This window comes from Streptomyces pilosus (genome assembly GCF_014649835.1).
GTDB lineage: Bacteria > Actinomycetota > Actinomycetes > Streptomycetales > Streptomycetaceae > Streptomyces > Streptomyces pilosus.
On sequence record NZ_BMTU01000001.1, the window covers coordinates 224569 to 282239 of the forward strand.

Consider the following 57671-nt stretch of genomic DNA (forward strand, 5'->3'; position numbering starts at 1 on the left):
CGTCGGCGGCCAGGACGTCCTCGCCGAAGGCGTCGACGACGGCGGCGAGACCGGGCGTGCCGGGCTCGACGACCTCGCGCGCGATGCGGTCCGCGTCGACGAGCACGGCCCCGCACTCGACGAGCAGCCGGGACACCTCACTCTTGCCGGCGCCGATACCGCCGGTCAGGCCCACTGTCAGCATGGACAGCAGCCTAGGTGTTCGAGCCCGGGCCGGGGCACGCCGGGCCCGGGGTCGCGCCGGGCCCGGCTCGTCAGAGGTCGCCCTCCCGCTCCGCGAGGAAGCGCTCGAACTCGCGCCCGATCTCGTCCGCCGACGGGATCTCCGCCGGCTCCGCGAGCATGTTGCCCCGGGTCTCCGCACCGGCCGCCGCGTCGTACTGGTGCTCGAGGCCCTGGACGAGGGCGGTGAGTTCCTCGTCGCCCTCCCGGATCTGGCGGTCGATCTCGGTCTGGGTGCGGTGGGCGTCGGTGCGCAGCGCGTGCGCGACGCCGGGCAGGACGAGTCCGGTCGCGGCCGTGATCGTCTCGAGGGCGGTCAGTGCCGCGTCCGGGTAGGCGGACCGCGCGATGTAGTGCGGCACGTGTGTGGCGACACCCAGGACGTCGTGGCCGGCCTGCATGAGCCGGTACTCGACGAGGGCCTCGGCGCTGCCGGGCACCTGCGCCTCGTCGAAGACGCTGCTGGTCACCGGGACGAGGTCGGTCCGGTTGCCGTGCGGGGTGATGCCGACCGGGCGGGTGTGCGGGACGCCCATGGGGATGCCGTGGAAGTTCACCGACAGGCGGACGCCGAGGCGTTCCACGATCTGCTGGACGGCCGCGGCGAAGCGCTCCCACTCGACGTCCGGCTCGGGCCCGGACAGCAGCAGGAAGGGCGCGCCGGTGGCGTCCTGCACGAGGCGCACCTCGATGGCGGGCACCTCGTAGTCGCTCCAGCGGTCGCGGGTGAAGGTCAGCAGGGGGCGCCGGGCTCGGTAGTCGATGAGCCGGTCGTGGTCGAAGCGGGCGACGAGCTGGTGGGGCAGCGAGTCGAGCAGCCGGTCGACGATCTGGTCACCGGTCTCTCCCGCGTCGATGTAGCCGTCGAAGTGGTAGAGCATGACTAGTCCGGCCGACTCCTGGGCCAGCGCCATGTCGACGACGCCGAGCCCCTTCGGCTCCCATGCGTACAAATCCTGCGGATCAAGCACAGTGACCGCTCCTCCTCGTGTCCGTACGGGACAACGTGCTCGGGGCCACAGGCATTCCCCCTCCGGCGGTCGGTGGAGTGACCGCGGGCCGGTGGGGGTCGGCCGCACTGTTCCCCGCGCCCCTGGAGGGTCGGCGGGCCGGCCGCGGGCCGGTGGGGCGGGTCGCGCAGTCCCCCGCGCCCCTCGGGGGGGCAGCACTGAGGGACCGTACCCGGGTGGGTACGGCCCCTCAGTCAACGGCTAGGCGTCAGCGGGGAGCGTTCAGCTCTGGCCGCCCGCCAGCTTCTCGCGCAGAGCGGCGAGCGCCTCGTCCGAGGCGAGCGCGCCGGACTGGTCGCCACCCTCGGAGGAGTACGAACCGCCACCGGACGCGGCCGGAGCGGCGGCCTCGCCACCCTCGGCAGCGGCCTTCTCGTCCGCCTCGCGGGACTTGATGACCTGCGCCTGGTGCTGCTCGAAGCGGGACTGCGCCTCGGCGTACTGGGTCTCCCACGCCTCGCGCTGGGTCTCGTAGCCCTCGAGCCAGTCGTTGGTCTCGGGGTCGAAGCCCTCGGGGTAGATGTAGTTGCCCTGGTCGTCGTAGGACGCGGCCATGCCGTACAGGGTCGGGTCGAACTCGACCGCCGACGGGTCGGCACCGAAGGCCTCGTTGGCCTGCTTCAGCGAGAGGCTGATGCGACGGCGCTCGAGGTCGATGTCGATGACCTTGACGAAGATCTCGTCGTTGACCTGGACGACCTGCTCCGGGATCTCCACGTGGCGCTCGGCCAGCTCGGAGATGTGGACCAGACCCTCGATGCCCTCGTCCACGCGGACGAACGCACCGAACGGAACCAGCTTCGTGACCTTGCCGGGCACGACCTGGCCGATCTGGTGCGTGCGGGCGAACTGCTGCCACGGGTCTTCCTGGGTCGCCTTCAGCGACAGGGAGACACGCTCGCGGTCCATGTCGACGTCGAGGACCTCGACGGTGACTTCCTGGCCGACCTCGACAACCTCGGACGGGTGGTCGATGTGCTTCCAGGACAGCTCGGAGACGTGGACCAGACCGTCGACGCCACCCAGGTCCACGAAGGCACCGAAGTTGACGATCGAGGAGACGACGCCGGAACGGACCTGACCCTTCTGGAGGGTGGTGAGGAACGTCTGGCGCACCTCGGACTGGGTCTGCTCCAGCCAGGCACGGCGGGACAGGACCACGTTGTTGCGGTTCTTGTCCAGCTCGATGATCTTCGCCTCGAGCTCCTTGCCCACGTAGGGCTGGAGGTCGCGGACACGGCGCATCTCGACCAGGGAGGCCGGGAGGAAGCCGCGGAGGCCGATGTCGAGGATGAGACCACCCTTGACGACCTCGATGACGGTACCGGTGACGATGCCGTCCTCTTCCTTGATCTTCTCGATGGTGCCCCAGGCACGCTCGTACTGGGCGCGCTTCTTCGAGAGGATCAGGCGGCCTTCCTTGTCCTCCTTCTGGAGAACAAGGGCCTCGATCTCGTCACCGACGGCGACGACCTCGTTGGGGTCGACGTCGTGCTTGATCGAGAGCTCGCGGCTCGGGATGACACCTTCGGTCTTGTAACCGATGTCGAGCAGGACCTCGTCCCGGTCGACCTTCACGATGACGCCGTCGACGATGTCGCCGTCGTTGAAGTACTTGATCGTCTCGTCGATCGCGGCGAGGAATGCTTCCTCGTTACCGATGTCGTTGACCGCTACCTGCGGGGTGGTGGCGGTGGTCTCGGTGCTGCTCGTCATGTGGGAAAGGGCTCCGGTACGGACATTGAAGTCGTAGGTACTGCTACGCCGGAGCCCGTTTCGCTCTGCCGAAGCCGGACAGCCATGGAAGCGCTCCACCAGATACTGGCGACGACGCCTCGAGAACCGAGGGGACATACAACAGATGCGAGCGCAGCCTGCTACGTCTGAGGCGCGCAGGCTCGCAGCGCAACTTGTAGCATACGGGGGCAGCCGGGCAGGGTCAATGCGCGAAGCCGCCCACCCGGGGCGGATCGCCGCATAACCGGCACAATTCCCGTCCTCCGAGGCCACACAGGGGCGGATAACCCGCCTCCGCGACACACCGGAGTCCGGCTGGACGGAAGAGTACGACGAGGGAGCCGATCATCCAAGAGCCCGTAGCGCCCGAACCGGAGGCGACCCGGCGGGAGGCCGGTGTCGCGGAGAGCTCACACGCCAATCGTGGCTGGTGGGACCGGAACGCGGACGAGTACCAGACCGAGCACGGGACGTTTCTCGGCGACGACCGCTTCGTGTGGGGTCCCGAGGGTCTGGACGAGGTGGAGGCCGAGCTGCTCGGCCCGCCGGAGGAGCTGAAGGGGCGCGACGTCCTGGAGCTGGGCGCCGGCGCGGCGCAGTGTTCGCGCTGGCTGGCCGCGCAGGGGGCGCGCCCGGTGGCGCTGGACATCTCGCACCGGCAGTTGCAGCACGCGCTGCGGATCGGCGCGCCGTTCCCGCTGGTGTGCGCCGACGCGGGCGCGCTGCCCTTCGCGGACGGCTCCTTCGACCTGGCCTGCTCGGCGTACGGGGCGCTGCCCTTCGTCGCCGACCCGCGGCTGGTGCTGCGCGAGGTGCGCCGGGTGCTGCGGCCGGGCGGCCGGCTGGTGTTCTCGGTGACGCACCCGATCCGCTGGGCGTTCCCGGACGAGCCGGGTCCCGAGGGGCTGAGCGTGTCGGCGTCGTACTTCGACCGCACGCCCTACGTGGAGCAGGACGAGGACGGCCGCGCCGTGTACGTCGAGCACCACAGGACGATCGGGGACCGGGTGCGGGACGTCGTCGCGTCGGGGTTCCGGCTGGTGGACCTGGTGGAGCCGCAATGGCCGGCCTGGAACACCTCCGAGTGGGGCGGCTGGTCCCCGCTGCGCGGGAAACTGATCCCGGGCACGGCGATCTTCGTGTGCGTACGGGACTGAGTGCGTGATCCGTCATGACGCCCTGGACGCCCTGCCCGTCCGCGACGCCCTGCCCGCGCTGACCGGCGCGCTCGACACGCACGGGACCGCGGTGCTGGTGGCGCCGCCCGGCACCGGCAAGACGACGCTGGTGCCGCCGGTCCTGGCGGGGCTGCTCGGGGCGGGTCCCGCGCGGCGGGTGGTGGTCGCCGAGCCGCGGCGGATCGCGGCCCGGGCGGCGGCCCGGCGGATGGCGTGGCTGCTGGGCGAGCGGGTCGGCGGGTCCGTCGGTTTCACCGTGCGCGGGGAGCGGGTGGTGGGGCCGGACACCCGCGTGGAGGTGGTCACGACCGGTGTGCTCCTGCAGCGCCTCCAGCGCGACCAGGAGCTGTCCGGGGTGGACGCGGTGGTGCTCGACGAGTGCCACGAGCGGCACCTGGACGCGGACACGGCGGCGGCGTTCCTGTGGGACGTGCGCGAGACGCTCCGCCCGGAGCTGCGGCTGGTGGCCGCGTCGGCCACGACGGACGCGGCGGGCTGGGCCAGGCTGCTGGGCGGTGCGCCGGTGGTCGAGGCGCGCGGTGCGGCGTACCCGGTGGAGGTCGTGTGGGCGCCGCCCGCGGGCGCGGTGCGGCCGCCGCACGGGATGCGGGTCGACCCGGCTCTGCTGACGCACGTGGCGGCGGTGGTGCGGCGGGCGCTGGCCGAGCGGGACGGGGACGTACTGGTGTTCCTGCCGGGGGTCGGCGAGATCGCCCGGGTGGCCGGGCAGCTCGGCAGCCCGGACGGGGTCGAGGTGCTCCAGGTGCACGGGCGGGCGCCGGCGGCCGTGCAGGACGCGGTGCTGACCGGCGGGGACCGGCGCCGTGTGGTGCTGGCGACGGCGGTGGCGGAGTCGTCGCTGACGGTGCCCGGGGTGCGGGTGGTCGTGGACGCGGGCCTCGCGCGCGAGCCGCGGGTCGACCACGCGCGGGGGCTGAGCGCGCTGACGACGGTCCGGGCCTCGCGGGCCTCCGGGCGGCAGCGGGCGGGCCGTGCCGGGCGTGAGGCACCGGGCGTGGTGTACCGCTGCTGGGCGGAGGCGGAGGACGCGCGGCTGCCGCGGTACCCCTCCCCCGAGATCAAGGTGGCCGACCTGACGGCGTTCGCGCTCCAGGCGGCCTGCTGGGGCGATCCGGACGCCTCCGGCCTGGCGCTGCTGGACGCCCCGCCGGCGGGTGCGATGGCGGCGGCCCGGTCCACGCTGACGGCGATCGGCGCGGTGGACGCGCGGGGCCGTGCGACGGCGCGCGGTGCCCGGTTGTCACGGCTGGGGCTGCATCCCCGGCTGGGGCGTGCCCTGCTGGACGCGGCGCCGGTGGTGGGTCCGGGTCTCGCCGCCGAGGTGGTCGCCCTGGTCGGCGAGGAGCCGCCGCGCGCGTACGGGGACGACCTGGCGGCCGCCCTGCGCACCGCGCGCCGCGGCGGCGACGCGTACGCCGCCCGGTGGCGCACGGAGGCCGGCCGCCTGCGGGGGCTCGTGCCCCGGGACGCCGGTGTCGTCGGTGGCCCCGGTACGGCCGGGGACGCGCCGGGGCCGACGGGTCCGGTGCGCCCCACGGGCGGTGATCCGCTCGCGGCGGGGGCCGGCGGGGAGGACGGGCGGGTCGGGCTGGTGGTGGCGCTCGCGTTCCCCGAGCGGGTCGCCCGGGCGGACGGCGGTTCGTACCTGATGGCGGGCGGGACCCGGGCCGAGCCGGGGGCCGGCTCCGGACTGCGGGGTGCGGAGTGGGTCGCCGTGGCCGTGGCCGACCGGCCGGTGGGGCGCGGGCACGCGCGCGTCGGTCTCGGGGCGGTCGTCGACGAGGGGATCGCGCGCTACGCGGCGGGCGCGCTGCTGGAGCGCCGCGCGGAGGTCCGCTGGGCCGGCGGGGACGTCGTCGCGCGGGAGGTCGAGCGGCTCGGGGCGGTGGAGCTGACCGTACGGCCGCACACGGGCGCCGAACCGTCCCTCGTGCGGGAGGCGCTGCTCGACGGGCTGCGGCGGGAGGGGTTCGGGCTGTTGCGGTGGCCGGCCGGGGCGGTCGTCCTGCGGCAGCGGCTGGCCTTCCTGCACGGCCGGCTCGGCGCACCGTGGCCCGATGTGTCCGACGAGGCGCTCCACGCGCGCGTGGAGGAGTGGCTGGAGCCGGAGCTGGGCCGCGCGCGGCGGCGGGCCGACCTCGCGCGGATCGACGCCGGGCAGGCGCTGGGGCGGCTGCTGCCGTGGGCGTCCGGTGAGGCCGCCCGGCTCGACGAGCTCGCACCGGAGCGGATCACCGTGCCCAGCGGGTCCGCGGTCCGGGTCGACTACGCGGATCCGGAGCGGCCGGTGCTCGCGGTGAAGCTCCAGGAGATGTTCGGGCTCCAGGAGTCGCCCCGGGTGGCCGGGGTTCCGCTGCTGGTGCACCTGCTGTCCCCGGCCGGGCGTCCCGCCGCCGTGACCGCCGACCTCGCCTCCTTCTGGCGTGACGGCTACAGGGGCGTGCGGGCCGAGCTGCGCGGCCGCTACCCCAAGCACCCCTGGCCCGAGGACCCGGCCGCGGCCGAGCCGACCCGGCACACGAGCGCACGGCTCAGGCGCTGAGCCGTGCGCCGGCGCGCCGTCAGGCGGCGGGGTCCGTCGACGGGGCCGGGGCGGGTGCCTCGGTCCCGGTCCCGGTTCCGGTCTCGGCCCCCGTCCCGGCGGCGGCCACGGTCAGTTCGACCGTGACGGTCGCTCCGCCCGCGGTGGTGACACGGAGCAGGAACGTGCCGGTGGTGTCGTCCGCGTACAGCCGCGGCAGCTTCAGCAGTCCGTCCGCGTCGGTCCTGAGCCCCTTCAGCGTGCGGACCGCCTGGCCGTCGGCGTCCTTGAAGTAGGGGCCCTTGTCGTTCTCGGACGGGTCGTCGGCGGAGGTGACGAGCGTGGCGGTGGCGGCGACCTTGCCGGCGGCGGCGCCGCCGTAGGTGGCCTTGAGTTCGACCTGCTCGGCGAACGCGCCGCCCGGGGTGCACGTGAGCGCCGCGTCACCGGTGCGGACTAGGGCGTCGGCGGCGCGTTCGGTGACGTTCGCCTTGTAGGCGACGCCCGGGATGTCGCGGCCCACCACGACGGCGCGGACGGCGAACGCGCCGGTCCTCTCACCGGCCCGGAGCGCGGGCGCCACGGCGACGCCCGAGGTGTTGGTGACCACGGTGGCCACGCTCTCGCCGCCGGTGAACGTGGTGTCGGTGTCGCCCTGGATGGTGAAGCGGATGCGCACCCTGGCCACCGCCTTGCCGGCGTCCGTCTCCGCGCGGGCGCCGATCCTCTCGTCGAAGGTGCCGCCCGCCGTCGCGGTGAGCATCGTGCCGCCCGCGGCCTCCAGGTGGTGCACCGTGTCGGTGGGGGTCGGCGGGGTGGTGGCCGGCGGCGGGGTGGTCGGGCTGCCGCTGCCCGGGTCCGTCGGCTTCGGGGTCTGTCCGCCCGGCTTGCCGGGCGCCGGCGTGGGCTCGGGGGTGGGCTTGGGCGCCGGCGGAGTGGCCGAGACGGGCGGAGCGGCCGGGGCCGGCGAGGAGGGACGCACCACCGTCCCGCTGTCGCTGCGGTCCCCGGGCAGCGTGCCGGAGCCGTCGGGGATCTCGTGGGTGCCCTTGCGGTAGTACTCCAGCCACGACAGGACGGTGTTGAGGTAGTCCGTCGAGTTGTTGTAGCTGAGGATCGCCTTCCGCAGATCGCCCCGGTCGGACAGGTCCCAGTCGAAGCGGCACAGGTAGTGGCCGGCGGAGAGGGCGGCGTCGTAGATGTTGTTGGGGTCCTTGCGGCCGTCCGCGTTGCCGTCGCGGCCCGCCCACGCCCAGGTGGAGGGGATGAACTGCATCGGCCCGACGGCCTGGTCGTAGGTGCTGTTGCCGTCGTGGGCGCCGTCGTCGGTGTCCTTGATGAGGGCGAAGCCGTTGCCGTCGAGCTGGGGGCCGAGGATGGGCGAGAGGGTGGTGCCGTCGGCGTCGACCCGTCCGCCGCGGGCCTGACCGGACTCCACCTTGCCGATGGCGGCGAGGAGTTGCCAGGGCAGGTTGCAGCCGGGCTTCTTCTCGCGCAGTGCCGCCTCGGCCTGCTTGTAGGCGTCGAGGACGGTCGCGGGTATGCCGGCCTCGGCCGCCGCCGGGTCGATCGTGCCGGTGCCGCTGCTCGGCGAGGGGTTGGGGCTGTTGAGGGGCGGCAGGTCCGTGTAGTACGGCGAGTTGCCGGTCGCGCTGCCGCCGTCGGCGCCCTGCTCGGACGAGGGGGTGGCGTCGGAGGCGGTCTGCCGGCCCTGACCGTCGGCTGTGACGCCGGGAGCCTGGGACGCTGACAGGGCCGCCACCGCTGCCGCGGCAACGGCGGTGGTCGCGGCTCCCTTGCACAGCCTCCTGCCGAATTGCGCCGCCATAGAGTGAACCCCTCCCGTGGACGCCGTGGCGCCCGTCGACGTGTGTGTCGTGTCCGCCCTGTCGTGACGTTCTTCCCCGCCCGCCGGTTGCCCTGCGCGGTCGTCCGGCGCGGCGACCCTCGCGACCCTACGACAACTTCCTTTGCGCCGACACCCGTTGATGACCGATATTCACCGGTTGGCCACGTTTCTGTTGCGACCGGACCGGAGCGGGACGTCCCGCATACTGGGGCCTTCCGACGAACGCCTGCCGCTGGGAGCCGAGTTGCCGTTCACGCTGAGCCATGCGGCGGCGGTCCTGCCGGCCGTGCGCACCGACGGGAGCGGCCGGGGCGGGCTGGTGCCCTCGGTGCTCGTCGCGGGCACCTTCGCTCCCGACATGACCTATTACGCGGCGAGTGTCCTGCCGGACGCGATGGAGTTCGGCGAGGTGACGCACGCTTCCTGGGGTGTCCTCACGGTCGATGTGCTCATCGCCTGGGCACTGGTGGGGCTGTGGCTGCTGGTGCGCGAACCGCTGGTGGCGCTGTTGCCGCGGGCTCGGCAGGCGCGCGTGGCGGCCCTGGCGCGCTGTGGGGTGCCCCGTGCGCGCGTCCGTCCCCCGCTGGTGGCGCGCTGGTACGTCTCGGCGGCGCTGGGCGCGTCGACGCACGTGGTGTGGGACGCGTTCACGCACCTCGACCGGTGGGGGATGCGGGTGTTCCCCGTGCTGGGCGAGGAGTTCGCGGGGTCGCCGCTGTACTGGTACCTGCAGTACGGCGGTTCGGCGGTGGCCGCGGTCGTGATCGCGCTGTTCCTGGCGCGGGCGCTGCGCCGGACGGGGCCGGGGGCCGCGGAGGCGACGGATGTCGCGGCCGGGCCGGTGGGGGTGCCGGCGCTCTCCGGTGCCGACCGGTGGGCGGCCGCGGCGCTGCTCGGCGGGTGTGCGGTGGCGGGGGCGGTGCAGCGGGCCTCGCGGTGGTGGGCCTACTGGGGATCGACCGCGAAGCCCTGGGAACTGATCCCCACGGTGTGCTTCGGCGCCGGCGCGGGGCTGGTCCTCGCGCTCCCGTTGTACGCGCTGGCCGTCAGGGCGTGGCGTCCGGCCACCCCGGCCACGGCGGAGCCGGAAGGGCCCGGCACGCGGCGGCCTGACCGTACTGCCGCACGCTGAGGGTCTCGCTCGCCGCGACGAACACGGTGACGGTGCGGACGGGGCGGGGCCCGGGCAGCAGGCTTCTCACGAGGGCGAGACGGGCGCGGGCCAGTTCGGCCCACAGCCGCCAGGCGGGCGGCTCGCCGGTGGTGGTGCGGCCGCCTCTCCGGCGGCCGAGGACCGCGGCGGCGTCGCGGAGCGCGGTCGCGAGGGTGGTGGGGATGCGGGCGGTGCTTGCGGCGGCCGCGAAGACCGGAACCGGCGGAAACGCCTCGAGGGCGGGTCCGTAGGCGTCGGCCCGCGGGGGTGCCGCTGTGCGGTGAAGCATGCGTATACCCATGCGTCGCATCCTGTCGGCCGGGCCGCCCGAGGGCGTGCCCGCGGGGTCCACGCGAGTGAAACCCCGTCCGGCGGCCGGACACCGTGGGGGCCGGCCGCCGTAGCGGCGGGTCAGTGGGCTGCGGATTCCCAGTCGGGGCCCGCGCCCACGGAGACGCCCAGGGGGACGCGGAGCTGGACGGCGGAGGCCATTTCGCGGCGGACCAGGTCCTCGACCGGGGCACGCTCGCCGGGGGCGAGTTCCAGCACGATCTCGTCGTGGACCTGGAGGAGCATGCGGGAGCGCAGGTCCGCCTCGCGCAGGGCGCGGTCCACGTTCAGCATGGCGATCTTGACGATGTCCGCCGCCGTGCCCTGGATCGGCGCGTTGAGCGCCATGCGCTCGGCCGCCTCGCGCCGCTGGCGGTTGTCGCTGTTGAGGTCGGGCAGGTAGCGGCGGCGGCCGAACAGCGTCGCCGTGTAGCCCGTGGCCCTCGCCTCGTCGACGACCCGGCGCAGATAGTCCCGTACGCCGCCGAAGCGCTCGAAGTACGCGTCCATCAGGGCGCGGGCCTCCGCCGCCTCGATGTTCAGCTGCTGGGACAGGCCGAACGCCGACAGTCCGTACGCCAGGCCGTACGACATCGCCTTGATCTTGCGGCGCATCTCCGCGTCCACCGCGGACTGCTCCACGGAGAACACCTGCGCGGCGGCCGTGGTGTGCAGGTCCTCGCCCGAGGTGAACGCCTCGATCAGGCCGGCGTCCTCGGAGAGGTGGGCCATCACGCGGAGTTCGATCTGACTGTAGTCGGCGGTGAGGAGCGACTCGAAGCCCTCGCCGACCACGAACCCGCGGCGGATCGCGCGCCCCTCGTCCGTGCGGACCGGGATGTTCTGCAGGTTGGGGTCCGTGGAGGACAGCCGGCCCGTCGCGGCGACGGTCTGGTTGAACGTGGTGTGGATGCGGCCGTCCGCGGCGATCGTCTTGATCAGGCCCTCGACCGTGACCCGCAGCTTCGCCTGCTCACGGTGGCGGAGCATGATCACCGGCAGTTCGTTGTCCGTCTGGCCCGCCAGCCAGGCCAGCGCGTCGGCGTCGGTGGTGTAGCCGGTCTTCGTCTTCTTCGTCTTCGGCAGCGCCAGCTCACCGAAGAGGACCTCCTGGAGCTGCTTGGGCGAGCCCAGGTTGAACTCGTGCCCCGCCGCCGCGTGGGCCTCCTTCACCGCCTGCTGCACGGCGCCCGCGAACATCTGCTCCATGGCCTGGAGGTGGTCCCGGTCGGCCGCGATGCCGTGCCGCTCCATGCGGGCGAGCAGCGCGGACGTGGGCAGCTCCATGTCGCGGAGCAGGTCCGCCGCGCCCACCTCCTCCAGGCGCCCCTCGAAGGCCGCGCCGAGGTCGAGGATGGCGCGGGCCTGCACCATCAGTGCCTCGGCCTCCGCGCCGTCGTCCGCGCCGAAGGCCAGCTGCCCGTCGGGCGCGGTGGCGGGCGCCAGCTCGCGGTGCAGGTACTCCAGGGACAGCGCGTCCAGGTCGAAGGAACGGCGGCCCGGCTTGACCAGGTACGCGGCGAGGGCGGTGTCCATGGTGACGCCCTCGACGGTCCAGCCGTGCTCGGCGAAGACGCGCATCGCGCCCTTGGCGTTGTGGAACACCTTGGGGCGCTCCGCGTCGGCGAGCCACGCGGTGAACGCCCGCTCGTCGGCCTCGTCCAGCTCGGACGGGTCGAACCAGGCGGCCGGCCCGTCGGCCGCGGCCAGGGCGACCTCGGCGACGGAGCCGGTGCCGAGGGCCCAGGTGCCGACGGTGGCGACTCCGAGGGGACCGCCGGTGCCGTGCTCCGCGAGCCAGCCGGTCAGCTCGCCCGTGCCGAGCACGGTGCCGTCCAGCTCCACGCCCTCGGTGACGACGGGGGTGGTCTCGGCCTCGGCGGCGCCCGGGTCGACGGCGAACAGCCGCTCGCGCAGCGAGGGGTTCCTGATCTCCAGGGTGTCGAGGATCATCGCCACGGCCTTGCGGTCGTAGGCGGTCCGCTCCAGGTCGAGCACGGTCCCGGGCAGCTCGACGCCGCGCTCCAGCTCGGTGAGCCTGCGGTTGAGCTTGACGGACTCCAGGTGGTCGCGCAGGTTCTGCCCGGCCTTGCCCTTGACCTCGTCGACGCGCTCGACCAGCTCGGCGAAGGAACCGAACTGGTTGATCCACTTCGCGGCGGTCTTCTCGCCGACGCCCGGAATGCCGGGCAGGTTGTCGGACGGGTCGCCGCGCAGCGCGGCGAAGTCCGGGTACTGGGCGGGGGTCAGGCCGTACTTCTCGAAGACCTTCTCCGGGGTGAACCGGGTCAGCTCGGAGACGCCCTTGGTGGGGTAGAGCACGGTGGTGTGCTCGGAGACCAGCTGGAAGGAGTCGCGGTCACCGGTGACGATCAGCACCTCGAAGCCCTCGGCCTCCGCCCGGGTGGCGAGGGTGGCGATGACGTCGTCGGCCTCGAAGCCCTCGACGGCGAAGCGCTGCGCGTGCATCGCGTCGAGCAGTTCGCCGATCAGCTCGACCTGGCCCCTGAACTCGTCGGGGGTCTTGGAGCGGTTCGCCTTGTACTCGGTGAACTCCTCCGAGCGCCATGTCTTGCGGGAGACGTCGAAGGCGACGGCGAAGTGGGTGGGAGCCTCGTCACGGAGCGTGTTGGCCAGCATCGAGGCGAAGCCGTAGATCGCGTTGGTCGGCTGGCCCGTCGCGGTGGTGAAGTTCTCCGCGGGCAGCGCGAAGAACGCGCGGTACGCGAGTGAGTGCCCGTCCATGAGCATCAGGCGGGGACGGGAGCCGCCGGGGGTCTGGTCGCTCTTCTTCGATGCTGTCTCTGCCACAGGTCCGATCCTGCCATGTGTCACTGACACTCGGTCCCGGCCGCGTGCGGGGGGCCGGGGAGGCGCTGCTCCCACCCCCTCCCTCCCTGTCCCCCGCGGGGGCCGTGCCCTTCCCGGGCCCCGCGGGGGCGGGCCCCGGGCCTGCGGGGGCCCGGTCTCCGGGCGTGTACCGCGTGGCAGGATCGGAGGTGTACCTCACACGTGTGCGTGGACAGGAGTGCGCGATGGCAACGAAGCCGCCCAAGGGTGATCCGGTTCAGGACGCGCCGCAGGTCGCCGGGCCGCAGCGGGCGGCGGCCGGGCTTCCCGCGATCGGGCACACCCTGCGCATGGCCCAGCAGCAGATGGGCGTGCGGCGCACCGCGCTGACGCTGCTCGGCGTGAACCAGAAGGACGGCTTCGACTGCCCGGGCTGTGCCTGGCCGGAGCCGGAGCACCGGCACCGGGCGGAGTTCTGCGAGAACGGGGCGAAGGCCGTGGCCGAGGAGGCCACCCTGCGCCGGGTCACCCCCGAGTTCTTCGCCGCGCACCCGGTCGCGGACCTGGCCGGCCGCAGCGGCTACTGGCTGGGGCAGCAGGGCCGGCTGACGCACCCCATGTACCTCCCCGAGGGCGGCACGCACTACGAGCCGGTGACCTGGGAGCGGGCGTTCGACATCGTCGCCGAGGAGATCACCGCGCTCGCCTCCCCGGACGAGGCCGTCTTCTACACCTCCGGCCGCACCAGCAACGAGGCCGCGTTCCTGTACCAGCTGTTCGCCCGTGAGCTCGGCACCAACAACCTGCCGGACTGCTCCAACATGTGCCACGAGTCGTCGGGCGCGGCGCTGTCGGAGACGATCGGCGTGGGCAAGGGCAGCGTGCTGCTGGAGGACCTGTACCGGGCCGACCTGATCATCGTCGCGGGGCAGAACCCCGGCACCAACCACCCGCGGATGCTGACCGCCCTGGAGAGGGCCAAGGCGAACGGCGCGCGGATCGTCAGCGTCAACCCGCTGCCCGAGGCAGGTCTGGAGCGGTTCAAGAACCCGCAGACCGCCAGGGGGCTGGCCGCCGGCACCGCCCTGACCGACCTGTTCCTGCAGATCCGCCTCGGCGGCGACCAGGCCCTCTTCCGCCTCCTCAACAAGCTGATCCTGGAGACTCCGGGCGCGGTCGACGAGGAGTTCGTGCGGGAACACACGCACGGCTACGAGGAGTTCGCCGCGGCCGCGCGGGCCGCCGACTGGGACGGCACGCTCACCGCGACCGGTCTGACGCGCGGGGACATAGAGGAGTGCCTGCGGATGGTGCTCGCGTCCGAGCGGGTCATCGTGTGCTGGGCGATGGGCCTCACCCAGCACAAGCACTCCGTGCCCATGATCCGGGAGGTCGTCAACTTCCTGCTGCTGCGCGGCAACATCGGCCGGCCGGGCGCGGGAGTGTGCCCGGTGCGGGGGCACTCCAACGTGCAGGGCGACCGCACCATGGGCATCTTCGAGCGGCCCGCGCCGGCGTTCCTGGACGCGCTGGAGAAGGAGTTCGGTTTCGCGCCGCCGCGCGAGCACGGCTACGACGTCGTACGGGCCATCCGCGCGCTGCGCGACGGGGAGGCGAAGGTCTTCTTCGCCATGGGCGGCAACTTCGTCTCCGCCTCCCCCGACACGGAGGTCACCGAGGCGGCGATGCGCCGGGCCCGGCTGACGGTGCACGTGTCGACCAAGCTGAACCGCTCGCACGCCGTCACGGGCGCGCGGGCGCTGATCCTGCCGACGCTGGGCCGCACCGAGCGCGACGTGCAGGCCTCGGGCGAGCAGTTCGTGACGGTCGAGGACTCCATGGGCATGGTGCACGCCTCGCGCGGCCGCCTCGAACCGGCGAGCGGCCGGCTGCTGTCCGAGCCGGCCATCGTGTGCCGGCTGGCCCGCCGGGTCCTCGGCGGGCGCAGCACGGTGCCGTGGGAGGACTTCGAGCGGGACTACGCGGCGGTCCGGGAGCGCATCGCGCGGGTGATCCCCGGCTTCGAGGACTTCAACGCGCGCGCGGCGCGGCCCGGGGGCTTCGCGCTCCCCCACGCCCCGCGCGACGAACGGCGTTTCCCCACGGCCACCGGCAAGGCCAACTTCACCGCCGCGCCGGTGGAGTACCCGGAGCTGCCGGAGGGCCGGCTGCTGTTGCAGACGCTGCGCTCGCACGACCAGTACAACACCACGATCTACGGCCTCGACGACCGCTACCGGGGCATCAGGAACGGCCGCCGGGTGGTGCTGGTGAACCCGGAGGACGCGCGGGAGCTGCGGCTGGTGGACGGCGCCTACGTCGACCTGGTCGGCGAGTGGAAGGACGGCGTGGAGCGCAGGGCGCCCGGTTTCCGTGTCGTGCACTACCCGACCGCGCGGGGCTGCGCGGCGGCGTACTACCCGGAGACGAACGTCCTGGTGCCGCTGGACGCCACCGCGGACACCAGCAACACCCCGGCCAGCAAGTCCGTGGTGGTGCGTCTGGAACAATCGGCGACCGACTGAGCGTTTGCTTAGCAGAGCCGTACCGGCGCACGACGAGACGAATGGAGCCCGGCCCATGGGAGAGCAGCAGCAGGTCAAGTTCCCGCAGGAAGTCATCGACGAGTACGCCGCGCTCGGTGTGGACCTCCCGGCGCTGTTCTCGGCGGGCCACCTGGGCACGCGGATGGGCGTGCAGATCCTGGAGGCCTCCGCGGAGCGGGTGGTCGGGACGATGCCGGTGGAGGGCAACACGCAGCCGTACGGACTGCTGCACGGTGGCGCGTCGGCGGTGCTGGCCGAGACGCTGGGATCGGTGGGCTCGATGCTGCACGGTGGCAGCACCAAGATCGCGGTCGGGGTCGACCTCAACTGCACGCACCACCGGGGGGCCCGTTCCGGCCTTGTCACCGGGGTGGCCACGCCCGTGCACCGGGGGCGGTCGACGGCGACGTACGAGATCGTCATCACCGACGAGGCGGACAAGCGCGTGTGCACCGCACGGCTGACCTGCCTGCTGCGCGACGTGAACCCCGGGGACGCGGAGCGGGTGACGGGCTGACCGCCCCCGGAGCCGCGACCGGCTGACCGCCCCCTGCGACCGCGAGGAGGCGGCGGCCCGCGCGGCCTGCCGCGCCGCGCGGGCCGCTGCCGTCGCGGTACGACGGCACGCTCCCGCGCCGCGACTCCGTCCGCCCGTACCGGCATCGCCTCCCGGCGGGCGGGGGCCGGCGGCGCCGAGGCGTCCGCCGGATACCGGCGGAGCGGCCGCGAGGGCGGCGCGGAACGCCGCCGTCGCGGTGCGGGAGCGGAGGGCCGACTGACGTCGCGTGCGACAGGCGCGGGCACCGACCGGCACCGCGACTCCGCACCCCCGCCCTGCCGTTGCCCCGGTGGACGGGCGGCGTCGGGTGGGCGGGCCGACCGCAGGGCCGGGCGGGCTCGCCGTGCGGGAGGGGCGGACCGTGTCGCGCCTCCCGCCCTGTGCGACGCCATTGCCTCCGGCGGGTGGGCGCTCTACGTTCGGGGGATGCGGCGGGGAGTACGGGCGCGGGCGGGGGCGATCGCCTCGGTCCTCGCGGCCGCCTGGGCGGTGGCCGGGTGCGGGGCGGCGGATTCCGGCCACGCTCGGAAGGCGGACCCGCCGGCGGGCCGCTCCGCCTCACCGTCACCCCGGGTGACGTCCGACGAGGACCTGTGCACCCGGATCGTCGGCCACTGGTCGCGCGAGCTGCTCGACGGCCGCGGCTACGGCGACTACCAGTCCATGGGGCTGTCCGGCGGCCAGTACGACATCCTGCGCGAGGTGGTCGACAGCGCCCGGGCCGCCCGGCGCCAAGGGACGGCGGACGTCAGCAAGTTGATCGACCGTGAGGCGCGCGAGGGCTGCGCCGCGTGGTACCGCTCCGGCGGGCCCGGTACGGAGCCCTGGCGATGAGCCGGGTGGGGCCGGTCGAGCCGGGCGAGGGCACGCACGTCCGGGACGCCCCGCCGGCGCCCCGGCCCCGACGCGGGCCCCGGGCACCGTACTTGGGACGGCACCGCAGGGCCGTGACCGGGGCGCTCCTCGCCGTCGCCGTACTCGCGGGCGGCGGCTCCCTCTACCTCACCCGGCCCCGGAGCGAGCCGCCGCCCGCCCCTCCGTACCCGAGTCAGGTGACCGCCGTCGCGTACCTGTATCCGCAGGCCGCGGACGTCAACACGGCCCCGCGGGGCTTCACTTTCGCCGTGGGGGTGACCGCGGAATTCGGCCCTCCGGTCACTGTCGTGGCGATTTCCCAGCCGTACGCGGGCCTGTCCGTGACCTCCAGCCCGCGCACCCCGTTCCGGACGAAACCGGGATCACCACGCAAGATCACCCTCACCCTGCGGGTGACAGAATGCGGAAAAGTGCCACGGAATGCCGGACTCCCTTTCCTGGATGTAACGCTGCGTAATACGCGCGCAATGGAGACGCACAGCTTCATCCTCGGGCCCTCGTACGCGCGGGACCTCTCCCGGGCCCTACAGGTAGCCTGCAGCAACGATTCGCGGTAATCACCAAAACCGCCGATACACCTGAACCAACCCCTCCGGGTCCTGCGGTTTCTCAGCATCCGGACAGAACAAAACGGCGAGAATTCTGCCCTTCCCCCCACTCAGTACCGCTCTGCAATACGTCGTGTCATAACAAGAGCGTCACAGCCTTGGCCAGAGTCTCCTCCGCATTCCCCACCCGCGCTTAGAGTCACGGCCAGTCACCGCGCCGCCCGATTCTCATTTCGGCCCAGCGCTCGACTCGGCCGCTTCCACCGGGAGGCGGCTGTCAGGGGAAAGGACTGGATCGTGCGTCAACGTTCGCTCATCGCCATCACCGCCGCCCTGGCGGCGGGTGCACTCACCCTCACCGCCTGCGGCTCACGCGACGACGACGGCGGCGGCAGCTCGGACTCCGGCAACGGTGGCACCACCGTGGTCATCGGCGTCGACGCGCCGCTGACCGGCGACCTGTCCGCGCTGGGCCTCGGCATCAAGAACTCCGTGGACCTCGCGGCCAAGACCGCCAACAAGGACAAGTACGTCGAGGGCGTCACCTTCAAGATCGAAGCCCTCGACGACCAGGGCCAGGCCTCCGTCGGCCAGCAGAACGCCACCAAGCTCGTCGCCAACGACGACGTCCTCGGTGTCGTCGGGCCGCTGAACTCCTCCGTCGGCGAGTCCATGCAGAAGGTCTTCGACACCGCCAAGCTGGTCGAGGTGTCGCCCGCCAACACCAACCCCGCCCTGACCCAGGGCGTGAAGTGGCAGACCGAGAAGGTCCGGCCGTACAAGTCGTACTTCCGCACCGCGACCACGGACGCCATCCAGGGCCCGTTCGCCGCGCAGTACGTCTTCAACGACGCCAAGAAGAAGAAGGTCTTCGTCATCGACGACAAGAAGACCTACGGCGCCGGCCTGGCCGCCACCTTCACCGAGGAGTTCAAGAAGCTCGGCGGCGAGGTCGTGGGCACCGAGCACATCAACCCGGAGAGCAAGGACTTCAACGCCGTCGCGACCAAGGTCAAGAACTCCGGCGCCGACGTCGTCTACTACGGCGGCGAGTACCCGCAGGCCGGCCCGCTGAGCAAGCAGATCAAGGAAGCCGGCGCCAAGATCCCGCTGGTCGGCGGTGACGGCATCTACAGCGCCGACTTCATCAAGCTGTCCGGTGCCGCCGGCACCGGCGACCTGGCCACCTCCGTCGGCGCGCCGGTCGAGGAGCTCCCCTCCGCCAAGGAGTTCGTCGCCAACTACAAGGCCGCCGGTTACAAGGAGGCCTTCGAGGCCTACGGCGGCTACTCCTACGACTCCGCCTGGGCGATCATCGAGGCCGTCAAGAAGGTCGTCGAGGACAACGACGGCAAGCTGCCCGACGACGCCCGCGCCAAGGTCGTCGAGGCCATGCAGAACGTCTCCTTCGACGGTGTGACCGGCAAGGTCTCCTTCGACGAGTTCGGCGACGCCACCAACAAGCAGCTCACCGTGTACTCCGTCAAGGACGGCAACTGGGCCACCGTGAAGTCCGGCACCTTCACCGGCTGACCGCCGCCCGCACCACTTTCACGAGCCGCGCGGGGCGCTGTTCCACTGGCGCCCCGCGCGGACTCGCATCCGGCCCCATCCGTCGAATATTCCGAAAGTCTCGGAGGACATGCGGTGAACGAACTGCCGCAGCAGCTGGTCAACGGCCTGCTACTGGGATCCATGTACGGCCTGGTCGCCATCGGCTACACAATGGTCTATGGCATCGTCCAGCTCATCAACTTCGCCCACGGCGAGATCTTCATGGTCGGCGCCTTCGGCGCCATCACCGTCCATCTGTACGTCTTGCCCGACGGCACCTCCATCTGGGTCGCGCTTCCCCTGATGCTGCTCGGCGCCGTGATCGTCTCGGTCCTGGTCGCCATCGGAGCGGAACGGTTCGCCTACCGTCCCCTGCGCGGCGCGCCCCGCCTGGCACCGCTCATCACGGCCATCGGTCTCTCCCTCGCGCTCCAGCAGGCCGTCTGGGCCTTCTACCCCGAGGCGAAGTCCAAGCTGGCCTTCCCGCAGATCGAGGGCGGCCCCTTCTCCATCGGCGGCGCCACGATCCAGACCGGCGACATCTTCCTCCTCATCGCCGCGCCCATCAGCATGGCCTTCCTCGCCTACTTCGTGATGCGCACCCGCACCGGACGCGGCATGCAGGCCACCGCGCAGGACCCGGACACCGCCAAGCTCATGGGTGTCAACACCGACCGCATCATCGTGATCGCCTTCGCCCTCGGCGCCGTCTTCGCCGCCGTCGGAGGTGTCGCCAGCGGTCTCAAGTACGGCCAGATCGACTTCAAGATGGGCTTCATCCTCGGCCTCAAGGCGTTCACCGCGGCAGTCCTCGGCGGCATCGGCAACATCTACGGAGCCATGATCGGCGGCCTGGTCCTAGGCGTCGTCGAGACCCTCGCCACCGCCTACATCGCCGACATCCCCGGCCTGGACCAGTTCGGCAGCCAGTCCTGGGCCGAGGTCTGGGCCTTCATCCTCCTCATCCTCGTGCTGCTGTTCCGGCCACAGGGCCTGCTCGGCGAGCGCGTTGCGGACAGGGCGTGACACCGATGACCACAGACACCACCGCTTCGACCACCGTGGCCGCTCCCACCAAGAGCGCTCCCACCGGCCTCATCGGCATCCCCCAGCACATCGGCCGCGCCCTCGCCACCGGCGGCAGCGCCCTCGCCGTCGTCTCCACCTTCCTCGCCTGGACCTGGACCGCCGCGTTCCCCGGCGACCTGACCTTCTACGGCTACCCGGGCGGACTCCAGGTCCTGGTCCTCGTGGGCGGCCTGCTCGCCACGCTGTTCGGGCTCGCCTCCTACGGCGTGAAGGGGCTGCGCTGGCTCACCCCGGCCGGCGCCGACGCGGCGGTCAAGTACGCCGTGCTCGGCACCTTCGTCACCGCCTGGTACACCGTCCTGGCGATCAGCTTCCAGCTCGGCGGAATCGTCAACCTGGAACCGGGCGGCTACCTGGTCGCCGCCGCGACGCTCACCGCCCTCCTCGGCGCCCTCGCGCTGCCCTTCGAACGGCCCGAGCCCGACCCCATCGACCCCGACGAGACGGGCTGGGAGCGGTTCCGGCACGACGCCGGCCACGCCTGGGCCACCTTCCGGGCGGCCTTCGCCTCCGACAGCCCGCGCCCCGTGCGCACCCTGCCGTCCTACGTCGAGATCCTGATCATCGTCGGCATCCTGGCGCTCGCCCTGGTCGTCTTCACGTACGGCATCGGCACCGAGTACGACGAACTCTTCGTCGGCTTCCTGATCACCGCCGGTTTCGGCTTCAGCGCCCTGAACCGCTCGGGTCTGATCGCCCACGCCTCGCAGATCACCGCACGCCACACGAACATCACCGTCTGCGGTGCCTTCATCGCGGCGGCCTGCTTCCCCTTCACCCAGACCGACGACCAGTACGCGACCCTCGGCGTCTACATCCTCATCTTCGCCACCGTCGCCCTCGGCCTGAACATCGTGGTCGGACTCGCCGGCCTGCTCGACCTCGGTTACGTCGCCTTCCTCGGCGTCGGCGCCTACGCGGCGGCCCTGGTCTCCGGCTCCCCCAGCTCGCCCTTCGGCGTCCACTTCCCCTTCTGGGCCGCCGTGCTCGTCGGGGCCGTCGCCTCGCTGATCTTCGGCGTGCTCATCGGTGCCCCGACGCTGCGGCTGCGCGGCGACTACCTCGCCATCGTCACCCTCGGCTTCGGTGAGATCTTCCGGATCGCCGTCAACAACACCGACGGCACCTCCGGACCCGACATCACCAACGGCTCCAACGGCATCGCCTCGATCCCGGACCTGAACATCTTCGGCTTCGACTTCGGGATCCAGCACGACATCGCCGGCTTCACGATCGGCCGGTTCGCCAACTACTTCTTCCTGATGCTGCTCATCACGGCCGTCGTCGTGCTCGTCTTCCGGCGCAGCGGCGACTCCCGCATCGGGCGCGCCTGGGTCGCCATCCGCGAGGACGAGACCGCGGCCCTCGCCATGGGCATCAACGGGTTCCGGGTCAAGCTCATCGCCTTCGCCGTCGGCGCGACCCTCGCCGGTCTCGCCGGCACCGTCCAGGCGCACGTCACCTACACCGTGACCCCCGAGCAGTACCTGTTCGCCGGCACCACCCCGCCCAACTCCGCCTTCCTGCTCGCCGCGGTCGTCCTCGGCGGCATGGGCACCATCGCCGGACCCCTCATCGGAGCGGCGCTGCTCTTCCTGATCCCCAACAAGCTCCAGTTCCTGGGCGACTACCAGCTCCTGGCCTTCGGTCTCGCCCTCGTCCTGCTGATGCGCTTCCGGCCCGAGGGGCTCATCCCCAACCGGCGCCGCCAGCTGGAGTTCCACGAAGAGGCCGACGCGCCCACAGTCCTGAGCAAGACAGGGGCCTGACCACCATGACCACCGACACCACCACCAAGGACACCACCCCGGGCGCGCCCGCCCCCGGTGCCACCGTCCTCGACGCACGCGGCGTCACCATGCGCTTCGGCGGCCTGACCGCCGTCCGCGACGTCGACCTGACCGTCCGCAGCGGCGAGATCGTCGGCCTCATCGGCCCCAACGGCGCCGGCAAGACCACCTTCTTCAACTGCCTCACCGGTCTGTACATCCCGACCGAGGGCGAGGTCCGCTACCAGGACAAGGTGCTGCCGCCCAAGCCGTTCAAGGTCACGGCCGCCGGCATCGCCCGGACGTTCCAGAACATCCGGCTGTTCTCCAACATGACCGTCCTGGAGAACGTCCTCGTCGGCCGGCACACCCGCACCAAGGAGGGCTTCTGGTCGGCCGTCCTGCGCGGGCCCGGCTTCCACCGGGCCGAGGCGGCCTCCCGGACCCGTGCCATGGAGCTCCTGGAGTTCGTGGGCCTGGCCGACAAGGCGGACCACCTCTCGCGCAACCTGCCCTACGGCGAGCAGCGCAAGCTGGAGATCGCCCGCGCCCTCGCCAGCGACCCCGGCCTGCTGCTCCTCGACGAGCCGACCGCCGGCATGAACCCCCAGGAGACCCGGGCGGCCGAGGAGCTCATCTTCGCCATCCGCGACCAGGGCACCGCGGTCCTCGTGATCGAGCACGACATGCGGTTCATCTTCAACCTCTGCGACCGCGTCGCCGTCCTCGTGCAGGGCCAGAAGCTGATCGAGGGCGACCCGGCCACCGTCCAGGGCGACGAGCGCGTCATCGCCGCCTACATCGGTGAGCCCATGGAGAACGACCCCGGCGCCGCCGAAGCCGCCGAAGTCGAGGCCGCCGAAGCGGCGGCCGAATCCGCGGCCGAGGCAGAGACCGCCCCGGACGCCGCGCCCGGCAAGGAGAACGACCGATGACCGCACTCCTCGAAGTCGAGGACCTCAAAGTCGCCTACGGCAAGATCCAGGCCGTCAAGGGCATCTCGTTCAGTGTCGAGGCGGGCGAAGTGGTCACCCTCATCGGCACCAACGGCGCCGGGAAGACCACCACGCTGCGCACGCTCTCCGGGCTGCTGAAGCCCGTCGGCGGCCAGATCAAGTTCAACGGCAAGTCGCTCAAGAAGATCCCCGCCCACAAGATCGTCTCCCTCGGGCTCGCCCACTCCCCCGAGGGGCGGCACATCTTCCCGCGCATGACCATCGAGGACAACCTCCGTCTCGGTGCCTTCCTGCGCAGCGACAAGGCGGGCATCGAGCAGGACATCCAGCGCGCCTACGACCTCTTCCCCATCCTCGGGGAACGCCGCAAGCAGGCCGCGGGAACCCTCTCCGGCGGTGAGCAGCAGATGCTCGCCATGGGCAGGGCCCTCATGTCCCGGCCCCAGCTGCTCATGCTCGACGAGCCCTCCATGGGTCTTTCGCCGATCATGATGCAGAAGATCATGACGACCATCGCCGAGCTGAAGTCCCAGGGCACCACCATCCTGCTCGTCGAGCAGAACGCCCAGGCGGCCCTCTCCCTGGCCGACCACGGTCACGTCATGGAGGTCGGCAACATCGTCCTCTCCGGCAGCGGACAGGACCTGCTCCACGACGACTCGGTCCGCAAGGCCTACCTCGGCGAGGACTGAGACACCCGCACACGGCTGAGGCCCGCGCACCCCGTCACGGGGTGCGCGGGCCTCAGCCGTACGCCGTCCTGATTCCCGGGTCAGCCCTTGGACGCCTTCTTCTCCTCGGCGTCGTCGATGACCGCCTGCGCCACCTGCTGCATCGACATCCGGCGGTCCATGGAGGTCTTCTGGATCCAGCGGAACGCGGCCGGCTCGCTCAGTCCGTACTGCGTCTGGAGCACGGACTTGGCGCGGTCCACCAGCTTGCGCGTCTCCAGCCGCAGACTCAGGTCCGCGACCTCGCGCTCCAGCTCCTTCAGCTCGGTGAACCGTGACACCGCCATCTCGATGGCCGGCACCACGTCGCTCTTGCTGAACGGCTTGACCAGGTACGCCATCGCGCCGGCGTCCCGCGCCCGCTCCACCAGGTCGCGCTGCGAGAACGCGGTCAGCATCAACACCGGGGCGATACTCTCCTCGGCGATCTTCTCCGCCGCCGAGATGCCGTCCAGCTTGGGCATCTTCACGTCGAGGATCACCAGGTCGGGCCGGTGCTCCCGCGCCAGCTCCACGGCCTGCTCACCGTCACCGGCCTCACCGACGACGGTGTACCCCTCCTCCTCCAGCATCTCCTTGAGGTCGAGCCGGATCAGGGCCTCGTCCTCGGCGATGACGACGCGCGTCGTCAGCGGAGGCACGTGCGACTTGTCGTCGTCGGGCACGTCTACAGGCTGGGGCGACTCGGGGGCGCTCACGTGGGCTCCTTGGTGCGGGGCAGACCGGTACTGCTGACAAGAGCGTACCCAGCTGCGATAAGGTGGGGACACGGCGGGTGACCGTCGACCTTCGTTTTGTAGGGCGCCCCGGTAGCCCAGCGGTAGAGGCAATGGTCTCAAACACCATCCAGCGTCGGTTCGAATCCGACCCGGGGTACTTTTCCTCTATATTCAAGGTCACCATTTGACGGCGGATGTTCCCCTTTCGGGTGAACATCCGCCTTTGTCGTGCGCCTTTGTCGTGCGTCGTGCGGGAAGGCTACGCGGAGGTGTCGTCCTCGCCGATGCGGTGCACGCGGACGAGGTTCGTGGAACCCGGAACCCCCGGCGGGGAACCGGCCGTGATGACGACCGTGTCACCCACCTCGCACCGGCCGTAGCCGATGAGCAGTTCGTCGACCTGGTCGACCATCGCGTCCGTGGTGTCCACATGCGGGCCGAGGAAGGTCTCCACGCCCCAGGTGAGGCTCAGTCGGGAGCGGGTGGCCGGGTCGGGGGTGAAGGCGAGCACCGGGATCGGGGAGCGGTAGCGGGAGAGACGGCGGGCGGTGTCGCCGGACTGGGTGAAGGCGACCAGGAACCTGGCGCCGAGGAAGTCGCCCATCTCGGCCGCCGCGCGGGCGACCGCGCCGCCCTGGGTGCGGGGCTTGTTGCGTTCGGTGAGGGGCGGCAGGCCCTTGGCGAGGATGTCCTCCTCGGCCGCCTCCACGATGCGCGCCATGGTGCGGACGGTGTCGATCGCGTGCTTGCCGACGCTGGTCTCGCCGGAGAGCATGACGGCGTCGGTGCCGTCGATGACGGCGTTGGCGACGTCGGAGGCCTCGGCGCGGGTGGGACGGGCGTTGTCGATCATCGAGTCGAGCATCTGGGTGGCGACGATGACCGGCTTGGCGTTGCGCTTGGCGAGCTTGATCGCGCGCTTCTGGACGATGGGCACCTGCTCCAGGGGCATCTCCACCCCGAGGTCCCCGCGGGCGACCATGATGCCGTCGAAGGCGGCCACGATGTCGTCGATGTTCTCGACGGCCTGGGGCTTCTCGACCTTGGCGATGACGGGGAGCCGGCGGCCCTCCTCGTCCATGATGCGGTGGACGTCCCTGATGTCGCGCCCGCTGCGGACGAAGGAGAGGGCGACGACGTCGAAGCCCGTCCGCAGGGCCCAGCGGAGGTCGTCCTCGTCCTTCTTGGACAGGGCGGGGACGGAGACGGCGACACCGGGGAGGTTGAGGCCCTTGTGGTCGGAGACCATGCCGCCCTCGACGACGGTGGTGCGCACGCGGGGGCCGTCGACGGCGGTCACCTCCAGGGTGACCTTGCCGTCGTCGACGAGGATGCGCTCACCGGGGGTGACGTCGCCGGCGAGGCCCGCGTAGGTGGTGCCGCAGCCGTGGCGGTCGCCCTCGGCGCCCTCCTCCACGGTGACGGTGAAGGTGTCGCCGCGCTCGAGGAGTACGGGGCCTTCGGTGAAGCGGCCGAGCCGGATCTTCGGGCCCTGGAGGTCGGCGAGGAGGCCGACGCTGCGGCCGGTCTCGTCGGCGGCCTTTCGCACCCGGTGATAGCGGTCCTCGTGCTCGGCGTGCTCGCCGTGGCTGAGGTTGAAGCGGGCCACGTCCATGCCGGCGTCGACCAGCGCTTTGATCTGATCGTACGAATCGGTGGCAGGGCCCAGGGTGCAGACGATTTTCGCTCGGCGCATGAGTCGACCCTAGGGCTTACCGACGGGTAGCGATTTGGCGGCGCGTGACGACTCAACGGCCTGTCGGTGAAAGGTTGTTGACAAGTGCGGAGTTGTGCGCCCGCGCGCTCCGGCGAGCATGTGGCGAACGGGTGAGTCCGCCGGCCCCTCCGCCCGGGCTCCGGGCGCTGCCCGGCGTACACCCCGAGCGGGCGGACGGCCGGCCTGCCCCGCCTGTCCCGCGGCGGCCCCGCCCGCGACCGGATCCACACCGGATTCGCGACTCGGGGGGCTGTTCCGGTCGACGTGTTCAGGTCAGAATCATCGGGCGAGTCTACGCGCGTTGTTCGTTGTGGTGCGAGAGGAACCTGATATGCCGTTGAACCGCCGGAAGTTCTTGACGAGGTCCGCCGCGACGGGGGCGGGGGTGACGCTGGCGGGTGCGGCGGCTCCCGCCGCCGCGGCGGCCGGCACGGGACGGGGGAGGAAGCCGGTGAAGCGGTACGCGCTGACCGTGATGGGGACCACCGACCTGCACGGACACGTCTTCAACTGGGACTACTTCAAGGACGCCGAGTACACCGACGCGGCCGGCAACGCCCAGGGGCTCGCGCGGGTGTCGACGCTGGTGAACCGTGTCCGTGAGGAGAAGGGCCGGCACAACACGCTGCTGCTCGACGCGGGCGACACCATCCAGGGCACCCCGCTGACGTACTACTACGCGAAGGTCGACCCGATCACCGCCGAGGGCGGTCCGGTGCACCCGATGGCGCAGGCGATGAACGCGATCGGGTACGACGCGGTGGCGCTCGGCAACCACGAGTTCAACTACGGCATCGAGACCCTGCGGAAGTTCGAGGAGCAGTGCGACTTCCCGCTGCTGGGGGCCAACGCGCTGGACACCAGGACGCTGAAGCCGGCCTTCCCGCCGTACTTCGTCAAGACGTTCCGGGTGAAGGGCGCTCCCCCGGTGAAGGTCGCGGTCCTCGGGCTGACCAACCCGGGCATCGCGATCTGGGACAAGGCGTACGTGCAGGGGAAGCTGACCTTCCCGGGCCTGGAGGAGCAGGCCGCGGTGTGGGTGCCGAAGCTGCGGTCGATGGGCGCGGACGTGGTCGTGGTGTCGGCGCACTCGGGCTCCTCGGGCACCTCGTCCTACGGCGACCAGCTGCCGTACGTGGAGAACGCGGCGGCGAACGTGGCGCGGCAGGTGCCGGGGATCGACGCGATCCTGGTCGGGCACGCGCACGTGGAGATACCCGAACTGCGGGTCACCAACGAGGAGACCGGCCGGGAGGTCGTGCTGTCGGAGCCGCTGTGCTACGCGGAGCGGCTGTCGCTGTTCGACTTCGAGCTGGTCTTCGAGCGGGGCCGCTGGCGGGTGGAGTCGGTGCGGGCGTCGCTGCGTGACGCGGCCACGGTCGAGGACGACCCGAGGATCACCCGGCTGCTGCGTGACGAGCACGCCGAGGTGGTGGCGTACGTCAACCAGGTGGTGGGGTCGGCGACCGAGACGCTGACGACGGTGGAGGCGCGCTACCGGGACGCGCCGATCATCGACCTGATCGGCAAGGTGCAGGAGGACGTGGTGCGGGCGGCCCTCGCGGGCACCGCGTACGCGTCGCTGCCGGTGCTCTCGCAGGCGTCGCCGTTCTCCCGCACCTCCGAGATCCCCGCGGGCGAGGTGACGATCCGGGACCTGTCCAGCCTGTACGTGTACGACAACACGCTGGTGGCGAAGCTGATGACGGGCGCCCAGATCCGGGACTACCTGGAGTACTCGGCGGAGTACTTCGTCCGGACGGAGGCCGGGACGCCGGTCGACGTCGCGAAGCTGACGAACGCGGGCGGCCGTCCCGACTACAACTACGACTACGTGTCCGGGCTCCGGTACGAGATCGACATAGCCCGCCCGGCCGGGTCGCGGATCCGGAACCTCACGCACGACGGTGTCGCGCTCGACGACGCGCGGCAGTTCGTGTTCGCGGTGAACAACTACCGGGCGAACGGCGGTGGCGCGTTCCCGCACGTCGCGTCGGCGAAGGAGCTGTGGGCGGAGTCGACGGAGATCCGGACCCGGATCGCGGAGTGGGTGACGGAGAAGGGCGTGCTGGACCCGGCGGACTTCGCGTCGGTGGACTGGCGGCTGACGCGGGACGGCACGCCGGTGTTCTGACCGGCGTCCGCCGTCACGGGTGCCTCAGGTCCCGTCCGCCAGGGGGGTGAGCCGCGCGGCTTGCCTGGCGGGCGGGACCTGCCGCGTGCGGGCCTGGAGACCGAAGGTGGTGAAGGCGGTGCGGGCGGGGAGCGGGTAGACGGGCCGCCCGGTGACGTGGTTGAGGATCGTGGCGCTGCGCCAGGCGGCCAGTCCCAGGTCGGGGGCGCCCACGCCGTGGGTGTGGAGTTCGGCGTTCTGGACGTAGACGCTGCCGGTGACGGCGCGGTCGAGGCAGAGGCGGAAGTGCGCGTCGATGCGGGGCCGGCCGGCGCGGTCCCGGCGCAGGTGCGGTTCGAGGGAGCCGAGGAGCCGGTCCAGGGAGCGTGGCCGGTGGCCGGTGGCGAGGACGACGGCGTCGGTGGTCAGACGGGCACGGGTCCGCTGATGGGTGTGTTCGAGGTGGAGTTCGATCCGCGCGCGGTCGGTGCGGTGGGCGGCGCGGACATGGACGGCGGGGGTGAGGACGGTGTCGGGCCAGCCGCCGTGCAGGGTGCGCCGGTAGAGCTCGTCGTGGATGGCGGCGAGGGTGGCGGCGTCGACGCCCTTGTGGAGCTGCCACTGGGCGGGGACGAGCCGGTCGCGGACGGGTTCGGGCAGGGCGTGGAAGTAGCGGGTGTGGTCGGGGGTGAAGTGCTCCAGGCCGAGTTTGGAGTACTCCATGGGCGCGAAGGCCCCGGTGCGGCCGATCCAGTGCAGCCGCTCGCGGCCGGCGGGCCGCCGGCGCAGCAGGTCCAGGTAGATCTCGGCGCCGGACTGTCCGGTGCCGATGACGGTGACGTGGTCCGCGGCGAGGAGGGTGTCGCGGTGCGTGAGGTAGTCGTCGGCGTGGACGACGGGGACGCCGGGTGTGGCGGCGAGGGGGCGCAGGGGTTCCGGTGTGAAGGGTTCGGTGCCGATGCCGAGGACGATGTTGCGGGCGAGGACGCGGCCGGTGGCGGCGGCGCGCCCGTCGGCGTCGAACCGGGTGAACTCGGCCTCGAACAGCGCCCGTCGGGCGTTCCAGCGGACGGCGTCGATGTGGTGGCCGAACCGCAGCGAGGGGAGGTGGTCGGCGACCCAGCGGCAGTAGGCGTCGTACTCGGTGCGGCGGATGTGGAAGTGCTCGGCGAAGTAGAACGGGTAGAGGCGTTCTCTGGCTCTGAGGTGGTTGAGGAAGGTCCAGGGGCTGGTGGGGTCGGCCAGGGTGACGAGGTCGGCGAGGAAGGGGACCTGGACGGTGACGTCGTCGAGGAGCAGTCCGGGGTGCCAGCTGAACCGGGGGCAGCCGTCGTAGAAGGCGGTGCGCAGCGCGGGAATCGGGTCGGCGAGGGCGGCGAGGGAGAGGTTGCAGGGACCGATGCCGATGCCGAGGAGGTCGCGGGGGGTGGTGGAGGTCGTCATCGGGATCCTTCCGCGTGCGCCCGGTGGACCAGGGTGAGCAGGTCCGCCAGGTCGTCGGTGCTGGTGGTGGGGTTGAGCAGGGTGGCCTTGAGCCAGAGCCTGCCGTCGGCGCGGGCGCGGCCGAGGACGGCGCGTCCGGTGACCAGGAGGTGCCGGCGCACGTCCGCGACGCCGCTGTCGTCGGCGTGGGCGGGCCGGAAGAGGACGGTGCTGATGGCGGGCTGGTCGTGCAGGTCGAAACGGGGGTCGTCGTCGACGAGGTGGGCGAAGTCCCCGGCGAGGGCGCAGACCCGGTCGACGAGGGCGCCGAGTCCGCTGCGGCCGAGGGTCTTGAGGGTGACGGCGGCCTTGAGGACGTCGGGGCGCCGGGTGGTGCGCAGGGACCGTCCGAGGAGGTCGGGGAGTCCGGCCGCGGTGTCGTCGTCGGCGTTGAGGTAGTCGGTGGGGTGGTGCAGGGCGGTGAGGTCCCCGGCGTCACGGACGGTGAGGAGTCCGGCGGGGACGGGCTGCCAGCCGAGTTTGTGCAGGTCGAGGGTGACCGTGTGAGCGGCTTCGAGCCCCGCGAGCCGGTGCCGGTGGAGGTCGCTGAAGAGCAGGCACCCGCCGTAGGCGGCGTCGATGTGGAGGCGGGCGCCGTGGGCGGCGCAGCGGGCCGCGATCTCGGGCAGGGGGTCGATGAGTCCGGCGTCGGTGGTGCCCGCGGTGGCGGCGACGAGGTGGGGCCCCGGCAGGTGGGTGAGGGCGTCGTCGAGGGCGGCGGGGTCGAGGGTGCCGGCGGGGGCGGGGATCTCGACGGGGTCGGGCAGGCCGAGGAGCCACGCGGCGCGGGGCAGTGAGTGGTGGGCTCCGGCGGCGTGCACGAGCCGTACGGCGGCGCCCCGCGCCTCGCGGGCGAGGAGGAGGGCGAGCTGGTTGGCCTCCGTGCCTCCGGTGGTGACGAGGCCGTCGGTGTGGCCGGTCTCGCGGGCGAGGGCGCGGGTGAGGAGGCTCTCCAGGGCGGAGGCGGCCGGGGCCTGGTCCCAGGAGTCGAGGGAGGGGTTGAGGACGCTCGCGGCGAGGTCGGCGGCTGCCGCGACGGCGAGGGGCGGGCAGTGCAGGTGGGCGGCGCACCAGGGGTGCGCGGGGTCGGCGGCGCCCTCGGCGAGGACCCGCACGAGGGTGTGCAGGGCGCCGGGGTCGCCCTTCTCCGGCAGGACCTCGCCGACGGCGTCCCGGACGGTGGCGGTGACCGCGTCCGGTCCGCCGGCGGGCAGCGGCCCTCCCCGCGCCTGTCCGCCCTCCCGCAGGGCGGCGAGGACGGTGGCGAGCAACGGCCTCAGGTGGTCGGGGCCTTGGGGGCCCGAGGCGAGGGGCGGCGGCGTGCGCATGGCTGTCCTCCGGGGCGGTGCGCGGGAGGGCTCCAGCTTGTACGGGAAGGGGGTGCCGCGCCCGGAAAGCCCGGGGATCAGACCCAAAAGGGGGTACGTCCCGGTTGATGGGGAACGTGGGGGGCGCCTCCGGACGGATCGGAGGCGCCCCCCACCGGTGCCGTGCTACGCCTGCCGTACGCGCAGGGCGCGGGCCAGGTCGTCGAGCTGGTCGGCGAGTTTGCGGCGCAGGGCGGGCGTCGGGTCGGCCTTGCGCAGGCACTTCTCGCCGAGCTCCAGGGTCTCGGCGTCGACGGCGTGGGCGGGGAAGGCCCAGCGTCCGGCGGCCTCGGCGATGGCGGGTCCGCGGCGGGCGGCGAGGGCGACGGCCTCCTTGTAGTAGCGGGCCACGTAGGGGCGTACGAGGTCGGCCTGTTCGGGCTGCCAGAAGCCGCGGGCGGTGGCGGTGAACAGGTAGTTGGACAGGTCGTCGGAGCCGAAGAGGGCTTCCCAGGCGCGGGCCTTGGCGTCCGCGTCGGGCAGGGCGGCCCGGCAGCGGGCGGCGCCCTCCTGGCCGGTGGCGCTGGGGTCCCGGTCGAGTTCGGCGGCGACGGCGGCCTCGTCGACGGCGCCGAGCACGGCGAGGCGGGCCATGACCCGCCAGCGCAGCTCCGGGTCGAGTTCCGGGCCGCCGGGCACGGTGCCGTCGGCGAGCCAGGCGGCGATCGGCTCGGGACGCGCGGCGACGTCGATGAAGTGCCGGACGGCGATCAGCCGCAGCCCGGGGTGGTCGCCGTCCTCGGTGCGCCGGATGAGGTCGCGGCACAGGCCGGTGAGGGTGGCGAGGGCGGCGGGCCGCTGGTCGGGGGTGACGTAGCGGTCGGCGACGTGCACGCAGGCGAAGGCGAGGACTCCCTGGACGAGGGCGAGGTCGGTCTCCTCGGGCAGGTGGGCGGCGGCGGTCGCCAGGTAGTCGGCGGGGGCGAGTTCGCCGTCGCGGACCATGTCGCGCAGGGCGTTCCACACCACGGCGCGGGTGAGCGCGTCGGGGATGCCGGACAGTCCGCGCAGGACGGTCTCCAGGGAGGTCTCGTCGAGGCGGATCTTGGCGTAGGTGAGGTCCAGGTCGTTGGGGACGACGAGGGCCGGCCGGGTGCCGGTGCGCGGCTCGGGGGCGCCGTCCCGGGGCACGTCGGTCTCGTAGCGCTCCCGCAGCAGGAGGCTGCGGCCGTCGTGCAGGTCGCGGTCGTAGACGCCGACGGTGACGCGGTGGGGGCGGTCGCCGTCGCGGCCGAGTGCGAGGCTCCACTGGCCGGGGCGGGCGTCGACGGAGGCGGTGAGGGTGTCGACGCCGGTGGTGCGCAGCCAGGCGTCGGCCCAGGCGTGGACGTCGCGTTCGGTGGCGGCGGCGAGGGAGTCGATGAAGTCGGCCAGCGTGGCGTTGGCGAACCGGTGCCGCTGGAAGTGGATGTTGATGCCGGCGAGGAAGTCCTTCTCGCCGAGCCAGGCGACGAGCTGGCGCAGGGCGGAGGCGCCCTTGGCGTAGGAGATGCCGTCGAAGTTGAGCAGGGCGGAGGCGGTGTCCGGGACGTTCCCGGGGGCGACCGGGTGGGTGGTGGGCCGCTGGTCGGCGTCGTAGCCCCAGGCCTTGCGGGAGACGCCGAAGTCGGTCCAGGTGTCGGTGCCCCTCCAGCGGGGCGGCTGCCCCCCGGGCCCCCCGGGCGCGACCTCGTTGAGGGTCTGGTAGCCCATGTACTCGGCGAAGGACTCGTTCAGCCAGATGTCGTCCCACCACTTGAGGGTGACGAGGTCGCCGAACCACATGTGGGCCATCTCGTGGGCGACGACCATGGCGCGGGTCTGGCGCTCGGTGTCGGTGACGGCGGAGCGGAAGACGAACTCGTCGCGGAAGGTGACCAGTCCGGGGTTCTCCATGGCGCCCGCGTTGAACTCCGGGACGAAGGCCTGGTCGTAGGAGTCGAAGGGGTAGGGCTCCTCGAACTTCTCGTGGTAGCGGTCGAAGCAGGCACGGGTGATGTCGAGGAGCTCGTCCGCGTCGGCGTCCAGGTACGGGGCGAGCGAGCGGCGGCAGTGGATGCCGAAGGGCAGTCCGCGGTGCTCGGTGCGCACCGAGTGCCAGGGCCCGGCGGCGACGGCGACGAGGTAGGTGGGGATGAGCGGCGTGGGGGCGGCCCGCCACACGCCGTCGCCGGTGTGCTCGGTGACACCGTTGGCGAGGACGTTCCAGCCCTCGGGCGCGGTGACGGTGAGGTCGAAGACGGCCTTCAGGTCGGGCTGGTCGAAGGCGGCGAAGACCCGCTGCACGTCGTCCAGGAACAGCTGCGTGTAGACGTACGTCTCCCCGTCGGTGGGGTCGGTGAAGCGGTGCATGCCCTCACCGGTGCGGGAGTAGCGCATGCTCGCCTCGACGCGCAGTTCGTGTTCGCCCGCGGTGAGGTTCTTCAGCGGCAGCCGGTTGCCGTCCAGGGCGTCGGGGTCGAGGGGCTGTCCGTCGAGGGTGACGGAGCGCAGCTCGGCGGGCTTGATCTCGACGAACGTGTCCGTGTCCGCGCGGGCCCCGAACCTGATCAGGGTGCGGGAGTCGAACGTCTCGGCCCCGGCGGTCAGGTCGAGGTCGATCGTGTAGCGGTGGACGTCGAGGAGCTGTGCTCGGTTCTGCGCTTCGTCGCGCGTCAGTACGGACATGCGGGCCATGCTGCCTGATGGCGCGGCCCGGGCACAGGGGCGGATCGGGTACGCGGCCTATGTCCGGTCCCGTTCGAGCTCCCCGGTCTGCGCCCCCGCGGGCCGTCCGGGCGCCATGTGCGCGTGCGGGTGGGGCAGGGCGGGGTGCGCGGGGGCCGGGTTGCGTTCCTCCAGCCGGGCGCGCAGGGCGCGGACCTCGGCCTCCAGGGCGAGCCGGCGCTGATGGGCGTCGTAGAGGTGGCGGATCTTGGTGCGCAGGGCCCACGGGTCGACGGGTTTGGTGACCAGGTCGGCGACGCCGAGGCCGTACGCGGCGGCCCCGAGCTGCCGGTCGCGGGCGAAGCCGGTGAGCAGGACGACGGGGATGTGCTGGGTCTGTTCCAGGCGCCGCATGTACCGCACGACGTCCAGGCCCCCGGTGCCCGGCATGTGGACGTCGAGGAGCAGCAGACCGACGTTTCCCCGCAGGAGTTGTTTGAGGGCCTCGTCGCCGCTGGTGGCCCGGCCCAGCAGATGACCCAGCGGGGCCAGGGCGCTCTCCAGCGCGTAGAGGGTGTCCTCGTGGTCGTCGACGATGAGGATGCGGGCGTTGGGCGGCATGGCGCACGTCCCTCCTCGTAAGGGACCGGATGACTGTCCGGGGCCGACGGAGGGTGACCGTCGGCCGACAAGGAGTGCACAGCGCAGCATGCCCCGCGGGAGCCGTCCTGTCACTCCCCGGCGGAGGAGGTGGTGACCGGTTTCGCCGAGGGCGTGGCGTCGGCGGTGTCGTCGGCGATGCGCTCGTGGTGCCGGATCACCTCCGCGATGATGAAGTTGAGGAACTTCTCGGCGAAGGCCGGGTCGAGTCTGGCGTCCTCGGCGAGGGCGCGCAGCCGGGCGATCTGACGGGCCTCGCGGCCGGGGTCGGCGGGCGGCAGCCGGTGCTCGGCCTTGAGGCGGCCCACCTGCTGGGTGCACTTGAAGCGCTCGGCGAGCATGTGGACGACGGCGGCGTCGATGTTGTCGATGCTGTCGCGCAGCCGGGTCAGTTCCTCGCGGACGGCGGGGTCGGCGTCGCCCCTGGCGGTGTCGCTGGTGGTCATGGGGCGTCAGCCTACGGGGCGGGCGCCGGCGGTGTCGGCGGTGTCCGGCGCGGCCGTCCGGGCGGACCGTACAGTGGAAGCGGGTTCTGGGCTCGCGGGGGTGCGAGGTGGCGAACGGCGGACCGGTGGAGCACGGCTACCCGCACCTGGAAACGGTGCGGGAGGCCGTCACGGCGCTGTACAGACGGCTGACGTACGACACGGTCCGGACGTTCCCGGTGAGTGTGGCGCCCGCCGACGTGGCGTTCTGCGACACGGACGACCTGCACCTGGGGGCGCAGCGGGTGGCCCGCGAGATGGTGGCTCACTACCGGCTGCCGGACGCGCGGCTGATCGTCGGCTTCCGTGAGATGACGCACGCGGCGAACGTGGAGCTGACGGCGGGACCGGAGTACTTCGTCGAGCTGAACGACCGGTTCCGCACGCACCGCCGGGACATCGGAGCCGCGCTGGCGCACGAGGTGGCCCATGTGTACCTGCACCGGCTGGGACTGTCGTTCCCGGGGACGCGGGACAACGAGATCCTGACGGACACGACGGCGACGTACCTGGGCGCGGGATGGCTGCTGCTGGACGCGTTCCGGGAGGACGGGGCCTCGTCGCAGAAGCTGGGGTATCTCACGCCGGAGGAGTTCGGGTACGTGCTGGCGAAGCGGTCGCTGGCGTTCGGGGAGGACCCGTCGGTGTGGTTCACCAGCGCGCAGGCGTACACGGCGTACGGCAAGGGGATGGCGCTGGCGCGGCGGGACGGGGAGCAGCCGCCGCTGCGTTCCGCGGGGTGGGCGGGGCGCAGGCGGTACGCGCGGGACCGGCGGTACGCCCAGGACCACCGTCCCGCCGCGGGCGGGGCGACGGCGCCGTACCGCTTCACGGCGGACGGCCACGGGCCGTTGCGGGTGTCCTTCCCCTGTCCCACCTGCCACCAGCGGATCAGGGTCCCGGTGCGGGGACGCGTGCGGGCGCGGTGCGCACTGTGCCGGACGGTGCTGGAGTGCGACACCTAGGGGTGCCGGCCGGTACTCCCACCCCGACGATCACTCCGCCCACCGGCGTTCGCTATTTTGTTCGCCGCCGTCATCACCGGCTCTTTCCCCCTTCCGTCCCTCCCGAGGAGCCGGCCCGTGGATTCCGAGTCCACCGTCACCACCTGCTACCGCCATCCGAAGGTGGAGTGCCACGTCCGCTGCACCCGTTGCGAGCGGTACATCTGCCCGGACTGCATGCGGGAGGCGGCCGTGGGCCACCAGTGCCCCGAGTGCGTGAAGGAGGGCGCCCGGTCGATGCGGCAGGCCCGCACCCTGGTGGGCGGCCGGGTCTCGGCGGTGCCGGTGGTGACGTACGTACTGATCGCCGTCAACCTGCTCGCGTACCTGGCGGAGGTGCTGCGGCCGGAGGTCGTGGACCGCTTCGCGATGGTGGGCGCGGGACTGCTCGGGCCGGACGGCGAGCACTACCTGTGGATGGACCCCCACCCCGCCGGCTTCACCCCGGAGGGGGTCGCGGCCGGTGAGTGGTACCGGCTGCTGACCGGCGCGTTCCTCCATCTGCCGCCCACCGGGGGCACGTTCGGCATCCTCCACATCGTGATGAACATGGTGGCGCTGTGGAACCTGGGCCGGCTCGTCGAGCCGATGCTCGGCCGGGTCCACTACCTCGCCCTGTACCTGCTGTCCGCGCTGGGCGGTTCGGTGCTGGTGCTGCTGCTCGCGCCCGGGGACGCCGTGGTCGGTGCCTCCGGCGCGGTCTTCGGCGTGGGGGCGGCGTACTACGTGATGGCGCGGCGCGTGGGCGCCGACATGGGCCCGGTCAACCGCTTCCTGGCCGGGCTGCTGGTGTGGCTGGTGATCTCCGCGGTGTTCACGTCCTGGGAGGGGCACCTGGGCGGTCTGCTGGCCGGCGGCGCGGTGGCGCTGGTCTTCGCCCACGTGCCCCGGGGCAGGCACCGGGTGCTGGTCCAGGCGGCGGCCTGCGCCGCGCTGCTGGTGCTGCTGGCCGTACTGGCCCTGGCGAAGGCGGCGGCGCTGGGGAGCGGGACGTTCTGACCCGCCCCTTCCGTACGCTTGGGTCATGAAACGCGCCCTGCTCACGGTCCTGTCCGTCGTCACGCTCGCGGCGACGGCCTGCTCGTCCGCACCGTCCGGCGGCGGGAAGGAGGCGGCGGGTCTGACCAGTCCGGCCAAGAAGGAACTCGCGCAGCAGATCGTCGCCACCGCCGAGAACGGCACGCTCGACTGGCGCAGCGCCTACGGCTACATCGAGGACATAGGCGACGGCCAGGGCTACACCGCGGGCATCATCGGTTTCTGCACCGGTACGCACGACCTGCTGACCCTGGTCGAGGAGTACACCGGGGAGCATCCGGGCAACGGACTGGCCCGCTACCTGCCGGCGCTGCGCGCGGTGGACGGCACGGACTCGCACGAGGGGCTGGACCCGGGGTTCACGGCGGCGTGGAAGGCGGAGGCGGAGCGGCCGGAGTTCCGTGCCGCGCAGGACGCCAAGCGGGACGCGGAGTACTTCGGCCCGGCGGTGCGGCAGGCCGAGCGGGACGGGCTGTCGGCGCTGGGCCAGTTCATCTACTACGACGCGATGGTCTACCACGGCCCCGGGGACGGCGCCACGAGCTTCGGCGGCATCCGCGCGGCCGCGGCGAAGCGGGCGGACACCCCGGCCGGGGGCGGTGACGAGGAGAAGTACCTCGCCGCGTTCCTCGACGTCCGCCGCAAGGCCATGAACGCGCTGCACCCCGCCCACGACACCAGCCGCGTCACCGTCCAGCGCCGCTTCCTCGACGAGGGGAACCTGGACCTGGAGACCCCGCTGGAGTGGGAGATGTACGGGACGCCCTACAAGGTGGCGTGAGCCCGGGAGATGCGGCGGCGCCTGCCCGGTTGTCCGGTCGGGGACGGGAGGGCAGGCGCCACCAGTGTTCCGTACGCCTTTGTACGTAACGTTCTTGACGTGCCGTCAGACCATCAGCGCGCGGTCCGTCGGACGGATCGGGGCCGGCAGCTCGCTCGCCCCCGTGAGGAAGCGGTCGCAGCCGCGGGCGGCCGAGCGGCCCTCGGCGATCGCCCACACGATGAGCGACTGGCCGCGGCCGGCGTCACCGGCGACGAACACGCCGGGCACGTTGGTCTGGAAGTCGGCGTCGCGGGCGATGTTACCCCGCTCGTCGAGGTCCAGGCCGAACTGCTCGACCATGCCGTTGTCCCGGTCGGTGCCGGTGAAGCCCATGGCGAGGGTGACCAGCTGGGCGGGGATCTTCCGCTCGCTGCCCGGCTTCGGCGTCGGCCGGCCGTCGACGAACTCGACCTCGGTCAGGTGCAGCCACTGGACGTTGCCGTCCTCGTCGCCCTCGAAGTGGGTGGTGGAGACGGAGTAGACCCGCTCACCGCCCTCCTCGTGGGCCGACGTGACCTTGTAGAGCATGGGGAAGGTCGGCCAGGGCTGGGAGACCGGGTTCCGCTCCTCGCCCGGGCGGGGCATGATCTCCAGCTGGGTGACGGAGGCCGCGCCCTGGCGGTGGGCGGTGCCCACGCAGTCGGCGCCGGTGTCACCGCCGCCGATGACGACGACGTGCTTGCCCTCGGCGGAGATCGGCGGGGCGACGTAGTCGCCCTCCTGCACCTTGTTGGCCAGCGGCAGGTACTCCATGGCCTGGTGGATGCCCTTGAGCTCACGGCCGGGCACCGGCAGGTCGCGCGCGGTCGTCGCGCCCACGGCGAGGACCACGGCGTCGTACCGCTTGCGCAGCGCGGTGGCCGGCATGTCGCGGCCGATCTCGACGCCGGTGCGGAACTTGGTGCCCTCCGCGCGCATCTGCTCGATGCGGCGGTTGATGTGCCGCTTCTCCATCTTGAACTCGGGGATGCCGTAGCGCAGCAGGCCGCCGATGCGGTCGGCGCGCTCGTACACGGCGACCGTGTGGCCGGCCCGGGTCAGCTGCTGGGCGGCGGCCAGGCCCGCGGGGCCCGAGCCGACGACCGCGACGGTCTTGCCGGACAGGCGCTCGGGGATCTGCGGGGCGACGTCACCGGTCTCCCACGCCTTGTCGATGATCGAGACCTCGACGTTCTTGATGGTGACCGGCGGCTGGTTGATGCCCAGCACGCACGCCGACTCGCACGGAGCGGGGCACAGCCGGCCGGTGAACTCCGGGAAGTTGTTGGTGGCGTGCAGCCGCTCGGAGGCGGCGCCCCAGTCCTCGCGGTAGGCGTAGTCGTTCCACTCGGGGATGAGGTTCCCGAGCGGGCAGCCGTTGTGACAGAACGGGATGCCGCAGTCCATGCAGCGGCTGGCCTGCTTGCTGATGATGGGCAGCAGGGAGCCGGGGACGTAGACCTCGTTCCAGTCCTTGGTGCGCTCCTCGACCGGACGGGTCCTGGCGACCTCGCGGCCGTGGTTCAGAAAGCCCTTCGGATCAGCCATGGGTCGCCGCCTCCATCATCTTCTCGGTGATCTCGGTCTCGGAGAGACCGGCTCGCTCGGCGGCGTCCTTGGCGGCGAGCACTGACTTGTACGTGGTGGGGATGATCTTGCTGAAGCGCCGCACGGCGGTGTCCCACTCGGCGAGCAGCTTCTCGGCGACGGTGGAGCCCGTCTCCTCCCGGTGCCGGCGGACCACGTCGTGCAGCCACTGCCCGTCGGCCTCGTCCAGCGGCTGGACGGCCTCCAGGTTGCCCGCGTTGACGTTGTCCCGGTCCAGGTCGATGACGTACGCGATGCCGCCGGACATGCCGGCCGCGAAGTTGCGCCCGGTCTCGCCGAGGACGACCGCGTGGCCGCCGGTCATGTACTCGCAGCCGTGGTCGCCCACGCCCTCGGAGACGACCAGCGCGCCGGAGTTGCGGACGCAGAACCGCTCGCCGGTGCGGCCGCGCAGGAACAGCTCGCCGCCGGTCGCGCCGTAGGCGATCGTGTTGCCCGCGATGGTGGAGTACTCGGCGAGGTGGTCGGCCGCGCGGTCCGGGCGGACCACGATCCGGCCGCCGGACAGGCCCTTGCCGACGTAGTCGTTGGCGTCGCCCTCCAGGCGCAGCGTGACGCCGCGCGGGAGGAAGGCGCCGAAGGACTGGCCGGCGGAGCCGGTGAAGGTGATGTCGATGGTGTCGTCGGGCAGGCCCGCCCCGCCGAACTTCTTGGTCACCTCGTGGCCGAGCATGGTGCCGACCGTGCGGTTGATGTTCCGGATGGCGATCCGGGCGCGCACCGGCTGGGCGTCCTCGGCGCCGGAGGCGGACAACGCGTCGGCGGCGAGCTTGATCAGCTCGTTGTCGAGGGCCTTCTCCAGACCGTGGTCCTGGGTGACGGCCTGGTGGCGGACGGCGCCCTCGGGCAGGTCGGGCACGTGGAACAGCGGTTCCAGCTCCAGGCCCTGCGCCTTCCAGTGGTTCACCGCGCGGGTCACGTCGAGGACCTCGGCGTGGCCGACGGCCTCCTCGATGGAGCGGAAGCCCAGCTCGGCCAGGAGCTCGCGGACCTCTTCGGCGATGAAGCGGAAGAAGTTCACGACGTACTCGGCCTTGCCGGAGAAGCGGTCGCGCAGCACCGGGTTCTGAGTGGCGATGCCGACCGGGCAGGTGTCCAGGTGGCAGACGCGCATCATGACGCAGCCGGAGACGACCAGCGGGGCGGTGGCGAAGCCGAACTCCTCGGCGCCCAGCAGGGCGGCGATGACCACGTCACGGCCGGTCTTGAGCTGGCCGTCGGTCTGCACGACGATCCGGTCGCGCAGTCCGTTGAGCAGCAGGGTCTGCTGGGTCTCGGCGAGACCGAGCTCCCAGGGGCCGCCCGCGTGCTTCAGCGAGGTGAGCGGGGAGGCGCCGGTGCCGCCGTCGTGGCCGGAGATCAGCACGACGTCCGCGTGGGCCTTGGAGACACCCGCGGCGACGGTGCCGACGCCGACCTCGGAGACCAGCTTGACGTGAATGCGCGCCCGTGGGTTGGCGTTCTTCAGGTCGTGGATCAGCTGGGCGAGGTCCTCGATGGAGTAGATGTCGTGGTGCGGCGGCGGGGAGATGAGCCCCACGCCGGGGGTGCTGTGGCGGGTCTTGGCGACCCAGGGGTAGACCTTGTGGCCGGGCAGCTGGCCGCCCTCGCCGGGCTTGGCGCCCTGGGCCATCTTGATCTGGATGTCGTCGGCGTTGACCAGGTACTCGGAGGTCACGCCGAAGCGGCCGGAGGCGACCTGCTTGATGGCGGAGCGGCGGGCCGGGTCGTACAGGCGCTCGGGGTCCTCGCCGCCCTCACCGGTGTTCGACTTGCCGCCCAGCTGGTTCATCGCGATGGCGAGCGTCTCGTGCGCCTCCTGGGAGATGGAGCCGTACGACATGGCGCCGGTGGAGAACCGCTTGACGATCTCGGAGACCGGCTCGACCTCGTCGACCGGGATCGGGCCCCGGCCGGACTTGAAGCCGAAGAGCCCGCGGAGCGTCATCAGCCGCTCGGACTGCTCGTTCACGCGCTCGGTGTACTTCTTGAAGATCTCGTAGCGGCCGGAGCGGGTGGAGTGCTGCAGACGGAAGACCGTCTCCGGATCGAACAGGTGCGGTTCGCCCTCGCGGCGCCACTGGTACTCGCCGCCGATCTCCAGCGCGCGGTGCGCGGGAGCGATGCCGGAGGCCGGGTAGGCCTTGGCGTGGCGGGCGGCGACCTCCTTGGCGATCACGTCGATGCCGACGCCGCCGATCTTGGTGGCGGTGCCGTTGAAGTACTTCTCCACGAAGTCCTCGGCGAGGCCGACCGCCTCGAAGACCTGGGCGCCCCGGTAGGAGGCGACCGTGGAGATGCCCATCTTGGACATGACCTTGAGGACGCCCTTGCCGAGCGCGTGGATCAGGTTGCGGATGGCCTTCTCGGGCTCCGTGCCGGGCAGGAAGGTGCCCGCGCGGACCAGGTCCTCGACGGACTCCATCGCCAGGTACGGGTTGACGGCGGCGGCGCCGTACCCGATGAGCAGGGCCACGTGGTGGACCTCGCGGACGTCCCCGGCCTCGACCAGCAGGCCCACGTGGGTGCGCTGCTTGGTGCGGATGAGGTGGTGGTGGACGGCCGCGGTGAGCAGCAGCGACGGGATCGGCGCGTGCTCGGCGTCGGAGTGCCGGTCCGACAGGACGATGAGGCGGGCGCCGTTCTCGATGGCGGCGTCGGCCTCGGCGCAGATCGCCTCGATGCGTGTCGCGAGGGCGTCACCGCCGCCGGAGACCCGGTACAGGCCGGAGAGGGTCGCGGCCTTGAAGCCGGGCATGTCGCCGTCGGCGTTGATGTGGATGAGCTTGGCCAGCTCGTCGTTGTCGATCACCGGGAAGGGCAGCGTGACGCTGCGGCACGCGGCGGCGGTCGGGTCGAGCAGGTTGCCCTGCGGGCCCAGCGAGGAGAGCAGGGAGGTGACCAGCTCCTCACGGATGGCGTCCAGCGGCGGGTTGGTGACCTGCGCGAACAGCTGGGTGAAGTAGTCGAAGAGCAGCCGCGGGCGCTCGCTGAGGGCGGCGATCGGCGAGTCGGTGCCCATCGAGCCGATCGGCTCGGCACCGGCCTTGGCCATCGGCGCGATGAGGACGCGCAGCTCCTCCTCGGTGTAGCCGAAGGTCTGCTGGCGGCGGGTGACCGAGGCGTGGGTGTGCACGATGTGCTCGCGCTCGGGCAGGTCGGACAGCTCGATCTCGCCGGCCTCGAGCCACTCCGCGTACGGGTGCTCGGCGGCCAGGGCGGACTTGATCTCGTCGTCCTCGATGATGCGGTGCTCGGCGGTGTCGACGAGGAACATGCGGCCGGGCTGGAGGCGGCCCTTGCGGACGACCTTCGCCGGGTCGATGTCGAGCACGCCGACCTCGGAGCCGAGGACGACGAGACCGTCGTCGGTGACCCAGTAGCGGCCGGGGCGCAGGCCGTTGCGGTCGAGCACGGCGCCGACCTGGGTGCCGTCGGTGAAGGTGACGCAGGCGGGGCCGTCCCAGGGCTCCATCATCGTGGAGTGGTACTGGTAGAAGGCGCGCCGGGCCGGGTCCATGGAGTCGTGGTTCTCCCACGCCTCCGGGATCATCATCAGCACCGAGTGCGGCAGGGACCTGCCGCCCAGGTGCAGGAGCTCCAGCACCTCGTCGAACGAGGCGGAGTCGGAGGCGTCGGGCGTACAGACGGGGAAGATCCGCTCCAGGCCCCCGCCGTCCCCGCCGCCCGCGTCGCCGGCGGAGCCGAAGAGGTCGGAGGCGAGCTGGGACTCGCGGGCGCGCATCCAGTTGCGGTTGCCCTTGACGGTGTTGATCTCACCGTTGTGCGCGACGAACCGGTAGGGGTGCGCGAGCGGCCACGACGGGAAGGTGTTCGTGGAGAACCGGGAGTGCACCAGGGCGATCGCGGAGCCGAAGCGCCGGTCGGACAGGTCCGGGAAGAAGGGCTCGAGCTGGCCGGTGGTCAGCATGCCCTTGTAGACGATCGTCCGGGCCGACAGCGACGGGAAGTAGACGCCCGCCTCGCGCTCGGCCCGCTTGCGCAGCACGAACGCCTTGCGGTCGAGCTCGATGCCGCGGCTGTCGCCGGCGCTGACGAAGATCTGCCGGAAGACCGGCATGGTGGAGCGGGCCGTGGCGCCGAGCAGCTGGGGCGCGACCGGCACCTCGCGCCAGCCGAGGACGGTGAGGCCCTCGGCGGCGGCGATCGCGTCGATCCGGGCGACGGCCTCGTCGGTACCGGCCTCCGGCAGGAAGGCGATACCGACGGCGTAACCGCCGGCCTCCGGCAGTTCGAATCCGGCCACCTCGCGGAAGAAGGCGTCCGGCACCTGGGAGAGGATCCCCGCGCCGTCGCCGGAGTCCGGCTCGGAGCCGGTGGCGCCGCGGTGCTCGAGGTTGCGCAGAACGGTGAGTGCCTGCTCCACCAGGGTGTGGGACGCCTCGCCGGTGAGGGTGGCGACGAAACCGACGCCGCAGGCGTCGTGCTCGTCGCGGGGGTCGTACATGCCCTGCGCGGCAGGGCGAGCATCCATGAACGACCAGTTCGGGCGGTCGTTCGGAGAATGCTGGGACGGCTGGCGCGGCGTACGCATCGGCTCTCCCGTCGTCGTCATGTGGCATGTGCAGTGCCGAGGGACGACGTTGGCCCTCTGCGTGGGAAGCAAAAGCTGGTGCAGGTTACATGATGGAGCGACTCTCGGAAACCGGGATTTTACGTTCCACCATGTGGACACCGGTCGAGGCGCGGCGGGGGTTCCGCGCCCGGCGGTGAAAGCCGTGAGGACCGGGCAGGACAGATCGGTGTCCGTCGGTCGGTGGCGGGAAAGGGCTCCTTCGCCCGCCCCGCGGAGCACGTTGTCGGCCTCATTGCCCACAGCGCTTACGGCTCATGCCCAGTGGTCATGCCACCGAAACCAGCTAGTTACGGCTACTTATGCAGCTCTCCGCATAAGCGTGAGGGGGGTCATCCTACGGCCGTTCCGAACAGCGCGCCCAGGGCGTACGTCACACCGGCCGCCGCGCCACCGAGCGCCAGCTGCCGCAGACCGCTGTACCACCAGCTGCGCGCCGTCACCTTGGCCACCACCGCACCGCACAGGAAGAGGCCGAGCAGCGCCACCAGCACGGCCGGCCACAGGCTGCTCGCGCCGAGCAGGTACGGCAGGACCGGCAGCAGGGCACCCAGGGCGAAGGAGCCGAAGCTGGAGACGGCGGCCACGGTGGGCGAGGGGAGGTCGCCGGGGTCGATGCCGAGCTCCTCGCGGGCGTGGATCTCCAGGGCCTGCTCGGGGTCCTTCGACAGCTGGCGGGCGACCTCGCGGGCCAGTCCGGGCTCGACGCCGCGGGCCTGGTAGAGGGCGGCGAGTTCGGCTTCCTCGTCCTTCGGGTGCTTGCGCAGCTCACGCCGCTCGACGTCCAGTTCGGCCTCGACCAGCTCGCGCTGGGAGGCGACGGAGGTGTACTCGCCTGCCGCCATGGAGAAGGCGCCGGCGGCCAGTCCGGCGAGGCCGGTGAGGACGACGGTCTGCTGGCTGACGGAGCCGCCGGCGACACCGGTCATCAGGGCGAGGTTGGAGACCAGTCCGTCCATCGCGCCGAACACCGCGGGTCGCAGCCAGCCCCCGTTCACGTCCCGGTGGGTGTGGTTGTCGCGGTGCGCCTCGTGCAGCGTCGCCTCGGTCTCGATGATGGCCATGCCGGTGCCCCCAGAGCATCTTCTTTGGACAAGTTCTATTCTTTGATAATTACCAATCTACGCCTCCGTATTCCCGCCCGCCAGCAAGGAAAGGCTGCGCTAACCTGCGGTTTTGTGTCTCCGGCGGGTCCCCGCGGAGGGACGTCCGGCCGGTCCTCGGGGAGGGACGCCCGGATGCCGACCGGGTGACACCGCGGCGTCCGAGGCTGCGCCGGACACCGCACCGGGGACAGTTCCGCAAAGGGCTCGGCGCCCTTCTCGGGGCGCGCCTGAGAGGAGAGCCGCGTATGGCATCGACCGCCCGCATCCCCTCGCTCCCGGCGTCCGCGGCCACCCCGGGGCGCCGCGAACGGGCGCGCGGCGCCCTGCTCGGCCTGGCCGTAGGAGACGCGCTGGGCGCCCCGGCCGAGAACATGAAGCCCTCCGAGATCCGTGCGAAGTGGGGCCGCATCACGGGGTACGTGAGCGAGCGCCCGGCGGGCACGGACGACACCGAGTACGCGATCTTCTCCGGCCTGCTGCTGGCCCGGCACGGCTCCGCCCTCACCCCGGCGCACGTCGAGGCGGCCTGGCACGAGTGGATCGCGGACCGCGCCGAGGGCCCCTTCCGCGGGGCGGGCTTCAGCGAACGCGGCACGCTGGAGAACCTGCGCCGGGGGCTGGCGGCGCCCATCTCCGCCCAGCACCGGCACGCCTGGAGCGACGGGCTGGCGATGCGGGCGGCACCGCACGGGGTGTTCGCGGCGGGCCGCCCCGACGAGGCGGCCCGGCTGGCGGCGGTCGACGGCTCGGTCAGCCACGACGGCGAGGGCATCTACGGCGGCCAGGCGGTCGCGGCGGGTGTCGCGGCGGCGATGGCGGGGGCGCCGGTGGTCGCGGTGGTCGCCTCGGCGCTGGCGGTGGTGCCGGAGGACTCCTGGACCGCCCGCTCCCTGCGCCGCGCCGTGACCGCGGCCCACCTCGGCGAACGCGCGGTCCGCGCGGCGGTGGTGATCGGCGGTTACCCGTGGACCGACCTGGCCCCCGAGGCGGTCGCCCTCGCCTTCGGCGCGTACGCGGCGGCCGACGGGGACTTCGCACAGGCGGTGCTGACGGCCGTCAACATGGGCCGCGACGCCGACACGACGGCGGCGGTGGCGGGGGCGCTGGCCGGCGCGACCCAGGGCGTCGACGCCGTCCCGGCCCGCTGGGCGGCCGCCATCGCCCCGGCCCGGGGGACCTGCCTGCCCGCCATGGCGGGCCACCACGTCCTGACGATCGCGGACCTCCTGACCCCGGAGACCCCCTCATGACCACACAGACCACCACCCCCGCGACCCCACCCGCACCCGCACCCGCCGCACCCGGCGACGAGAACGCACCCCCACGCACGCAACCCCCCACACCCGTCGACGGTGATCAGGCCCCACAGGGGCCACCCGCACCCGGCCTCGGAACCCGCACGGGTGGTGCGGGTGGGAACACCCTGGCCGAAGGCGCAGCCGAGGCCGGACTTCCCACACACTCGCAGCAGGCCTACGCCGAACCCCGCCCGCAGCCGCCGCAGGCAGCCCGCATCGAGGGTCTCCTCCTCGGCCTCGCCGCGGGCGACGCGGCCGGCTGGCCCGCCGCCCGCCACCGCGCGGCCCGCATGCCGGAGTGGACCAGGCGCCTCACCCGTGAACTCGACACCTTCGCCGAACAGAACGCGACGACCACCCTCCCCGTCCCCATCGCCCTCAACCAGCCCTCCGAGCCCCTCCGTCTCGGCCCGTCCGACGACGCCGAATGGGCGGCCTTCGCGGCGGAGGCCGTCCTGCGCGCCGGGGACGACTCCGCCTTCGGGGACCTCAGCCGCGCACGCCGTACCCGCGCCGCCATCGACCTGACCTGGAACACCGTCGCCGCCGAGATCGCCGCCGCGGCGAACCGCGCCCCCGAGACGGAGTCCGCCGTCCTCCCGCTGCGCGCGCGCATCTCCGTCCGGGCCGGCCTCGGCAACCTCGCCACCGGCCTGCGCCCGCCCGCCACCGGCCACGACAACCCCCACTTCTTCGACGACGCGGCCTGCGTACGCGCGTGCGTCCTGGCCGTCGCCCACCCCGGCGACCCCCGCGCCGCCGCCGACCTCGCCGAGTTCGACGCCCGCTACACCCAGGACGGCGACGGCGTGCACGGCGCCCGCGCCATGGCCGCCGCCGTCGCCCTCGCCCTGAGCGGCGCCTCTCCGGACGCCTGCGCGGCCGCGGCCTGCGCCGAACTGCCCGAGGACACGGAGATCGGCCGCAACGCCCGGCACGCCCTGAAGCTCGCGGCGGACGCCGACAGCGCCTTCGCCCTCGTACCGCCGCTGGAGCACCAGATCGTCGACCACGTCTACAGCTACGGCATCGCCGCGGCCGAGACCGTCCCGGTCGCCCTCGCCCTGGCCACCGCCGCCCGCGGCGGGATCGCGGAGGCGGTCCCGGCCGCCGCCTGTCTGTCCCGGGTCGCGGACTCCGCCCCGGCGCTCGTCGGCGCCCTCACCGGCGCGCTCGGCGGGGGCACGGCGATCCCGGCGTCGTGGCGGGACAGCTGCCGCATCCTCTCCGGCTGCGCACTGCCCCGGCTCACCGGAACGGACCTCGTGGAACTCGCCGGACTCCTCGAAGCCGCGTATCCCGCCCCGCCGGAGGGATGATTCCGGCATGACGAGCGAATCAGCGCACATCACCCGTCCCGGGGGCCTCCCCCTGGACGAGCGCATCACCGGCGCCCTGGTCGGGGCGGCCGTCGGCGACGCCCTCGGCGGACCGGTCGAGGGCTACTCCCCCGAGCAGATCACCGAGCGCCACGGCGGGCGCGTCCACGGAGTGGTGGGCCCCTGGAACGGCGACGCGTGGCGCACCGCCCGCCCCGTCGCGCCGTACCACAAGGGCGACGGCCACGTCACCGACGACACCCTGATGACCCACGCACTGGTCCGGGTGTACGCGACGGTCCGCGACCACCTGGACGCCTACGCCGTCGCCGACCACCTGGTCCCGGACCTGATGACGAACCCGCGCTGGATCCCGGAGCTGGAGGCGGAGACGATCCCCCTGCACCGGATCTTCCTGGCCGAGAAGTGGCTCGTGGCCCGCCTCCACTACGGTCACGCCGACCCGCGCGAGGCGGGCACCGGGAACATCGTCAACTGCGGGGCCGCGATGTACATGGCCCCGGTCGGACTGGTCAACGCGGCCCACCCGGCCGCCGCGTACGCCGAGGCGCTGGACGTCGCGGGTGCCCACCAGTCGTCGTACGGCAGGGAGGCGGCCGGTGTCCTCGCGGCGGCCGTGGCGGCGGCGTGCGCCCCCGGCGCGACGGCGGACTCGGTGGTCGCCGCGTGTCTGGCCCTGGCGAAGGACGGCACGCGGGAGGCGATCGAGAAGGTCTGCGACGTGGCCGCGCGGTACTCGGACTTCGAGTCGGCGCTCGGTCCGCTGCGGGAGGCGGTCTCCCCGTACGACACCGTGGGCCCCGACTACCGCTCGCCCTCCCTGGGCGCCCGCCGGCCGTCCCGGCTGCACGCCGTCGAGGAACTCCCGGTGGCGCTGGGCATGGTGGTGGTGGCGGGGGGCGACTTCCGGCACGCGGTGCTGGGCGCGGTGAACTACGGCCGCGACTGCGACTCCATCGCCACGATGGCCGGCGCGGTGACCGGTGCCCTCGGCTCGCCCGTCCCCGAGGAGTGGGCCAAGACGGTCGCGGAGGCCAGCCGCCTCGACCTGTGGGAACCGGCGGTCACCCTGACCGGCGTGGCCCGCGAGGTCTTCGCGCGCGACGTGGACCGCCGCCGCGCCCACGAGCGGGCCTTCGCGGAACTGGGAGGCCCGGGGTGCTCCGACTGACCTGGGTCCAGCCGGAGGACCTGATCGGCCACGAACTGCGCCAGGCCCGGCAGGACGGCCGTGAACCCTCGGCCGTCGCCGCCCGCTGGCACGCGGCGGCCGGCCCCGAAGCGCCCCTGACCGCGGGCGCCTCCCCCACCCCGTGCTCCCCCTACCTCCGCCTCCTGGCCGGCGACCTCCTGGACGAACTGGCGGACCTGCCCAGCACGCTGGCGGAGCACGAGCCGACCGACCTGGCCGGCATCGTCTCCCGGTGCCCCGACTGGCCGGCCACGACGGGCGATCGCGCCCCCGCCTCCGTGACCGTCTCCCGCCTGGAAGCCGCCTGGCTCGGCAGAGCCGTCGGCTGTCTGCTGGGCAAGCCGGTGGAGAAGCTCCCCCTGCCCGCCATCCGCTCCCTCGCCCGCGCCGCCGGCAACTGGCCCCTCAGCACCTACTTCACCGCTCGCGGGGTCCCCGCGGACCTGCTCGCCCGCCACCCCTGGAACCGCCGCTCCGCGACCTGCTCGCTCGCCGAGAACATCGACGGCATGCCCGAGGACGACGACCTCAACTACCCCCTGCTCGCGCTGCTCGTCCTTCAGCGCCACGGCCGCGGCTTCACCACCTCCGACGTGGCCCGCGTCTGGCTGGACGAGCTCCCCGCCGGCCGGACCTTCACCGCCGAACGCGTCGCCTACCGCAACCTCCTCAGCGGTCTGGAACCGCCGCTGACCGCCCGTCACCACAACCCCTTCCGCGAGTGGATCGGCGCCCTCATCCGGGCGGACGTGCACGGCTGGACCAATCCCGGCGACCCGGCCGCCGCCGCCGAGCGGGCCCACCGCGACGCGACGCTCACCCACACCGCCAACGGCGTCTACGCCGCGATGTTCACGGCGGCCGTCATCGCCACCGCCGCCACCGGGGAACACGACGTCCACGCGTGTCTGCGCGTCGGCCTCACCGTCGTCCCGTCCCGTTCCCGTCTCGCCCGCGCCGTCCGGCACGCCGTCGGCCTGGCCCACGAGCACGCGGACGCCGGCTTCGACACCGTCGTCGACGCCCTGCACGCCACTCACGCCGCCACCTACCACTGGGTGCACGCCGTCCCCAACACCGCCCTGACCGCCGCCGCCCTCACCCACGCCGGCGGCGACTTCACCGGCTCCGTCTGCCGTGCGGTGTCGGGCGGCTGGGACACCGACTCCAACGGCGCGACCGCCGGCAGCGTCGCCGGTCTCCTCGCCGGCACACCCGACGCGCTCCCCGAACGCTGGACGGCCCCGCTGAAGAACCGCCTGGCCACCTCCGTCGGCGACTTCGACGGCTCCGGCTTCGACACCCTGGCCCGACTGACCCTTCTGGAGGCCTCCCGCCCATGACGCCCACCGACCCCCCACTGACCGGCCTGCGCGTCCTGGACCTCGCCACCCTCTTCGCCGGCCCCCTCGCCGCGACCCTGCTCGGCGACTTCGGCGCGGACGTCGTCAAGGTCGAGCATCCGGGGAAACCCGACCCCTCACGCGGCCACGGACCGTCGAAGGACGGCATCGGCCTGTGGTGGAAGATGCTCGGCCGCAACAAGCGCACCATCACCCTCGACCTGTCCAAGCCGGGCGGCCGGGCCACCCTGCTGCGCCTGGCGGGGACCGCCGACGTCGTGATCGAGAACTTCCGCCCCGGCACCCTGGAGAAGTGGGACCTGGGCTGGCCCGAGCTGTCCGCCGTCAACCCGCGCCTGGTGCTGGCCCGGGTCACCGGCTTCGGCCAGTTCGGCCCGTACGCGCACCGCCCGGGCTTCGGCACCCTCGCCGAGGCGATGAGCGGCTTCGCCGCCATCACCGGCGAACCGGACGCGCCGCCGACCCTGCCCCCGTTCGGCCTGGCCGACTCCATCGCGGGCCTGACCACGGCGTACGCGGTGATGACCGCGCTCGCCGCCCGCGACCGGACGGGCGAGGGGCAGGTCGTCGACATGGCGCTGATCGAGCCGATCCTCACCGCGCTCGGCCCCCAGCCGACCTGGTACGACCAGCTCGGCCACGTCCAGCCGCGCACCGGAAACCGCTCCCAGAACAACGCCCCGCGCGGCACCTACCTCACCGCCGACGGCACCTGGGTCGCCGTCTCCACCTCGGCCCAGTCGATCGCCGAGCGGGTGATGGTGCTGGTCGGCCGCCCGGACCTGATCGACGAACCGTGGTTCGCCAGCGGGGAGGACCGGGCCCGGCACGCGGACGTCCTCGACGAGGCGGTCGGCGGCTGGATCGCCCGGCACACCCGCACCGACGTGCTGGCCGCCTTCGAGAAGGCGGAGGCGGCCGTCGCCCCCGTGCAGGACGTACGGGACGTCATGACCGACCCCCAGTACCAGGCGCTGGACACCATCACCACGGTCGACGATCCCGAGCTGGGCCCGCTGCGCATGCAGAACGTCCTCTTCCGGCTCTCCGCCACCCCCGGGGCGATCCGCTGGGCGGGCCGCCCGCACGGGGCCGACACCGAGGCGGTCCTCACCGAGCTGGGCCTCACCCCGGCCGACCTCGCGGAGCTGCGCGCGGAGGGCGCCCTGTGACGGGCTTCCCGCTGACCTGGCTGTACGCGCCCGGCGACCGTCCCTCCGTGGTGGCGAAGGCGCTCACCTCGGGGGCCGACGTGGTGGTGATCGACCTCGAGGACGCGGTCGCCCCCGACCGCAAGGCCTACGCCCGGTCGGCCACCGCCGAGCTGCTGCGCGATCCCCAGCCGGTCCCGGTGCACGTCCGCGTCAACGCCCCGTCCGGTCCCTGGGGCCGCGCCGACCTCGCGGCCGTCTCCCCCGCCCCCGGTCTGGGCGGCCTGCGGCTGCCCAAGGTGTCGTCCCCGTCCGACGTCGTACGGGTGGCTCGCCGGGTGGTCTCCGCGCGCGGTGGCGTGCCGCCGCTGTACGCCCTGCTGGAGACGGCCCTGGGCATCGAGCGCGCCCACGCGGTGGCCACCGCCCACCCGTCCCTGCGGGGCATCGCCCTCGGGGAGGCGGACCTGCGGGCCGATCTGGGCGTGCGCGAGGACACCGGCCTCGACTGGTCCCGCTCCCGGGTGGTCGTCGCCGCGCGGGCGGCGGGCCTGCCCCCGCCCTCCCAGTCCGTCCACCCGGACATCCGCGACCTGGACGGCCTCCTGGCCTCCTGCCACCGGGGCCGCGCCCTGGGCTTCCTGGGCCGCGCCGCCATCCACCCCCGTCAGCTCCCGGTCATCAGGCGGGCCTACCTGCCCACGGCGGAGGAGATCGACCGGGCCGAGACCGTGCTCAAGGCGGCGGCCATGACCGGGGGCGCCCAGGCCCTCCCGGACGGCACCTTCATCGACGCGGCCGTGGTCGCCGCAGCCCACCGCACCCTGACCCTCGCCCACCCTCCCTGACCTCCCACCCCGGCCCAGCAAGAACCGAGGGCGCCCGGAGAAACCCCGGGCGCCCTCGGCGCAGTACGAACCAGCGGTCAGCTCTTCTTCAGCGACCCGGCCGCCCCGTCCTTCGACTCCTCGGAGTCCCCCGAGTCATCGGAGCCCTCGGAGCCCTTCGCGGACTCGGAGTCCTTCGCGGACTCGGAGTCGGAGTCGGACTTGGACTCGGTTTCGGTCTCGGAGTCGGACTCGGACTTGGACTCGGTCTCGGAGTCGGACGTGACCGCCCCCGGCTCGACGACGTCCTCCCGCCCCGGCCGCTTCCGCGCCGACAGCACGATGTACAGCACCGCCAGCAGGAACATCAGGACCGACGTCCAGTTGTTCAGCCGCAGCCCCAGAATCTCGTGCGCCTCGTCGACCCGCATGTACTCGATCCAGAACCGCCCCGCGCAGTATGCGGCGACGTACAGCGCGAACGCCCGCCCGTGCCCGAGCTTGAAGCGCCGGTCGGCCCAGATCACGAGCACGGCCACACCGATGCACCACAGCGACTCGTACAGGAACGTCGGGTGGTACGTACCCGGCACCCGGCCGTCGGAGGAGGAGGTGATCTCCACCGCCCACGGCAGGTCCGTGGCCCGCCCGTACAGCTCCTGGTTGAACCAGTTGCCCCAGCGCCCGATCGCCTGCGCGAAGGCGATGCCCGGCGCCACGGCGTCGGCGTAGGCGGGGAGCGGGATGCCCCGGCGGCGGCAGCCGATCCAGGCGCCCAGCGCACCGAAGGCGATCGCGCCCCAGATGCCGAGGCCGCCCTCCCAGATCTTGAAGGCGTCCACCCAGTCACGGCCCTCGCTGAAGTACAGCTGGTAGTCCGTGATCACGTGGTAGAGCCGGCCGCCGATCAGGCCGAAGGGCACGGCCCAGACAGCGATGTCGGCCACCGTGCCGGCCCGCCCGCCCCGGGCGACCCAGCGCTTGTTGCCGAGCCAGACGGCAACGAAGACGCCGATGATGATGCAGAACGCGTAGCCGCGCAGCGGGACGGGGCCGAGGTACAGCACCCCGCTCGACGGGCTGGGAATGTAGGCAAGTTCCATGGCAAGGTCGACGCTACCGTGCCGGACCGGCCACGCGGCGGGCGGCCCGGCAACGGCTCCATAACAGGGACCCGCTCCTTCCCCTGGGGACCGGCCCTAGCCCTTGTTGGCCTCCTCCACCATCTGCTTCAGCCTCTGAGGGGTCAGCGAGCTGTCCTGGTAGATGTTCTTCCCGTCGAGGAGCACGGTCGGCGTGCCGCTGAAGCCGCCTTTCTGGAACGCCTCGTTGGACTTGGCGACCCAGCTGTTGTGCGTGCCGTCCTCGACGCAGGTGCGGAAGGCGGGGGTGTCGAGGCCGTCGACCTTGCCGGCCAGCTCGATCAGCTCGTCCTTGTCGGCGAAGGTGTCGTCGCGCTCCGGCGGCTGGTTGCGGAACAGCACGTCGTGGTACGCGGTGAACTTCCCGGCGTCCTGGGCGCAGGCCGCCGCGTTGGCCGAGTCGCGGGAGCCGGTGCCGCCCAGGGCGCCGTCGATCAGCGTGACCAGGTGGTACTCCACCTTCAGCTGCCCGGCGTCGGTCAGTTCGTGGATGGTGGGGCTGTAGACCTGCTCGAAGGACTTGCAGGCCGGGCAGCGGAAGTCCTCCCACACCGTGAGCGTCGCCTTGGCCTCCTGGTCGCCGACCGGGATGACGGTGCCGTCCTTGCCGAGGGCACCCGAGGGCGCCACGACCGGGCCCGCCGACTCGCTCTCGCCGTCGTCTCCTCCGGAGTTGGCCGCGACGACACCGATCACCGCCGCGAGCCCCAGGACACAGACCACACTCGCGCCCACGATCAGGCCGCGACGCCGCTTCTCCGCCGACTTCTGCTTCTCGCGCTCGACCGCCAGCCGCTCCCGGGCGGTGCGCTTTCCCTCTCGGTTCTTCTCGCTCACACCCCGCAGAACGAACCGGGGAGGCGCTCAGCGCCTCCCCGGTCCCAGGTCCACCCGTACGAGGTATCCGTATGACTACCTGTCCGGGCCGCGCCCGGTCATGCCCCGCCGCGTACGCCCTGGGCGAGCTCGCCGGCGAGCGCGTGGACGGCCGCGACGCCGGCGGCGTCGTCGGGGGCGTCCAGCATCCGCTTGACGAAGGCCGAGCCGACGATCACCCCGTCGGCGAAGCGGGCGACCTCGGCCGCCTGCGCGGGGTTGCAGACGCCCAGGCCCACGCAGACCGGGAGGTCGGTGGTGGCGCGGGTACGCCGCACCAGGTCCTCGGCCTGCGCGCCGACCGACTCGCGGGTCCCGGTGACGCCCATCAGGGAGGCGGCGTAGACGAAGCCGCTGCCGGCCGCGGTGATCTCGGCGAGCCGCTCGTCCCTGCTGCTGGGCGCCACCACGAAGACCGTGGCGAGCCCGTGCTTCTCCGCGTGCTCCCGCCACAGCCCCGACTCCTGCACGGGCAGGTCCGGCAGGATGCAGCCGGCGCCGCCCGCCTCGGCGAGCTCGGCGGTGAACCGCTCCACGCCGTAGCGGTCGACGGGGTTCCAGTAGGTCATGACGAGGATCGGCTTGCCGGTGGCCGCGTGCGCCTCGCGGACCGTGCGCAGCACGTCCGCGATCCGCACGCCGCCGCGCAGCGCGATGTCGTCGGCGGTCTGGATGACCGGGCCGTCCAGGACGGGGTCGCTGTGCGGCAGACCCACCTCGACGACGTCGGCGCCGCCCTCCAGGGCCGCCTTGACCGCCTCGATGCCGCCGTCCACGGTCGGGAACCCGGCCGGGAGGTAGGCGATGAGGGCGGAGCGGCCCTCGGCCTTCGCCGCGGCGAGGGTGTCGTCCAGCAGTCGCACGTTCCCGCTCACTTGGCGTCCCCCTCGATCTCGGTGGTGCCGGCCTCGTCGGCGGCGACCTCGGCGTCGGTGTCGTACAGCCCGAAGTAGCGGGCGGCGGTGTCCATGTCCTTGTCGCCGCGGCCGGACAGGTTGACGACGATCAGCCCGTCCTCGCCCAGCTCCCTGCCGACCTCCAGGGCTCCGGCGAGGGCGTGGGCGGACTCGATGGCCGGGATGATGCCCTCGGTGCGCGACAGCAGGCGCAGCGCCTGCATGGCGGCGTCGTCGGTCACCGCGCGGTACTCGCCGCGGCCGCTGTCCTTCAGGTACGAGTGCTCGGGTCCGATGCCCGGGTAGTCGAGGCCGGCCGAGATGGAGTACGGCTCGGTGATCTGGCCCTCGTCGTCCTGGAGGACGTAGGAGCGGGAGCCGTGCAGGATGCCGGGCTCGCCGGCGCTGAGGGTGGCCGCGTGCTCGCCGGTCCCGATGCCGTGCCCGGCCGGCTCACAGCCGATGAGGCGGACGTCCGTGTCGGGGATGAAGGCGTGGAACAGGCCGATCGCGTTGGAGCCGCCGCCCACGCAGGCGATGGCCGCGTCGGGCAGCCGTCCGGCGCGCTCCAGGAGCTGGCGGCGTGCCTCCACGCCGATGACGCGGTGGAAGTCGCGGACCATGGCCGGGAAGGGGTGCGGTCCCGCGACGGTGCCGAACAGGTAGTGGGTGCGGTCGACGTTGGCGACCCAGTCGCGGAACGCCTCGTTGATGGCGTCCTTCAGGGTGCGGCTGCCGGACTTCACGGCGATGACCTCGGCGCCGAGCATGCGCATCCGGGCCACGTTGAGGGCCTGGCGCTGCGTGTCGATCTCGCCCATGTAGATCGTGCAGTCGAGGCCGAAGAGGGCGCAGGCGGTGGCGGTGGCCACGCCGTGCTGGCCGGCGCCGGTCTCGGCGATGACGCGGGTCTTGCCCATCCGCCGGGTGAGCAGGGCCTGGCCGAGCACGTTGTTGATCTTGTGCGAGCCGGTGTGGTTCAGGTCCTCGCGCTTCAGGAAGATCCGGGCGCCGCCCGCCTCCGCGGCGAAGCGGGGGACCTCGGTGAGCGCGCTGGGCCGGCCGGTGTAGTGGGCCAGCAGGTCGTCGAGTTCCCGGGCGAACTCGGGGTCGGACTTGGCCTTGTCGTACTCGACGGCGACCTCGTCGACCGCCGCGACGAGGGCCTCGGGGATGAACTTGCCGCCGAAGGCGCCGAAGTAGCCCTCGGCGCTCGGCACCCGGCCCTCCGGGTCGGGGATGAAGAAGGTGCTGGGCATGCGTGAACCTCACGGTGAGTGTGTGTGGTGGGCACTGTTCGCCGTGGGGGCGGGGTTGCCGGTCGGCCTCAGGCCGTGCCCGGCCGGTCGCGCTCATGCGACGGAGTCGTATGTTCCGGTGCAGCCCCGCGCCCCTGTGGGGCGCGCTGCCATCGCCGTCCGTTCACCTGTCCCGGTTCGTCGCCGATGACGTAGCGGACCCTGCGGCCGTGCACCCTGCGGGCGGGGGCACGGCAGCCGCGGGGGCGGCAGCCACGGGCGAGGCGGGAGAGCGTCATCGGGGTCAGCCTATCGGCGGTTCAGCCGCGGCCGTGGCGGAGTGCGGGGTGTTCGCCCGCCGCCACCAGGTCGGAGACGGCCGTCCTGGGGTCCTTGCCGGTGACCAGCGACTCGCCGACCAGGACGGCGTCGGCGCCCGCGTTGGCGTACGCGATGAGGTCGTGCGGGCCGCGGACGCCGGACTCGGCGACCCGGACGAGGTGGGCGGGGATCTCGGGGGCGACCCGCTCGAAGGTGCCGCGGTCGACCTCGAGGGTCTTGAGGTTGCGCGCGTTGACGCCGATGACCTTGGCGCCGGCGTCGACCGCGCGCTCGACCTCGTCCTCGTCGTGGACCTCGACGAGCGGGGTGAGCCCGATGGACTCGGCGCGCTCGATCAGCGACTCCAGGGCCGCCTGGTCGAGGGCCGCCACGATCAGCAGCGCCAGGTCGGCGCCGTACGCGCGGGCCTCCCAGAGCTGGTACGAGGTGACGATGAAGTCCTTGCGGAGCACGGGGATGTCCACGCGCGCCCGGACGGCCTCCAGGTCGGCCAGCGAGCCGCCGAAGCGGCGCTCCTCGGTGAGGACGGAGATGACGGCGGCGCCGCCCGCCTCGTAGTCGGCGGCCAGTCCCGCCGGGTCGGCGATCGCGGCCAGCGCGCCCTTGGAGGGGCTGGAGCGCTTGACCTCGCAGATCACCTTGACGCCCTCGCCGCGCAGGGCCGCCACGCCGTCCTTGGCCGCGGGGGCCTTCGCCGCGCGCTCCTTGAGCTCGTCGAGGCTGACGCGCGCCTGCCGCTCCGCGAGGTCGGCACGGACTCCGTCGATGATCTCGTCGAGCACACTCACGCGAGCGGCCCCCTTCCTGACGGTCGGTCTTCGATGGTCACTGCGATGGTATCCGGAGCAGGGCGTATGCCTCGCATCCGGTTGACGCCCCGTCCACCAGCTGGACGTTCACCGGCCGGTCAGGGATGCAGCCAGCCGCCGAACGGCAGGTTCCGGACGACCGTGAACACCAGCAGCAACGCCCCCAGGGACCACAGGAGCACCGGGGGCGGGTCGATCCTCGCCGGCGGCCTGCCGCGCACCGCGCGGACCACCCAGACGGTCCACAGCACGGCGAAGCACACGTAGCCGAGCACGGCGAGGGCGTTGGCCTGCAGCGCGGCCGGCAGGTCGCCGTGGACGACGGCGTGCGCGCTGCGCAGTCCGCCGCAGCCGGGGCAGTACAGGCCGGTGAGGTGCAGCAGCGGGCAGACGGGGTAGTGCCCGGGCTCATTGGGGTCGACGGCGCCCACGTAGGC

44 protein-coding genes, 1 tRNA gene and 1 pseudogene (2 of these 46 only partly in view) are annotated in these 57671 nt (G+C 72.6%); 23 read left to right on the plus strand and 23 right to left on the minus strand.

The window, feature by feature from the left end:
• The 3 genes from coaE to rpsA all read right to left on the minus strand — a co-directional run.
• Positions 1–184, minus strand: the 5' end (the start) of a protein-coding gene (coaE, locus tag IE118_RS01080; RefSeq protein WP_189555289.1) for a dephospho-CoA kinase. The gene continues 455 nt to the left of window position 1, outside the view; the window shows 184 of its 639 coding nt (coding positions 1–184); the start codon lies at positions 182–184; the stop codon falls past the left edge of the window.
• A 70-nt stretch (positions 185–254) separates the two neighbouring features.
• The gene (locus IE118_RS01085) at positions 255–1193 is read right to left on the minus strand and encodes a PAC2 family protein (protein ID WP_189555290.1); all 939 of its coding nucleotides are present in this window, start codon (positions 1191–1193) and stop codon (positions 255–257) included.
• 261 nt (positions 1194–1454) lie between these two features.
• Positions 1455–2948 (minus strand): 30S ribosomal protein S1, encoded by a 1494-nt coding sequence (rpsA, locus tag IE118_RS01090; RefSeq protein ID WP_189555291.1) that lies wholly within the window; start codon positions 2946–2948, stop codon positions 1455–1457.
• A 365-nt stretch (positions 2949–3313) separates the two neighbouring features.
• On the opposite strand from rpsA, the gene IE118_RS01095 reads away from it, so the two are divergent.
• Both IE118_RS01095 and hrpB read left to right on the plus strand, forming a co-directional pair.
• Positions 3314–4126: a class I SAM-dependent methyltransferase gene (locus IE118_RS01095; protein ID WP_189556039.1), complete on the plus strand. Its 813-nt coding sequence runs from the start codon at positions 3314–3316 to the stop codon at positions 4124–4126.
• Positions 4127–4130: 4 nt separating this feature from the next.
• Positions 4131–6710, plus strand: a complete 2580-nt coding sequence (gene hrpB, locus IE118_RS01100) for an ATP-dependent helicase HrpB (RefSeq protein WP_189555292.1) — start codon at positions 4131–4133, stop codon at positions 6708–6710.
• A 19-nt stretch (positions 6711–6729) separates the two neighbouring features.
• Here hrpB and IE118_RS01105 read toward each other — a convergent pair whose 3' ends face one another.
• Positions 6730–8517, minus strand: a complete 1788-nt coding sequence (locus tag IE118_RS01105) for a lytic transglycosylase domain-containing protein (protein ID WP_189555293.1) — start codon at positions 8515–8517, stop codon at positions 6730–6732.
• Between the two features lie 265 nt (positions 8518–8782).
• On the opposite strand from IE118_RS01105, the gene IE118_RS01110 reads away from it, so the two are divergent.
• Complete coding sequence (locus IE118_RS01110; RefSeq protein ID WP_189556040.1) at positions 8783–9670, plus strand: DUF4184 family protein; 888 nt, start codon at positions 8783–8785, stop codon at positions 9668–9670.
• Here IE118_RS01110 and IE118_RS01115 read toward each other — a convergent pair.
• Together IE118_RS01115 and polA are read right to left on the minus strand one after the other, a co-directional pair.
• On the minus strand, positions 9585–9992 hold the full coding sequence (locus tag IE118_RS01115; RefSeq protein ID WP_189555294.1) for a hypothetical protein: 408 nt from the start codon (positions 9990–9992) through the stop codon (positions 9585–9587). The two genes, IE118_RS01110 and IE118_RS01115, sit on opposite strands and share 86 nt — an antisense overlap.
• Positions 9993–10102: 110 nt before the next feature.
• On the minus strand, positions 10103–12832 hold the full coding sequence (polA, locus tag IE118_RS01120; RefSeq protein ID WP_189555295.1) for a DNA polymerase I: 2730 nt from the start codon (positions 12830–12832) through the stop codon (positions 10103–10105).
• Positions 12833–13056: 224 nt separating this feature from the next.
• Here polA and IE118_RS01125 point away from each other — a divergent pair, with 224 nt between their 5' ends.
• The 9 genes from IE118_RS01125 (at position 13057) to IE118_RS01160 (ending at position 23400) form a co-directional block, all read left to right on the plus strand.
• Positions 13057–15336 carry an FdhF/YdeP family oxidoreductase gene (locus IE118_RS01125; protein ID WP_189555296.1) on the plus strand — a complete coding sequence of 760 codons (2280 nt, stop codon included), beginning with the start codon at positions 13057–13059 and terminating at the stop codon, positions 15334–15336.
• A gap of 55 nt (positions 15337–15391) precedes the next feature.
• Positions 15392–15874 carry a PaaI family thioesterase gene (locus tag IE118_RS01130; protein ID WP_189555297.1) on the plus strand — a complete coding sequence of 161 codons (483 nt, stop codon included), beginning with the start codon at positions 15392–15394 and terminating at the stop codon, positions 15872–15874.
• 615 nt (positions 15875–16489) lie between these two features.
• On the plus strand, positions 16490–16750 hold the full coding sequence (locus IE118_RS34585; RefSeq protein WP_306430357.1) for a hypothetical protein: 261 nt from the start codon (positions 16490–16492) through the stop codon (positions 16748–16750).
• Positions 16747–17349 (plus strand): Tat pathway signal sequence domain protein, encoded by a 603-nt coding sequence (locus IE118_RS33910; protein WP_229846634.1) that lies wholly within the window; start codon positions 16747–16749, stop codon positions 17347–17349. The genes IE118_RS34585 and IE118_RS33910 overlap by 4 nt, the downstream gene beginning before the upstream one ends.
• A 288-nt stretch (positions 17350–17637) precedes the next feature.
• The gene (locus tag IE118_RS01140) at positions 17638–18873 is read left to right on the plus strand and encodes a branched-chain amino acid ABC transporter substrate-binding protein (protein ID WP_189555299.1); all 1236 of its coding nucleotides are present in this window, start codon (positions 17638–17640) and stop codon (positions 18871–18873) included.
• A gap of 114 nt (positions 18874–18987) precedes the next feature.
• Positions 18988–19920, plus strand: coding sequence for a branched-chain amino acid ABC transporter permease (locus tag IE118_RS01145; RefSeq protein WP_189555300.1), 933 nt, complete (start codon positions 18988–18990; stop codon positions 19918–19920).
• A 5-nt stretch (positions 19921–19925) separates the two neighbouring features.
• Complete coding sequence (locus IE118_RS01150) at positions 19926–21752, plus strand: branched-chain amino acid ABC transporter permease (protein WP_189555301.1); 1827 nt, start codon at positions 19926–19928, stop codon at positions 21750–21752.
• A gap of 5 nt (positions 21753–21757) precedes the next feature.
• The gene (locus IE118_RS01155) at positions 21758–22687 is read left to right on the plus strand and encodes an ABC transporter ATP-binding protein (protein WP_189555302.1); all 930 of its coding nucleotides are present in this window, start codon (positions 21758–21760) and stop codon (positions 22685–22687) included.
• Entirely contained in the window at positions 22684–23400 is a 717-nt protein-coding gene (locus IE118_RS01160; protein ID WP_189555303.1) for an ABC transporter ATP-binding protein, read from the plus strand. Before IE118_RS01155 ends, IE118_RS01160 begins: the two co-directional genes overlap by 4 nt.
• Before the next feature lie 80 nt (positions 23401–23480).
• On the opposite strand, the gene IE118_RS01165 is transcribed toward IE118_RS01160, so the two are convergent.
• Positions 23481–24137, minus strand: a complete 657-nt coding sequence (locus IE118_RS01165; RefSeq protein ID WP_189555304.1) for an ANTAR domain-containing response regulator — start codon at positions 24135–24137, stop codon at positions 23481–23483.
• A 105-nt stretch (positions 24138–24242) separates the two neighbouring features.
• On the opposite strand from IE118_RS01165, the gene IE118_RS01170 reads away from it, so the two are divergent.
• Positions 24243–24315, plus strand: a tRNA-Leu gene (locus IE118_RS01170).
• Between the two features lie 102 nt (positions 24316–24417).
• On the opposite strand, the gene pyk is transcribed toward IE118_RS01170, so the two are convergent.
• Positions 24418–25854 (minus strand): pyruvate kinase, encoded by a 1437-nt coding sequence (gene pyk / locus IE118_RS01175; protein WP_189555305.1) that lies wholly within the window; start codon positions 25852–25854, stop codon positions 24418–24420.
• 352 nt (positions 25855–26206) lie between these two features.
• Here pyk and IE118_RS01180 point away from each other — a divergent pair, with 352 nt between their 5' ends.
• Positions 26207–28009 carry a bifunctional metallophosphatase/5'-nucleotidase gene (locus IE118_RS01180; RefSeq protein WP_189555306.1) on the plus strand — a complete coding sequence of 601 codons (1803 nt, stop codon included), beginning with the start codon at positions 26207–26209 and terminating at the stop codon, positions 28007–28009.
• Between the two features lie 24 nt (positions 28010–28033).
• Here the strand turns inward: IE118_RS01180 and IE118_RS01185 are convergent, their stop codons facing one another.
• From IE118_RS01185 to IE118_RS01205, 5 genes are all read right to left on the minus strand, one after another.
• Positions 28034–29431, minus strand: a complete 1398-nt coding sequence (locus IE118_RS01185; protein WP_189555307.1) for a lysine N(6)-hydroxylase/L-ornithine N(5)-oxygenase family protein — start codon at positions 29429–29431, stop codon at positions 28034–28036.
• Positions 29428–30798: a pyridoxal phosphate-dependent decarboxylase family protein gene (locus tag IE118_RS01190; RefSeq protein WP_189555308.1), complete on the minus strand. Its 1371-nt coding sequence runs from the start codon at positions 30796–30798 to the stop codon at positions 29428–29430. The genes IE118_RS01185 and IE118_RS01190 overlap by 4 nt, the downstream gene beginning before the upstream one ends.
• 165 nt (positions 30799–30963) lie before the next feature.
• Entirely contained in the window at positions 30964–33492 is a 2529-nt protein-coding gene (pepN, locus tag IE118_RS01195) for an aminopeptidase N (protein WP_189555309.1), read from the minus strand.
• 48 nt (positions 33493–33540) lie between these two features.
• A complete protein-coding gene (locus IE118_RS01200; RefSeq protein WP_189555310.1) occupies positions 33541–34083 on the minus strand; it encodes a response regulator in 543 nt (180 codons plus the stop codon).
• Positions 34084–34193: 110 nt separating this feature from the next.
• Positions 34194–34568: a chorismate mutase gene (locus IE118_RS01205; RefSeq protein WP_189555311.1), complete on the minus strand. Its 375-nt coding sequence runs from the start codon at positions 34566–34568 to the stop codon at positions 34194–34196.
• A gap of 107 nt (positions 34569–34675) precedes the next feature.
• On the opposite strand from IE118_RS01205, the gene IE118_RS01210 reads away from it, so the two are divergent.
• The 3 genes from IE118_RS01210 to IE118_RS01220 all read left to right on the plus strand — a co-directional run bounded on the left by IE118_RS01210 (position 34676) and on the right by IE118_RS01220 (position 37430).
• The gene (locus IE118_RS01210; RefSeq protein ID WP_189555312.1) at positions 34676–35572 is read left to right on the plus strand and encodes a hypothetical protein; all 897 of its coding nucleotides are present in this window, start codon (positions 34676–34678) and stop codon (positions 35570–35572) included.
• A 117-nt stretch (positions 35573–35689) separates the two neighbouring features.
• Positions 35690–36610 (plus strand): rhomboid family intramembrane serine protease, encoded by a 921-nt coding sequence (locus IE118_RS01215; protein ID WP_189555313.1) that lies wholly within the window; start codon positions 35690–35692, stop codon positions 36608–36610.
• A gap of 25 nt (positions 36611–36635) precedes the next feature.
• The gene (locus tag IE118_RS01220; RefSeq protein ID WP_189555314.1) at positions 36636–37430 is read left to right on the plus strand and encodes a chitosanase; all 795 of its coding nucleotides are present in this window, start codon (positions 36636–36638) and stop codon (positions 37428–37430) included.
• A gap of 105 nt (positions 37431–37535) precedes the next feature.
• Here IE118_RS01220 and IE118_RS01225 read toward each other — a convergent pair whose 3' ends face one another.
• From IE118_RS01225 to IE118_RS01235, 3 genes are all read right to left on the minus strand, one after another.
• Positions 37536–38999: a glutamate synthase subunit beta gene (locus IE118_RS01225; RefSeq protein WP_189555315.1), complete on the minus strand. Its 1464-nt coding sequence runs from the start codon at positions 38997–38999 to the stop codon at positions 37536–37538.
• Entirely contained in the window at positions 38992–43614 is a 4623-nt protein-coding gene (gene gltB, locus IE118_RS01230) for a glutamate synthase large subunit (RefSeq protein ID WP_189556041.1), read from the minus strand. Before gltB ends, IE118_RS01225 begins: the two co-directional genes overlap by 8 nt.
• Before the next feature lie 371 nt (positions 43615–43985).
• A complete protein-coding gene (locus tag IE118_RS01235) occupies positions 43986–44717 on the minus strand; it encodes a VIT1/CCC1 transporter family protein (RefSeq protein WP_189555316.1) in 732 nt (243 codons plus the stop codon).
• Positions 44718–45004: 287 nt separating this feature from the next.
• Here IE118_RS01235 and IE118_RS01240 point away from each other — a divergent pair, with 287 nt between their 5' ends.
• The 6 genes from IE118_RS01240 to IE118_RS01265 are packed head-to-tail and all read left to right on the plus strand — an operon-like array spanning position 45005 to position 51952.
• Positions 45005–46009, plus strand: coding sequence for an ADP-ribosylglycohydrolase family protein (locus tag IE118_RS01240; protein WP_189555317.1), 1005 nt, complete (start codon positions 45005–45007; stop codon positions 46007–46009).
• Positions 46006–47376: an ADP-ribosylglycohydrolase family protein gene (locus IE118_RS01245; protein WP_229846635.1), complete on the plus strand. Its 1371-nt coding sequence runs from the start codon at positions 46006–46008 to the stop codon at positions 47374–47376. Before IE118_RS01240 ends, IE118_RS01245 begins: the two co-directional genes overlap by 4 nt.
• A gap of 7 nt (positions 47377–47383) precedes the next feature.
• Positions 47384–48568, plus strand: coding sequence for an ADP-ribosylglycohydrolase family protein (locus IE118_RS01250; protein WP_189555318.1), 1185 nt, complete (start codon positions 47384–47386; stop codon positions 48566–48568).
• Positions 48556–49932, plus strand: a complete 1377-nt coding sequence (locus IE118_RS01255; protein WP_189555319.1) for an ADP-ribosylglycohydrolase family protein — start codon at positions 48556–48558, stop codon at positions 49930–49932. Before IE118_RS01250 ends, IE118_RS01255 begins: the two co-directional genes overlap by 13 nt.
• Entirely contained in the window at positions 49929–51125 is a 1197-nt protein-coding gene (locus IE118_RS01260; protein WP_189555320.1) for a CaiB/BaiF CoA transferase family protein, read from the plus strand. Before IE118_RS01255 ends, IE118_RS01260 begins: the two co-directional genes overlap by 4 nt.
• Positions 51122–51952, plus strand: a complete 831-nt coding sequence (locus IE118_RS01265) for an HpcH/HpaI aldolase/citrate lyase family protein (protein WP_189555321.1) — start codon at positions 51122–51124, stop codon at positions 51950–51952. The genes IE118_RS01260 and IE118_RS01265 overlap by 4 nt, the downstream gene beginning before the upstream one ends.
• Positions 51953–52211: 259 nt before the next feature.
• On the opposite strand, the pseudogene lgt reads toward IE118_RS01265, so the two are convergent.
• From lgt to IE118_RS01295, 7 genes and pseudogenes are all read right to left on the minus strand, one after another.
• Positions 52212–53034: pseudogene (lgt, locus tag IE118_RS01270) on the minus strand (prolipoprotein diacylglyceryl transferase); the annotation flags it as partial.
• Between the two features lie 96 nt (positions 53035–53130).
• A complete protein-coding gene (locus tag IE118_RS01275) occupies positions 53131–53910 on the minus strand; it encodes a DsbA family protein (RefSeq protein ID WP_189555323.1) in 780 nt (259 codons plus the stop codon).
• A gap of 98 nt (positions 53911–54008) precedes the next feature.
• Positions 54009–54824 carry a tryptophan synthase subunit alpha gene (trpA, locus tag IE118_RS01280; RefSeq protein WP_189555324.1) on the minus strand — a complete coding sequence of 272 codons (816 nt, stop codon included), beginning with the start codon at positions 54822–54824 and terminating at the stop codon, positions 54009–54011.
• Positions 54821–56104: a tryptophan synthase subunit beta gene (trpB, locus tag IE118_RS01285; RefSeq protein WP_189555325.1), complete on the minus strand. Its 1284-nt coding sequence runs from the start codon at positions 56102–56104 to the stop codon at positions 54821–54823. The genes trpA and trpB overlap by 4 nt, the downstream gene beginning before the upstream one ends.
• Positions 56105–56172: 68 nt before the next feature.
• Positions 56173–56382 carry a tryptophan biosynthesis modulator TrpM gene (gene trpM / locus IE118_RS34675; RefSeq protein ID WP_373298271.1) on the minus strand — a complete coding sequence of 70 codons (210 nt, stop codon included), beginning with the start codon at positions 56380–56382 and terminating at the stop codon, positions 56173–56175.
• A 21-nt stretch (positions 56383–56403) separates the two neighbouring features.
• Positions 56404–57213, minus strand: a complete 810-nt coding sequence (gene trpC, locus IE118_RS01290; RefSeq protein WP_189555326.1) for an indole-3-glycerol phosphate synthase TrpC — start codon at positions 57211–57213, stop codon at positions 56404–56406.
• 119 nt (positions 57214–57332) lie between these two features.
• A protein-coding gene (locus tag IE118_RS01295) for a DUF2752 domain-containing protein (RefSeq protein ID WP_189555327.1) crosses the window boundary here: on the minus strand, positions 57333–57671 show its 3' portion. It continues 105 nt past the right edge of the window; only the last 339 of its 444 coding nucleotides appear in the window; its start codon lies off the right edge, out of view; the stop codon is at positions 57333–57335.

Excerpts from the sequence above, each read along its gene's own strand:
- rpsA (WP_189555291.1), bottom strand. The coding sequence starts at position 2,948 with ATGACGAGCAGCACCGAGACCACCGCCACCACCCCGCAGGTAGCGGTC.
- IE118_RS01105 (WP_189555293.1), bottom strand. The coding sequence starts at position 8,517 with ATGGCGGCGCAATTCGGCAGGAGGCTGTGCAAGGGAGCCGCGACCACC.
- IE118_RS01115 (WP_189555294.1), bottom strand. The coding sequence starts at position 9,992 with ATGGGTATACGCATGCTTCACCGCACAGCGGCACCCCCGCGGGCCGAC.
- IE118_RS01125 (WP_189555296.1), top strand. The coding sequence starts at position 13,057 with ATGGCAACGAAGCCGCCCAAGGGTGATCCGGTTCAGGACGCGCCGCAG.
- IE118_RS01130 (WP_189555297.1), top strand. The coding sequence starts at position 15,392 with ATGGGAGAGCAGCAGCAGGTCAAGTTCCCGCAGGAAGTCATCGACGAG.
- IE118_RS33910 (WP_229846634.1), top strand. The coding sequence starts at position 16,747 with ATGAGCCGGGTGGGGCCGGTCGAGCCGGGCGAGGGCACGCACGTCCGG.
- IE118_RS01150 (WP_189555301.1), top strand. The coding sequence starts at position 19,926 with ATGACCACAGACACCACCGCTTCGACCACCGTGGCCGCTCCCACCAAG.
- IE118_RS01155 (WP_189555302.1), top strand. The coding sequence starts at position 21,758 with ATGACCACCGACACCACCACCAAGGACACCACCCCGGGCGCGCCCGCC.
- IE118_RS01160 (WP_189555303.1), top strand. The coding sequence starts at position 22,684 with ATGACCGCACTCCTCGAAGTCGAGGACCTCAAAGTCGCCTACGGCAAG.
- pyk (WP_189555305.1), bottom strand. The coding sequence starts at position 25,854 with ATGCGCCGAGCGAAAATCGTCTGCACCCTGGGCCCTGCCACCGATTCG.
- IE118_RS01180 (WP_189555306.1), top strand. The coding sequence starts at position 26,207 with ATGCCGTTGAACCGCCGGAAGTTCTTGACGAGGTCCGCCGCGACGGGG.
- IE118_RS01185 (WP_189555307.1), bottom strand. The coding sequence starts at position 29,431 with ATGACGACCTCCACCACCCCCCGCGACCTCCTCGGCATCGGCATCGGT.
- IE118_RS01190 (WP_189555308.1), bottom strand. The coding sequence starts at position 30,798 with ATGCGCACGCCGCCGCCCCTCGCCTCGGGCCCCCAAGGCCCCGACCAC.
- pepN (WP_189555309.1), bottom strand. The coding sequence starts at position 33,492 with ATGGCCCGCATGTCCGTACTGACGCGCGACGAAGCGCAGAACCGAGCA.
- IE118_RS01200 (WP_189555310.1), bottom strand. The coding sequence starts at position 34,083 with ATGCCGCCCAACGCCCGCATCCTCATCGTCGACGACCACGAGGACACC.
- IE118_RS01205 (WP_189555311.1), bottom strand. The coding sequence starts at position 34,568 with ATGACCACCAGCGACACCGCCAGGGGCGACGCCGACCCCGCCGTCCGC.
- IE118_RS01220 (WP_189555314.1), top strand. The coding sequence starts at position 36,636 with ATGAAACGCGCCCTGCTCACGGTCCTGTCCGTCGTCACGCTCGCGGCG.
- IE118_RS01225 (WP_189555315.1), bottom strand. The coding sequence starts at position 38,999 with ATGGCTGATCCGAAGGGCTTTCTGAACCACGGCCGCGAGGTCGCCAGG.
- gltB (WP_189556041.1), bottom strand. The coding sequence starts at position 43,614 with ATGCGTACGCCGCGCCAGCCGTCCCAGCATTCTCCGAACGACCGCCCG.
- IE118_RS01235 (WP_189555316.1), bottom strand. The coding sequence starts at position 44,717 with ATGGCCATCATCGAGACCGAGGCGACGCTGCACGAGGCGCACCGCGAC.
- IE118_RS01240 (WP_189555317.1), top strand. The coding sequence starts at position 45,005 with ATGGCATCGACCGCCCGCATCCCCTCGCTCCCGGCGTCCGCGGCCACC.
- IE118_RS01245 (WP_229846635.1), top strand. The coding sequence starts at position 46,006 with ATGACCACACAGACCACCACCCCCGCGACCCCACCCGCACCCGCACCC.
- IE118_RS01250 (WP_189555318.1), top strand. The coding sequence starts at position 47,384 with ATGACGAGCGAATCAGCGCACATCACCCGTCCCGGGGGCCTCCCCCTG.
- IE118_RS01260 (WP_189555320.1), top strand. The coding sequence starts at position 49,929 with ATGACGCCCACCGACCCCCCACTGACCGGCCTGCGCGTCCTGGACCTC.
- trpB (WP_189555325.1), bottom strand. The coding sequence starts at position 56,104 with ATGCCCAGCACCTTCTTCATCCCCGACCCGGAGGGCCGGGTGCCGAGC.
- trpM (WP_373298271.1), bottom strand. The coding sequence starts at position 56,382 with ATGACGCTCTCCCGCCTCGCCCGTGGCTGCCGCCCCCGCGGCTGCCGT.